We start from the raw sequence: 57,671 nt of genomic DNA, 5'->3' as shown, positions 1-57,671 counted from the left end.
AGCCGGGCCGCGGCGGCGAGCGCGGCCCGCGCCTCGTCCTGACCCGCCGTCAGCGTCGGGACGATCGTGACGGCCCCCGGCCGGCCGGCCGTCGCCTGGACGCACTCGTCGATCATCGGCGTGAGCGCCGGGTCCGGGCCCAGCTCCAGGAAGCACGTCGTCGCGGCCGGCCCGCCCCCCAACCGGTCGACGGCGTCCTTGAACCGCACCGCCTCCCGGACGTGCCGCACCCAGTGGCCGGGGTCGCGGGCCTCCTCGGCGGTCAGGGGGCGGCCGGTGAGGGCCGAGACGACCGGCACGGCCGGGGCGGCGAAGGACAGGCCCTCGACGACCTCCCGGAACTCCGCCAGCATCGGCTCCATCAGCGGCGAGTGGAAGCCGTGGCTCACCACGAGCTGCCGGGTCTTGTGCCCGGCGGCCGCGAGCCGGTCGGCGAGCCCGGTGAGCGGGCCCTCCGCGCCCGACAGCACCACCGAGCGCGGCCCGTTGACCGCGGCGACGGACACGCTGTCGGCGAGCCCGGCCAGCCACGGCGTCAGCTCGTCCTCGGCGATGCGGACCGCCACCATCGTGCCGCCCGGCGGCAGCGCCCCCATCAGCCTGCCCCGGGCCGCGACCAGGGCGCAGGCGTCCCGCAGGCCGAGGACCCCCGCCACATGGGCGGCGGTGATCTCGCCGACCGAGTGGCCCACCAGGTGGTCCGGGACCACTCCCCACGAGGTGAACAGCCGGTGGAGCGCGACCCCGACGGCGAACAGCGCCGGCTGGGCGTACGCGGTGTCGTCGAGGAGCCCGGCCTCCTCGGAGTCGGGGGCCGCCCACATCACCGAGGTGAGCGGCCGTTCCAGCAGCGGGTCGAGGGCCGCGCAGACCTCGCGCAGCGCCGCGTCGAAGACGGGGAAGGCCGCGGCGGCCCGCCGGCCCATGCCCGGGCGCTGGCTGCCCTGGCCCGTGAAGACGAACGCCAGGTCGCCGGGCGCGCTCTCGTCGCGTACGACGCCGGGGCCGCGCTCGCCGCCGCCGAACGCGGCGGTGGCGGCGAGCAGTTCCTCGCGCGAGGAGCCGGTGACGACGACCCTGTGGCCGTGCAGGGCCCGGGTGGTGGCCAGGGAGTAGCCGATGTCCCGGGCCGGCAGGGCGGGGTTCGCCCGCGCGTGCTCGGCCAGCCGCAGCGCCTGGGCGCGCAGGGCCGCGTCGGTGCGGGCGGACAGGACCCAGGGCACGGCCGGCCCGAGGTCCTCACCGGACGATCCGACGGGGTCCGACGCCGTTGCCGGCGGTTCCTCCAGGATCACGTGCGCGTTGGTGCCGCTGATCCCGAACGAGGACACGCCCGCCCGGCGCGTCCGCCCGTCCTCCCGGGGCCACGCCCGTGACTCCGTCAGCACTTCCACCGCACCCGCCGCCCAGTCCACGTGCGAGGACGGCTGGTTGACGTGCAGGGTCCCGGGCAGGACGCCGTGGCGCAGCGCCAGCACCGTCTTGATCACACCGGCGACGCCGGCGGCCGCCTGCGCGTGGCCTATGTTCGACTTGACGGACCCGAGCCACAGCGGCCGGTCCGCGTCCCGGTCCCTGCCGTACGTGGCCAGCAGCGCCTGCGCCTCGATGGGGTCGCCGAGGGCCGTGCCCGTGCCGTGGCCCTCCACAGCGTCGACGTCCGCGGCCTGCAGCCCGGCGTTGGCGAGGGCCTGGCGGATGACGCGCTGCTGGGAGGGGCCGTTGGGGGCGGTGATGCCGTTGGAGGCGCCGTCCTGGTTGACGGCGGAGCCCCGGACGACCGCCAGCACCGGGTGGCCGTTGCGACGGGCGTCGCTCAGCCGCTCCAGCAGGAGCAGTCCCGCGCCCTCGGACCAGGCCGCGCCGTCGGCGGCGTCCGCGAAGGACTTGCAGCGCCCGTCGGGGGCCAGGCCGCGCAGCCGGGAGAACTCGACGAAGGACGCCGGGGTCGCCATGACGGCGACCCCGCCCGCCAGGGCCAGGGAGGACTCGCCGGACCGCAGGGACTGGCACGCCAGGTGCAGGGCGACGAGCGAGGACGAGCAGGCCGTGTCGACCGTCAGGGCGGGGCCCTCGAAGCCGTAGGTGTAGGCGACGCGCCCGGACAGGGCGCTCGCGGCCGTGCCGATGCCCAGCAGCCCTTCCAGGTCGGCCGCCGCGCCCGCCCGGTCGGTGGCGTAGTCGTGGTACATGGCGCCGGTGAAGACGCCCGTGCGGGTGCCCTTGAGGGTCGTCGGGTCGATGCCCGCCCGTTCCAGGGCCTCCCAGGAGATCTCGAGCAGCAGTCGCTGCTGGGGGTCGGTGGCCAGGGCCTCCCGGTCGGAGAGGCCGAAGAAGCCCGCGTCGAAGTGGCCCGCGTCGTGGAGGAAGCCGCCTTCGCGCGCGTAGGAGGTGCCCCGGTGCTCGGGGTCGTCGTCGAAGAGCCGGTCGAGGTCCCAGCCGCGGCCCGTGGGGAAGCCGGAGACCGCGTCGGTGCCGTCGGCCAGGAGGGCCCACAGCTCCTCGGGGGAGTTCGCGCCACCCGGCAGCCGACAGGCCATGCCGATGACGGCGATGGGCTCGCCGGGGTCCACGTCCCGCGCGGGGACGGCCTCCGGTGCCGTCTCCTCGGCGGGGCAGCCGGTCAGGGCACGTGCCACGGCGAGCGGGGTGGGGAAGTCGAAGGCCAGGGTGGTGGGCAGGGGCAGCCCCGTCGCCTCCTGGAGCACGTTGCGCAGCCGGATGGCGAGGACGGAGTCCAGGCCCAGGTCACGGAAGGTCGCGTCCGCCCGCACATCCATCTCCGCGTTTGCGAGCACGTCTGCCACGCACGTGCGGACGAGGTCCAATGCCTCCTCGACCGTGCACGGCCGTCGGTCCGGGCCGTCGCAGACCGGGCCCCGGGCGATCTCGCCCGTGGCGAGCGCCTGCTCCAGTGCCCGGCGGTGGAGTTTGCCGGCGGGGGTGAGCGGGAGCTCCGGCACCGTGACCACCTCCAGCGGGATCTTGTAGTCGGCCACGCCGCGCCGCCGCAGGAAGTCCGTCACCTCCGCGAGGCCGGGCGCGGGAGCGGCCTTCTCCGTGACGACCAGGCAGGGGTACTCGCCGAGACGGGCGTCCGGCACGCCCAGGACCGCGAGGGGGCCCACGCCGGGAAGGTCCGCGAGCAGGCCCTGGATCTCCGTGGCGTTGAACTTCCGGCCGCCCACGTTGACGATCTCGGCCGACCGGCCGTGGAACGCGACCCGCCCCTCGGCGTCCAGGGCGGCCAGGTCGCCGGTGCGCAGCCAGCCGTCGTCGGTGACGGCGGCGCGGGTGAGCTCCGGCTCGCGGAAGTAGCCGCGGAACATTCCGGGGCTGCGGTAGCGCAGTTCGCCGACCGTGCCCGGGGGGCAGTCGCGGCCGTCCTCGTCGACGACGCGGATCCCGGCGCCGCTCGTGGGCAGGCCCACGCTGCGGGTGGCGACGTCGGCGGGGTCGTCGGCGCGGGTGCGGGTGCCGGTGCCCAGTTCGGACATCCCCCAGACGACGACGAGCGCGCAGTCGAGCGCGTCCCGTACGCCCGTGACGAGCGCGCCGGGGATGGCCGCGCCCGCCGTGCGCACCTCGTGGGGCCGGAAGCCGGCCGGTTCGCCGGACTCGGTGAGCCGGGTGACGACGTCGTGGAGCTGCGCGGGGACGGCGAAGACGACGCTCGGGTCGGCCTCCCGGGCCAGGGCGAGGAAGCGGTCGGGGTCCCAGGAGCCCAGCAGCACCTGCCGACAGGCGGCGAACAGGGCCGAGTGGAGGGACTGGAGACCGAAGAGGTGGGTGAGGGGGCAGGCCGTGACGACCGCGCGGGCGAACGCCTCCGGGGCCTCGGCGGTGACGGCCGAGGTGTTCGACAGCAGGCCGTCGTGGCTGTGGAGGCAGATCTTCGGCCGGGCGGAGGTGGTGCCGGAGGACGGGACGAGCACGAACGGCATGTCCGGGGTCACGGTCACGGGGTGGGGGGCGTGGCCCGACCAGGTGGCCAGCAGAGTGTCCAGCCGGGCCGTGCCGGGCTCGTCCTCATGCTCACCGGCCGTTCCGGCGAGCAGGACGGTCCGGAGCGAGGGCACGGTCCGCAACAGGTGATGCGCCCTCAGCTCGTGCTCGCCGCCGCCGACTTGGGTCGCGGCGGGGAGGACGGCGAGTGCGGGCTCGACCCGGCTCAGCAGGGTGTGGACGTCCTTGGGGCCGTTGCCCTGGTGGACGGGCAGCAGCACGGCGCCGACGGCGGCGACGGCCAGGTGGAGGGTGGGGAACTCCCAGCTGTTGGGCAGGTGCGCCGCCACCACGTCGCCGGGCGCCACCCCGAGCTCCTGGAGGCCCCTGGCCAGGGCGTCGACGTCGGCGTGCCACTGCCGCCAGGTCCAGGAGCGGTCCCCGTCGACGAGGGCCACCGCGTCGGGGGCGGCGCTCACGGCGGCCTGGAACACGTCCGGGAGTGTGAAGCCGCCCAGGGCGCCGGGGGAACCGGCCGTCGGGTCGATCGTGTAGTCGGTGGTGCGGACGGGCATCGTCACTCCCGGAGGTTCGGATGAGGGCGCCGGTGTCGCCGGCCGGGCCCGGTGCGGCGGTCAGGGGTGGGTCGCGGGCGCGCGGCCGGGGAACTCGGCGCCGAGCAGCTCGAGCAGCGGCGTCGCCTTCACCGCCGTCTCCTCGAACTCCGCCTCCGGGTCCGACAGCGCGATGATCGCGCCGCCCACGCCGTAGCGGAGGGTGCCGCCGCTCAGTACGACGGTGCGGATGACGATGCTCAGGTCGGCCGCGCCGGTCAGCGAGAAGTAGCCGATGGCGCCGGAGTAGACGCCGCGGGGGCCGTCCTCCAGCCGGTCGATGATCTGCATGGTGCGGATCTTCGGCGCGCCCGTCATCGAGCCGCCGGGGAACGCGGCCCGGACGCCCGTGACCGCGCAGTCGTCCTCCCGGAGCCTGGCCCGGACCGTGCTCACCAACTGGTGGACGGTCGCGTAGGACTCCACCTGGAAGACGGGGGACGCGGTGACCGAGCCGATCTCGGCGCAGCGGCCCAGGTCGTGCCGGACCAGGTCGACGATCATCAGGTTCTCGGCGCGGTCCTTCTCGCAGGAGGCGAGCTCCTCGACGAGGGCCGCGTCCTCCTCGGCGCAGCCGCCGCGCGGCCGGGTGCCCTTGATGGGCTTGGACTCCATCAGCCCGTCGCGGTCGATGCGCAGGAAGCGCTCCGGGGAGGTGCTGAGGACGGACAGGTCCGCGAAGCCGAGGTAGGCGGCGAAGGGGGCGGGGCTGGTGCGGCGCAGGAAACGGTACGCCTGCCAGGGATCGAGGTCGGCCTCCGCCTCGATCATGTTGGTGAGGCAGACCTCGTAGGTCTCGCCGGCCTTGATCTCCTCCTGGCACGCGGCGATGAGCTTGAGGTAGGTGTCGCGGTCGTGGCGCAGCCGGATCCCGGTGGTGCCGGGCGGCACGGGCCGGTCGCAGGGGCCGGGGGCGTGGCCGGCGGCCCCGTCGAGGAGGTCGGCGGTGGTCCGCAGCCAGGCGCGGGCGGGCGCCTCGTCGGTGTCCTCGGCGAGGGCCAGCAGGTGGGTGGTGTCCGTGCGGTGGTCGAAGACGACGGCGCGGTCGGCGAAGACCATCACGGCGTCGGGCTCGGCGGGCCGGTGCGCGGCGGACCCGTCGCACTCGGCCTTGAGCTCGTAGCCGAGGTAGCCGACCCAGCCGAGGGCGAAGTCGAAGGGCAGGCCGGGGGTTTCGACGCGTGCCGCGCGCAGGTCCCGCTCCAGCCAGGTCAGGAAGTCGCCGGGTACGGTCCGGGCGGGTTCCGTGGTGGCGTTCACGGTGACGGTGCCCCGGGCGACGTCGGCGGTGGCGACGCGGGCGAGGGGCCCGGAGGCGTCGCCCATGACGGAGAGTTCGCCGAGGGGGCCGCCGGTGCGGCTGCTGTCGAGCCAGAAGGGGTGGTTCCCGGTGCGGAAGAGCCGGTCGAAGACGACCTCGGGGTCCCAGCGGGTGGGGAGGGACTCGGCCAGCACGCGCAGCCGCCGGGTGGGGGCGGCGTGCTCCGCCGGGGCGGGGGCGGTTCCCGGCGTGGTTGTCGTCGCCGTTCTCGCTTCGGCGCGGGGGATGTCGTTGGCGCGCTGGTGGTCTTCCGTCAGCTTCCGGAAGTTCTCCAGGATGCGGTGGCCGCCCTGGGTGCTGATGGACTCGGGGTGGAACTGCACGCCCCACAGGGGGAGGGTGCGGTGGCGCAGGGCCATGACCACGCCGTCCGGGGACCAGGCGGTGGGTTCGAGGTCGGGGGAGAGGTCGGTGACGGCGAGCGAGTGGTAGCGGACGACGTCGAGGGGGGAGGGGAGTCCCTCGAAGAGGCCGGTGCCGTCGTGCCGGACGGGCGAGACCCGGCCGTGGCGGGGCTCGGGGGCCCGGCCGACGGAGGCGCCGTGGGCCAGGGCCATGCCCTGGTGTCCCAGGCAGACGCCGAGGACGGGGATCCGGCCCTCGGCGGCGATCTCCGCGCAGAACCCGAAGTCGGCGGGCCGGTGGGGGGTGCCGGGGCCGGGGGAGAGGACGACGTTGTCGAAGGCGCCGAGCAGCTCCGGGCGCCACGCCGGGTCGTCGTTGTGGATGACCTCGGGCTCTTCGCCGTTGACCTCGGACAGGTAGTGGAAGAGGTTGTAGGTGAAGGAGTCGTAGTTGTCGACGAGGAGCGTGCGCATCAGAGTTTCCCGAGTTCGCGGGCTATCTCGGCGTTCACGGCCACGTGATTGCCGGTGAGGAAGAAGTGGCCGCCGGGGAACACCTCGAGCCGGAACTCGCCCTCGGTGTGCCGCTCCCAGGCCTTGGCCTCGTCCAGGGAGGTGCGGGGGTCGGCGTCGCCGGTGAGGACGGTGACGGGGCAGCGGACGACGCGGTCCTCGGGGCAGCGGTAGGTCTCGATCGCGGTGTAGTCGCCGCGGATCGCGGGCAGGGCCATCCGCAGGATCTCCTCGTCGCCGAGGACACCGGCGTCCGTGCCGTTGAGGAGCTTGAGTTCGGCGATGACGCCGTCGTCGTCGCGCTGGTGGACGGTCTCGGGGCGGGAGGTGGAGGGGGCCCGCCGACCGGAGGCGATGACGGCCTTCGGGGCGGACGCCGCGCCCTTGCCCTCCAGCCGCCGGGCCACCTCGAAGGCGAGGACGGCGCCCATGCTGTGGCCGAAGTAGACGGTGGGCTTGTCGTCCAGGTCGATGAGCCGGTCGGTGATCCGGTCGGCGAGGGTGGCGATGTCGGTGATACAGGGTTCGTGGCGGCGGTCCTGGCGGCCGGGGTACTGCAGGGCGATGACGTCGACGCCGGGGGCGAACCGGGCGGAGACGGGGTGGAAGAAGCTGGCCGAGCCGCCCGCGTGGGGGAAGCAGACCAGCCGGGTGGTGGCGGTCTCGGCCGGGTGGTAGCGCCGGGCCCACAGGGCCAGGTCGTTGTCCGCGCTGTTCAAGGGCTCGGGTCCTTTCTCGGTGGGGGTGGCGGGGCGTTCCCCGCGTCAGTCCTCGTGCACGGTGATGGCCCGTGCCGGGCAGAGGTCGCCCGCCCGCCATACGGCGTCGGTGAGTTCGGCGCCGGGTTCGGGGGCCAGGACGGTGACCAGTCCGTCGTCGTCCTGGTCGAAGACGTCCGGGGCGGTCAGCACGCACTGGCCCGCGCCGATGCAGCGTTCGTTGTCGGCGGTGATACGCATCAGGAGCTCTCCCACTGGACGGGCATCTCGTGCAGCCCGAAGAGTACGACGTCGTGTTTGAAGGCCAGTTCCTCCACGGGGACCGCCAGCCGGAGGGTGGGGATGCGCTCGAAGAGCTTGCGGTAGGCGATCTCCATCTCGACGCGCACCAGGTTCTGGCCGAGGCACTGGTGCATGCCGTAGCCGAAGGCCACGTGGTGGCGGTCGGTGCGGGAGGGGTCGAAGGCGTGGGGGCAGGCGAAGACCTTCTCGTCGTGGTTGGCGGCGGCCACCAGCGGGATGATGCCCTCCCCGGCCCGGACGAGCTGCCCGGATATCTCGACGTCCTCGACGGCCACCCGCAGGGAGACGATGTCGGCGACCGAGTGGAAGCGCAGCGTCTCCTCGACGACGCGGTCGTCGCCGATCCACTGGGGGTTCTGCAGCAGGGTCATCACGCCCAGCGCGATGTTGTTGGCCGTGGTCTCGTGGCCGGCGATCAGCAGGAGCAGCAGGACGCCGGACAGCTCGTGGGGGGCGATGGTGCCGGTGGCGAGAAGCCTGCTGACCAGGTCGTCCTGGGGCCACTTCGACTTGATGTCGATGAGCCGGTTGATGTAGCGCAGGAGTTCCTTGGTGGCGGTGTCGCGCTGCTGGTCGGTGGAGGAGCGGATGGCGACCAGGGTGCGGGTGCGGGACTCGAAGAAGTCGCGGTCCACCGGGGGCACGCCGAGCAGGGCGGAGATCACCAGGGAGGGCACGGGCAGCGCGAAGTCGGCGACGAGGTCCGCCGAGTTGCCGGACGCGAGTAGCTCGTCGATGAGCTTGTCGACCGTCTCCTCGATCGCGGGGCGCATGGCCCGCACCCGGCGCACGGTGAACTCGGGGATGAGCGCCTTGCGGAAGCGGTCGTGCTCGGGGGAGTCCATGCCCACGAACCAGCCGGGGATCTGCTCCTGCTTGGGCACGCCCATGGTCTCACTGATGTTGGGGAAGCCCTTGTGGTCCGGGTTGGAGCTGATCTTCGGGTTGGTGAAGACGGCGCGGACGTCCTCGTGCCGGGTGACCAGCCAGCACTTGTTGCCGTTGGGCAGGTAGGAGAGGACCAGCCCCTCCTGTTCGCGGTAGGTCGTGTACCGGGGAGGCGGGAAGGCCTCGCCGGGCTTGCGCAGCGGGAAGTCGACCACCATCGGGTCGGCGTGCGTCATGTCGGAAACTCATTCCCTCGTGGCGTGCCTGCGGGTCCGGTCAGCGGGCGGCGGCGTAGAACTCGCGGACCCGGGCGGTGATGAAGTCCTGGTCGGCGGCGGTCAGCCCGGTGTGGGTGGGCAGGTAGAAGCCGTCCTCCGCGAACCGGTTGGCCTTCAGCGAGGGCCAGTCGGGGTGGAGGTAGCCGGGCTGGCGGCTCATGGGCTTGAAGAACAGCCGGGTCTCGATGCCCGCCTCGGCGAGGAAGGCGCGCAGCTCCTCGCGGCGTTCGGCGCGGAGGTCGTACATCCACAGCACGTCGCGCGCCGGCATCAGGGTGATGCCGGGGATGCCGGCGAGGCCCTCGTCGTAGCGCTTCTCTATGTCCCGGCGGGTCGCGAGGATCTCGTCCAGCCGCTCGACCTGGGCGAGGGCGACGGCGGCCTGCATCCCGGTCATCCGGAAGTTGTAGGCGAGCTTCTTGTGGAGGAAGCTGTGGTCCCGGGTGAAGGCCATGGCGCGCAGATGGGCCAGCTGGCCGGCCAGCCTGGGGTCGTCGGTGAGGCAGATGCCGCCCTCGCCCGCCGTGATGATCTTGTTGGCGAAGAGGGAGTAGCAGGCGATGTCGCCCACCGGACGGATGCCGTGGGCCTCGGCGGAGTCCTCGACGACCCGCAGGTTGTACTGGAACGCGATGTCCATGATCGCGTCCATGTCGCAGCGCCGGCCGTAGATGTGCACCGGCATGATCGCCCTGGTCCGCGGGGTGATCTTCTCCTCGATGCGGGTGACGTCGATGTTGAGGTCGTCCCCGCAGTCGACGAAGACGGGCGTGGCGCCGGTGTAGGTGACCGCCCACGCCGAGGCGATCATGGTGAACTCGGGGACGATCACCTCGTCGCCGGGACCGACGCCCAGCGCCCGCAGGGCCAGGGTGAGCGCGGCCGTCCCGGAGGAGCAGGCCACGCCGTGGGTGATCCCGTTCCAGTCCGCGAAGGCCTGCTCGAACCGCTGGATGACGGGGCTCTGGGACGATATCCAGCCGTCGCCGATGGTGGCGGTGACGTACTCGAGCTCCTTGCCGTCGAGGGCGGGACGGGACACGGGGTACTTGAACGACATGGGTTCCTCTCCTGATCAGACCAGCGCGGGGAGACCGAGGACCAGCCCGGCGGCCGTCTCGCGACCGCCCGCCGCGCGCTGCAGGGCGCCCAGCCGCTCCGCCTTCTCGCGGAACGAGGGGTCGCCGAGCACCCGGGTGAGCTTGTCGACGACGTCGTCGACCGCGACGGTCTGGGGCCGGTCGAGGGTCAGGCTGATGCCGAAGTCCTGGCCGCGGACGGCCTGGTCGAAGCAGTCCACCCACAGGGGGCGCACCACCAGGGGCTTGCCGAAGTAGATGCCCTCGTGGAAGCCGTTGCCGCCGCCGTGGGTGAAGAACACCTTGACGTTGGGGTGGGCGAGGACGTCGAGCTGGGAGGGGACCCAGCCCTCGATGCGGAGGTTGGCCGGAAGCGACTCCGCCGGTGGCAGGAGGTGCTGCTGCTCCTTGGGCAGCTTCCACAGCACCTGGTGCTCGCCCTCCAGCCGGCGGGCCACCTCCACCAGCGCGTGGACCTGCTCCTTCGTCAGCCGGGTGATGGTGCCGAAGCCCATGTAGACGACCGACGACTGCGCGTCCAGCCAGGTGCGGACGTCCTCGTCGTCCGGGGCCTCCGGCAGGGGCGGCATCATCGCGCCCACCAGCCGCATCTTCTCCGGTATCGGGAAGGGGTAGTCCAGCTCGGCGATGGAGTTGCACAGGACCAGCTCGGCCTTGTCGATCCTGGTCATCGGGTTGGGCGGCGGGATGCGCAGCTCCTTGCGGATCCGCGCGTCCTCCTGGAGCACCTTGCCCATGGCCGGGTTGAAGAACATCGCCAGGGTCCGGTACTTGAACAGCTCGTTGCTCAGGCGCTGCGCCGGGGTCATCTTCCGCGGCAGCCCGGAGTGGGGGACCGGGAAGTCCCCGGGGGTGTGGCCCTTGGCGAAGGGGTTGAGCGAGGTGAGGACGTTGCTCGGCAGGAACGGGACGCTCAGCACGAACGGGATGTCCCGGGCGATGGCCAGGTCCACGGCGAAGCCCGCCATGCAGTCGACGACCATCAGCGCCGGCTGGACCTTCTCGACCACGGCCTCCAGCTTGCGGAACTTCCCCGCCTGGAGGGCGGGCTTGTAGGACTGCCGGATGACGGCCCGGTGCGCCCGGAAGCGGGAGGACTGGGTCACCTCCCGGTAGACCTCGTCGTCCCAGGTCACGGCGGACAGCTCCGGTATCACCTCACCGAGCGAGGCGAACTCCACCGGCGACCGCTCGGCGATCCGCGCCACGTCCTCGCGACGCGGCTCGTCGGTGGCGAACCACAGGTCCTCCACACCCTGCCGGGAGAGTTCGCCCGCCAGTACGAGCAGCGGATTGAGCAGTCCGCTCTCCGGAAGGCTGACGAACAGGATCGGCCGTCGGGCGGAGTCCATGGCATCCCTTTCAGTGGTGGCCGTCGGGGCGGGGCACGGGACGCCCCCGGGCGGGCCGGTCGGCCTCCCCGCACTGTGATCTCACGCCACGCCCCGGGAAATCCTTAGACTCCTCCCGGACGCGACGCGCCGGGCACGACCCTTTACCACGTCAAAACGACGAGAGGATCTAATGTCCAGGAGTTCGAGCAAGTGGAACCCCTAGTCATACAAAACGCTCTAGAGTGACAAGAGACCTGACGAGGTGGCCCAAGATCCACCTTGCCGGGACTTGAGCGGAATGTGATGTCTGAGCGCCGGATCCCCCCTGGGGCGTGAGGAGAACGACCGTGCTGCACCGCCCGCCCGCCGGCGGCTTAACGGAGCCACCGCCCGGCCGCGGCGGGGAACTTGCGGCGCTCACCGCCCGCGCCGCCTCCGCCCGCACCGGCCACGCCCAGGCGGTCCTCATCGGCGGACCCTCCGGCATCGGCAAGACCCGCCTGCTGCGGGCCTTAATCGACGACCAGGCGGCCCGCGGCGTCCGGACCCTCTACGCGGCCTGCGGCCGGGAACCCGCCGCGCGCAGGGCGCCCAGCGCCTACGAGGGTCTGCCGGAGGGCATATCCGGGGAGATATGCGAGGGCATACCCGGGGGCATCTCCGCAGGCGCGCCCGGGGACATACCCGTGGGCATACCCGGGTGCGTACCTGTGGGCATATCCGGGGGTGCCGCCGCCCCCTACGGCGCGGTGCGCGCCCTGTTCGGTCCCCTGGGCCTCACCGGCACGGGCCGCTCCCCCCTCCTCCGGGGCGGCGCCCACCACGCCCTGCCCGCCCTCGCCCCCGGCGCGGACACGACCGCCACGCCCCCGCACCAGGTCCTCCACGGCCTCTACCGTCTCGCCGGCAACCTGATGGCGGACCGTCCGCTCACCCTCGTCCTCGACGACGCCCACCACGCCGACGAACACTCGCTGCGCTGGCTCGACTTCCTGCTGCGCCGCGCCGAGCACCACCTGCCGCTGCTCGTCGTCCTCGCCCACCGCCCCGAAGCGGAACCCGTCGCCGGGGCCGCCCTGGCCGCCGCCTGCGCACCCCACCGGACCACGCTCCTGCCCCTCGGCCCGCTGGGCGAAGCGGAAGCCGCCGAGCTCGCCCGCCGGATCCTCGGCACCCCCGTCGCCCCCGCCTTCGCCGCCCACCTCACGGAGGCCTCCGGCGGCAACCCCCGCACCCTCACCCACGCTCTGCGCACCCTGCGCGCCGAAGGCGCCGCGCCCGACGAGCACGGCGCGCGCCGCGCCGCCGAACTCTGCGCCGCCATGACCGCCACGACCACCCGCCGGCGGCTCGGCCACCAGCCCGGCTGGGTCCGCGACGTCGCCACGGCCGTCGCCGTCCTCGGCGAGGACGAACCCCAGCGCGTCGCCGCCCTCGCCGGGGTGACCACCGCCCTCGCCGAGGACGCCCTGACCGCGCTGCGCCGCGCCGGCCTCGTCGCCCCCGGCCGCGCCGCCCTCACGGACGCCGCCACCCGCGCCGCCGTCCTCGCCCCGCTCACCGAACCGGAGCTGACCGCGCTGCGCACCCGGGCCGTCCTCCTGCTCAGCGACGCGGGCCGTCCCGCCGAGGACATCGCCGAACACGTGCTGCGGCTGCCCGGCCCCGTACCGCCCTGGATGGCCGCCACCCTGCGGGACGCCGCCGCGCGCGCCGCCGCCCGGGGCGCCCACAAGACGGCGGCCCGCTATCTCCACGCCGTGCTCCGGGCGGAACCGGACGACCTGTCCGCCCGCACCGAACTGGCCCGGGCCCTCGCCGAGATCAACCCCGAGGAGGCGTTGCCGCTGATCGAGGAGACGCTCGCGCTGCGCACCGACCCGCGCACGAAGGCGGCCGTCGCCGCCCAGTACGGGCTGACCTGCCTGGCCCTGCGCCGCGTCCCCACCGCCGTCCGCGTCCTCGACGAGGCCGTGGCCGCCTTCGCCGCCGAGACCGGGCCCGACGCCGGGCCCGCCGACCGCGAGCTGACCGCGCTCCTGGAGTCCGTCCTGCTGCTCGCCGGGACCGTCCGGCGGGAGACGATCGCCGCCGTCCGCGACCGCGCCGCGCGGATGACCCTGCCCCACGGCGACACCCCCGCCCAGCGGCAGAAGGCCGCCATGATGAGCATCCTGACCGCCCTCGACGGCCGCTCGGCGGCGCGCACGGTCCTCCAGGCCCGCCGGGCCCTGCGCTCCCCGGCCGCCGAGCCCGGCGGCTGGGCCGCCTTCGCCGCGGCCTTCCCGCTCGCCCTCGCCGACGAGGTCGACGACGCGCTCGGCGCCCTGGACCGAGTCCTGATGCATGGTCAGGAATACGGCGAGGCCCGCGTGTACACCCTCGCCCTGGCCGCCCGCTCGCTCATGCTCCACGGCATCGGCGCGATCCCCGACGCGCTCGCCGACGCCCGCACGGCCGTCGGCCTGACCGCGGAGGAGGACCAGTGCGCCGAGCTGATGATGCCTCATATCGTGCTGGCCACCTCACTGGTCGACCACGCCGAGCCCCGGCGGGCCGAGGAGACCCTCGCCCGCGTCGAGCCCGGGGACCTGGACGGCCATGTGCTGGAGCAGCCCGCCTACTTGATGGCCCGGGCCCGCGCCCGGCGGGGGCTCGGCGACCACGAGGGCGCCCTCGCCCTCCTCTTCGCCTGCGGGGACGCCCTGGCGGCGGCCGGCGTCGCCAACGCCGTCCTCCACCCCTGGTGGGTGCACGCCGTCCGCCAGCTGACCGCCCTCGGCCGGACCGGCGAGGCCCGCGAGATCGCCGGACGCTGGACCGGCCCCGCCCGGTCCTGGGGCACCCCGCGCGCCCTCGGACTCGCCGCCCACGCCCTGGCGGTGACCACCCCCGGGCCCGAAGGCGTCGTCCTCCACACCGAGGCGGTGGAGTGGCTGGCCGGCTCCCCGGCCCGCGTCGAACACGCCCGCGCCGAGTACCACCTGGGCCGGGCCCTGCTCGCGGCCGGCGACCAGCCCGCCGCCCGCGAGCACCTGCGCACCGCCGTCGGCCTGGCCCGGCAGTGCGGCGCCCTCGCCCTCGCCGAGGCCGCCCGCGGCGGACTCGTGACCGCAGGCGGACGCATGCGCAAGGCCACCGGATGCCGCACCGACCTCCTCACCCGCACCGAGCGCAAGGTCGCCGCCCTCGCCCGGGCCGGGGCGAGCAACCGCGAGATAGCCGAAGCGCTGTTCGTCACCGTGCGGACCGTGGAGATGCACCTCACCGGCGTCTACCGCAAACTCGGCGTAGGCGACCGCGCCGCCCTCGCCTCGGCGCTGCCCCCCGAAGCCCCGCCGGAACCCCCGGCCGGAATGCCCACCGTGGCGTACGGGAGGCCCGCCCGTGCCGTCCGTTGACCCCCTCCTGACCCACTGCGGCCGGGCCCGGGGACGGCTGACCTCGGCACTCACCCGCCTGGAACGCGGCGGCTCCACCGTCGTCGTCGTGACCGGCCCCCCGGGCCACGGCCAGCACGCCCTGCTGCGCTGGGCCGCCGAAGCCGCCGAGGCCCGCGGCCTCCAAGTCCTGACCGCCCGCGCCACCCCGGCCGCCGCCACGATCCCGCACGCCCTCACGGCGGCGCTCCTGGCGAGCGGCACCGCCGCGCCCGCGCGGGTCGCCCTGCCGGCGGCTTCCGGCGGGGGGCCGGACGCGCTGCCGACGGCTTTCGGCAAGGGCGGGGCCGAGCAGTCGCTGGCCTTTGGTAGCGGCCGGGACGAGCTGCGGTCGGCTTCCGGCGGTGGCCGGGGCGGGCTGCTGACGGCTCCTGGCGAGGGTCGGGACGTGCTGCCATCGGTCTCTGGCGATGGCCGGGTCGAGTTGCCGTCGGCTCCTGGCGAGGGCTGGTCTGAGCCGCCGTCGGCCTCCGGTGGCGGCCGGGACGAGCTGCGGTCGGCTTCCGGCGACAGCCGGGACGCACTGCCGTCGGCACCTGGCGGGATCCCGGACGCCCTGTCGGCGGTCCTCCACGCCCGTCCCACCCTGCTCGTCGTCGAGGACGTGTTCCGGGCCGACCCGGAGTCCGCGCGGCTGCTGGCCGCGCTCGTCGGCCGGCCGCGAGGGGCCGCCCCCCTCGTCCTGCTGATGGGCACCCACGGCACCCCGCCCCGGCTCCCCGGCGCCCTCGCCCGGACGGGCAGCGGCATCGGTGGCGGCGTCACCGAGGTCGTCCTCCCGGCGGTGGACGAGCACGGCGCCGCCGCCATGGCGGGCGCCATCTGCGGCACCGCACCGGCCGTCGACGAGCGGTTCGCCCGGGCCGCCGCCGAGGCGGCCGGGGGGAACCCCGCGGTACTGGACGACGCGCTGCGCCGCCTGGCCCAGCGCGGGCACCCGCCCGTCGCCGCGCACATCCCCCGGATACGGGAGCTGGCCGCCGCGGCCGCCACCGACCACGTCGCGCGCGTCCTGCGCACTCTGCGCCCCGCCGAACGCACCGCCCTGCGCGCCCTCGCCGCCGCCCGCGGCGTCCTGGGCCTCCCCGACCTCCGCGACCTCGCCGGCACCCGGCCCGAGGACGAACCCGCCCTCTGGGCCGCGCTGGAGGCGACCGGGCTCGTCACCCCCGGCCGGCCGCTGCCCGGCGTCGACCCGGCCACCAGGGTCCGCGTCCTCGCCGGCATGCCCGCCGCCGACCGGGCCGCCCTGTGCGGGCGCGCCGCCGAACTGGCCCACCGCGCCGGAACGACCGGCGAGGACCTCGCCGCGCTCCTCCTCGACACCCCGCCGACCGGCCACGACTGGGTCGTGCCCGCCCTGCGCCACGCCCACGCGGCGGCCCTCCGCCGGGAGGACCACGACCACGCGACCGCCTGCCTCCGCCGCGCCCTCGCCGAACCCCAGGACCCCGTGGAACGCGCCCGGCTGGAGCTGGAACTGGCCGCCACCGAGGCCCTGACCGCCCCCGAGGCCGCCGACCGCAGGCTCGGCGCGATCGCCCGCACCCCCGGCCCCGCCCTCGCCGCCGCGCGCGTGCGCGCCGTCGACCACGGCCTCCTGCGCGGCTACACCCACGGACTGGGCCACGCGCTGGCCGACGCCCTGGCTCGCGCCGAGGACACCGAGCGCGACGACCTCGTCGCCCTGTACTGGGCCGCCCACCACGGCTGGCGCGAGGGGACGGACCCCGGCACCCCCCGCGTCCCCGGCCTGCCCCGCGTCCCCCGCACCCCGGCCCAGGCCGGCGTCCGGGCCTGGCAACTGGCCCGCGACGGCGAGGACCTGGCCGGCACGCTCCGGCTGGCCCGCGCGGCCCTCGTCCCCCCGGCCGGCCGGGACACGCCCCTGCTGCCCCGCCTCGCCGCCTGCCGCGCCCTCTACCTCGCCGACGACTACGAGGCCGCCGACGCCGGCATCGCCGCCCTCCTCGCCGACGTCCGCCGCGACCGGCTGCGGGCCGGCGTCGCCCGGGTGCTCACCGTCCGCGCCGAACTGAGCCTGCGCCGGGGCCTGCTCTCCGACGCCGAACGGTACGTGGCCGAAGCCGAGCGCTCCCTGCCCTCGAACGGCTGGCACCCCGCCACCGCCCCCTACCTGACGGCCGTCCGCACCGCCGTCGCCCTGGAGAACGGCGACCGGGAGAAGGCCCGCGCCCACGCCTGCGCACCCGCCCCCGCCGGCACCGAGGGCAGCGCCCCCTGGGCGTACCAGCTCTTCGCCCGGGCCCTGGTCGCCGTCGCCGACGACGACCTGCCCGAGGCCATGGGCCTCTTCCGCGAGACCGGCCGGATCCTGCTGCGCCGCCAGTACGTCAACCCCGCCCTGCTGCCCTGGCGTTCCCTCGCCGCCCGCACCGCCCTCGCGCTCGGCGAGCACGCCGAGGCCCGGCGCCTGAGCGGACAGGAGCTGGCACTGGCCCGCCGCTGGGGCGCCGCCGGCACCATCGGCTGGGCCGAACTCAACGCCGCCCTGCCCACCGGCGAGGAACGGCCCGCCAAGATGGGCCGCGCCGTGAACGTCCTGCGCGACACCCCCGCCGGCCTCGCCCACGCCTGGGCGCTCGCCGACCTCGCCGCCCTCGAACTCCGCACGACCCGCGAGCGGCCCGCCGCCGCCCCCTGGGCGAGCGACCTCTCCGCGCTCATCACCGCCCACCCGGGCAGCAGACTGGCGGACACCGTGCGCCGGCTCGCCGGGGACCACGGGCGCGCGCCGTCCCCTACCGACGTCCGCCGGCTCCGGGAGTGGGCCACCCTCTCCCAGGCCGAGACGCACACCGCGACGCTCGCCGGCCACGGCCACGCCAACCGGGTCATCGCCGAGATGCTCTCGGTCTCCCGGCGCACCGTGGAACTGCGGCTGAGCAGCGTCTACAAGAAGCTCGGCGTCAGCGGGCGCGGCGAACTGCGCGCCCTCGTCCGGGGAATGGAGAGTAACTGACCACATGCTGCTCGAACGAGGCACCGAGTTCACCGCGGCCGGGGACGCCCTGCGCGCCGCCGCCGGAGGAAGGGCGTCATCCCTGCTGCTGACCGGCCCGGTGGGGACGGGCCGGTCCGCGCTGCTGCGCGCGCTGCCCGGCCCGGCCGGCGGGGAGGGCATACGCGTCCTGCGCGCCCACGCCGCCCCCATGGAAGCGGACTTCGCCTTCGGAGTGGCACACCAGCTGTTCGACAGCCTCCGGTCCCGGGCGCCCCGCGAGGAGAGCGAGCGATGGCAGGACGACCCCCGGCTCACCGCGACCGACCGGGCCGGGGAGGGGCCCGGTGACGCCGCCGAGGAGTGGGCGGTCCTCGAAGGGCTGCGCTCGCTGCTCGCCGATATCAGTGCGGAGGCCCCGCTGCTGATCCTCGTGGACGACCTCCAGTGGGCCGACACCCCGTCGCTGCGCTGGCTCGCCCACCTGGCCGCCCGCCCCCACGGCCTCCGCGCGGCCGTCGTGTGCACCCTGCGCGACGGCGACCCGGGCGGCCGCCGCCCCGCCGTCCTCGACCTGCTGGACGCGGGCCCGCGCGTACTGCGCCCCGCCGCCCTGACACCGGACGCCACCCGGACGCTGGTCCGCGAGCGCTTCGGCACCCCGGGCGACGAGGAGTTCACGGCCGCCTGCCACGACGCCACCGGCGGCAACCCCCTCCTCCTGACCTCCCTCCTGGACCGGATGGCCGCCGACGGCGACGAGCCGACGGCCGCCCACGCCGGCCGGGCGTACACGCTGCGGCCCCCGCAGCTGACGGAACGGCTCGCCGACTGTCTACGCGCGCAGTCCCGCCCCGTACGGCACCTCGCCGAGGCCCTCGCCGCCCTCGGCGGGCACGCCGAGCCCCACCTCGCCGCCGAACTGGCCGGCCTGGACCCCTGGGAGGCCGACGGCGCGCTGGCCGACCTCCACCGGCTCGGCCTGCTCACCGGGCCCGGCGGGCCGCGCTTCGCCCACCGCGCGGTCCAGGACGCGGTGGCGGCCTCCACCACCCCGGACGAGCGCCGCGCACGACACGAGGCCGCGGTGGACCTCCTCCACCGGCACGGCGCCCCCGCCGCCCTGATCGCCGAGCGGCTCGTGGAGTCCGCCACCGCCCCCCGGCCCTGGGCCGCCGCGATCCTCCGCGAGGCCGCCGAGACCGCGCTGCGCGCCGGCGACCCCGAGACGGCCGCCCGCGCCCTGCGCAGGGCGCTCCAGGACAGCCCCGAGCCCGGCCCGGACCGCGCCCGGTTGCTGGCCGACCTCGCCGCGGCCGTCCGCGACACCGACGCCGCCGCCTGCGAACGCCACGTCACCCAGGCCGTCTCCCTGCTGTCCGACCCCACCGAACGGGCACTGGCCGCCCTGCGGATACCGCCCGCCTTCCTCGGCGCCCTGCCCGCACCCGCCATCGCCCTGCTCCGCCGGACGGCCGGGGAACTGGGCCCGGCCGCGCTGCTGAAGGGCACGGCCCGCGAGGCGGCCCTGCGCCTGGAGGCGCGGCTGCGCCACGCGGGCCGCGAGGACCCCGCCGAACTCGGCGCGTCGGTGCTGCGGCTGCGGCGCATGGGGGAGGAGCCCGCGCTGCGCTCGGCGGGCGAGCGGGAGCTCGCGGCCGTCCTGCTCTACGCGGCGGCGGTCTCCGGCGCCCTGACGGCGGCCGAGGCGGCCCGGCTGGGCCACCGGATCCTGGAGCACGAGCCGGCCGCCCCCGACCGCACCCACTCGGCGCTGCCCCTGGTGGTGCTCGCGCTGTGCGGGGCCGACTCGGTGGACGCCGTCTCCTCCTGGCTGTCCGCCGGGCACCGGCTGAGAGCCCCTTCCCCCGCTCGCGGGGACGGCTTCTCCTCCCATGGGGAGGGCCCGGCGGCGTGCGCCGTCGACCACGCGGAGCGGGCGCTGACGCTCCTGGCCCAGGGGCGGCTGACGCAGGCGCGCGAGCACGCCGAGCGCGTCGTCGTCCACCGGCCGGGGGAGCCGGAGGGCGAGGGGAGCGCGGCCTTCGCCGTGGTGCTCGCCGCCGTGGCGCTGGAGGTGCGCGACCCGGCGTTCAGCGAGCGCGTACTGGCCCTGGGCGGCCGGTGCCGGGCGCCGGGGCTGGTCACCACGTCCATGCTCAGACTCCTGGAGGCATCTCTGGAGGCGGGGCGCGGCGACTGGACGGACGCCCTGGAGACCGTCCTGTCCTGCGGCCGGCAACTGGCGGCGTCGGGCTGGCACAGCTCGGCGCTGTTCCCCTGGCGGCCCTGGGCCGTCAGCCTCCACCACCGGCTCGGCGACTCGGGCGCGGCGCGCGCCCTCGCCGACGAGGAGCACGCGCGGGCCGAGCGGTGGGGCGCGCCCGCCGTGCTCGGCCGCGCCCTGCGGCTGAAGGGCCGGCTGTACGGGGGCGGCCGGGGCGAGGCCCTGCTGGCCGAGGCGGTCACCGTGCTCAGGGGTTCGGCCAACCGGCTGGAACTCGCCCGTGCCCTCCAGGAGTTGGGCAGACGGCTCGGCGGCGGCCCCCGGGCGGAGGCCGCGCTGCGGGAGGCCGGGGAGCTCGCCGTGGCCTGTGGTGTGCCCCGGCTGGTGAAACGGGCCGGCCGCGAGGAGCTCGGCGCCCCTGGGGTGCCCGCGGCGGTCCTCACCCCGGCCGAACGCCGGGTGGCCGCGCTCGTCGGCCGCGGCCTCACCAACCAGAACATCGCCCGGGAACTCGGGGTAAGTCCCCGGGCGGTCGAGAAACACCTTACGAATTCCTATCGAAAATTGGGGATCAAGGGCCGCGCCGAGTTGGCGGCCGAGCAATGTGGACCGGCATTGGGGATGACCGGCTGAATCCTTTGTGCGCGCTTGTTGCGCGCGGCTTCCAATAAACCGTCGGTACGGCGCGCCCGGATGTCCGGGCGCGCCGTACGTGCAGGTGGGTGCGGGTACCGAAGACCGAAGGGCGGACCGTACCTCTCTCGCGACCGACCGCAGGTTTAGGCCGAGCGGCAGGGCGGTCGTTGACCGTCGACCGGCGGCTATCTAGTCTTTCAATCAGTTCGCCCAGTTCGGCTGCCGGGCCTCGGGACGAGGGTCTGGATTCCGCGTTACAGCGCGATTGCATAGCGATTCCGCATGTGTGAAGTGCCATGAAAGGGTTCCATCTCTTGTTGAATTCTGTTCTCGCTTCGGTCGATTCGGCTCGGGTCACCTCCCAGGACGGCCCGGAGGGCCAGGCGGGGTACCCGGACGCCCGTACGCAGTCCGACCAGTCGGGGCTGTGCATGGCGAGCCTCGACACGTCCCTGACCATCCAGCAGGCGAACCAGGAGTTCTTCCGGCAGTTCGACGGCTCCTCGGAGGAGCTGTGCGGCAGAAGCTTCCGCGACGTGGTCCACCCCAGCGTCCGGCAGCCGCTGATGCGGCAGTTCTCGCACCTGATCGAGGGCAAGCACCAGCGCTTCGTCACCCCGGTCATAGCCGTGGGCGCGGACGAGTCCGCCTTCACGGTGCCCCTGACGGCGGTCTCCGTGCGTGGCGGGCTGCCCGACACCACCGCGATCCTGGTGATGATGCCCGTGACCCGGGGCGTCGAGGGCGCCCGGGTGGTGGCGGGCCGCAAGAAGATCCTTTCCGAGATGGACGCGCGCATCCTGGAGGGCATAGCCGCCGGAGTGTCCACCATCCCGCTGGCGTCCCGCCTCTACCTCAGCCGGCAGGGCGTCGAGTACCACGTGACCTGTCTGCTGCGGAAGCTGAAGGTGCCCAACCGTGCCGCGCTGGTCTCGCGCGCCTACTCCATGGGCGTGCTCAAGGTCGGCACCTGGCCGCCCAAGGTGGTGGAGGACTTCGTCAAGTGACCTTGCGTCGCGGCGGCAAGAGTGCCTGACGGGACAGGAGCGGTGCCGTTCCGGACACTTGCCGTCCGCTTCCGTCAAGGAAGCGCATGGTTCACCCGGAAGTCGGTGCGCGTTCACTCTCCGTTTCCCTAGGGTCTGAGCTCTTCCTCCCGTCATCCCAGGAGAGCCGACCCATGGACTCGTCACGGCACCTCGTCGCCCATCTCGGGCTCGACCTCGCCGCCATATGCCTGCTGACGTTCGCGATCTACTACCCCCGGCACCGCCGTCGCGACCTCGTACCGGCCTATCTGGCCCTGAACGTCGCCCTGTTCACCGTCGTCGCCGCCCTCGCCCGGGTGGGCGGCAACGGCGGGGCGGCGCTCGGCTTCGGCCTCTTCGGAGTGCTCTCGATCATCAGGCTCCGCTCCGACGCCGTCCAGCACGAGGAAGTCGCCTACTACTTCACCACGCTGGTCCTCGGCCTGCTGTGCGGGCTGCCGCACCTCCCGTTCACCGCGGCGGCCGGCCTGAGCGCGGTCCTGCTCCTCGTCGTCTACGCCGCGGACCACCCCCGGCTGTTCGCCCGCTCCCGCCGTACGGTCGTCACCCTCGACACCGTCCACGCCGACCCCGCCGCCCTCCGCGCCGACCTGGCCCGCAGACTCGGCGAACCCTTCCACTGGACGGTCATGGAAGTGGACTACGTCCGCGACCTGATGGTCGTCGACGTCCGCTACCGCGAACCCGCCCCGGACGCCGGCCGGCAGACCGGACCGTCCCGGACCGCGCACCGCGCCGCGCCCGCGTGGGAGACCGTATGACCACCACACCGGCACCGCCGCTCCCCGCGGCCGTCCGCGCCGTCGGCGAGGCGGCCGGCGCCGCCGCGCCGATCTCCCTGGCCGAGGTCAACGCGCGGGCGGAGCTCATGGCCCGCTTCGACCGCAGCTACCTCGTCCCCGCCGACGTCTTCCTGGCGATGGCCCGACGGCTCACCGACCCCCGCCGCCCCGGCGGCCCCTTCCGCGCCCTCACCATCGACGGGCGGCGGGCCTTCCGGTACCACTCGGTGTACTACGACACCCCGGAGCTCCGCTCCTTCCACGACCACCGGCAGGGCCGCCGCCTCCGCTTCAAGATCCGCGAACGCGTCTACCAGGACAGCGGTGAGCGGCAGTTCGAGATCAAGCTCAAGGGCGGGCGCGGCGACACCGTCAAACACCGCCGCCCCCTCACCGGCGAGGACACCCCGCTCGACCCGCCCTTCCGGGCCTTCCTCGCGGACACCCTGCGCGACGCCTACGGGATCGACTCGCCCCCGGTGCTGCGGCCGTCCCTCACCACGGACTACGTCCGCACCACCTTCGTGGCCGACGGCGAGCGCGTCACCTGCGACGTCGGACTGGTCTGCGACGACCTGCGGGCGGGGCGGAGCGTGCGCTGCGCGCCCGGCCTCGTCCTGGTGGAGACCAAGACGGCCGGACATCTGACGGAGGCGGACCGGCTGTTGCACGACAGCGGCGTACGCCCGGCGGTCTTCACCAAGTACTGCGGGGCGTACGCGGCCCTACGGCCGGGCCTCCCCGGCAACCGCTGGCGCCGCGCGGCCCGGCACGCCTTCGGGGTTCAGTGCCCTCCGCCGGGCCCCGCGAGGAGCTGACCGATCACCGGCAGGTGCGTCAACTGGTGCTGGAGCGGCCCCACGAGCGGCTGAAGCGGGCCGCCGAGCGAGTTACCCGCGTTGCTCACCGGCACGGACGGGGCCGGAGCCGCCTGAGGCGCGGACTGAGGCGCCGCCTGCGGACCGGACTGAGGTGCCGCCTGCGGTGCGGACTGAGGTGCCGCCTGCGGTGCGGACTGCGGGGCGGACGGAGGTGCGTCCTCCCGCATCCGCTCCATGGCGGCGGCCTGCTCCTTCTTGACGAGCGCCCCCGGATTAGGGAGGTCGGCCGCCGCCTGGAACGACAGCGTCTCGGGCAGCTGCCCGGCGCTCGGGGGCGCCGCCGACGCCTCCGCCGGTGCGACCACGGCGAACGACAGGGCGGCCAGCAGCGGGGTGACGGTGTGACGCAGACGCATGAGAGCCTCTCTCGGTACCGGAACGACGTACACCACGAAAACGAACCAAAGCCCCTCAAGTCACTGGGGCGCGGCCGAACGCTCCCGGTCACACCCAACGCGCCCTGCCGGTACGGTGATCGGAGCATTTTCCGGTTCGGACGACGGAACGAATGGGGTGGCGACGTGACAGCAGAGGGCGCCGGAAGCGGACCACGCGCGAGTGAGGACGAGGACCGGCCCCGGCGGCACGCCGTCGTCATCGGTGGCGGCCTCGCGGGCCTCCTCGCCGCACACGTGCTCACCGCCCACGCCGACAAGGTGACGCTCGTCGAGCGCGACCGCTTCCCGGAGGGCCCGGACAACCGCTCCGGCATCCCTCAGGACAAGCACACCCACGTGATGCTGGAGAGCGGCCAGAGCGCGCTGGAGAAGCTGCTGCCCGGCATCGTGGGCGAGCTGCTCGACGAGGGCTCGCCGCGCGTGGCGATGCCCACCGACGTCCTGCAGTGGCAGGTGGGCCACTGGTACCGCCGGACCCGCCCCACCACCCACGTCCTCACCGGCTCCCGGCCCCTGACCGACTGGGTCGTGCGCCGCCGCGTCCTCGGGGCCGGATCCCGGATCGAGACCGTCGAGGGCGCCGAGGTCACCGGCCTGCTCGGCGACGCCACGCGCGTCCGCGGCGTCCGACTGCGCGAGCGGGGCCTGCCCGCCGCCACGGCGGGCACCACCCTGGAGGCCGACATCGTCGTCGACGCCTCCGGCCGCTCCTCCCGCGCCCCCTCCTGGCTGGCCGCCCTGGGCGCCGAACCGCCTCACGAGGAGGTCCTCGAGACCGGCCTCGCCTACTCCACCCGCTTCTACCGCACCCCCGCCGGCCTGGAGGACCCCGGCTTCCGGGGCGTCTACATCATCCCCAACCCGGCCCAGCGCTACGGCGGCATCCTGATGCCCCTGGACGGCGACCGCTGGTCCGTGATCCTCTCCGGCCTGCGGGGCAACGAACCGCCCACCGACGACGAGGGCTTCCTCGCCTTCGCCGCGAAGCTCCCGCACCCCGTCCTCCACGACTGGCTGCTCAAGGCGGAGCCCCTCACCCCCATCCACGGCTTCCGCAAGACCGGCAACGTCCGCCGCCGCTACGACGGCCCCGGCCGCCGCCCGGCCGGCTTCCTCGCCACGGGCGAGGCCCTGTGCGCCTTCAACCCCGTCTACGGCCAGGGCATGTCCGTCGCCGCGCTCTGCGCCGTCGCCCTCCGCGACGCCCTCACCGACCCGCGCCGCACCCCCACGACCGGCCGGGTGCAGCGGGCCCTCCTCGACGCGGCCCGGCAGGCGTGGGACATCTCCTCCGGCGCGGACAAGAACGTGCCCGGCGCGACCGGCAACATCCCCCGGGGCCGGCCGGTCGACCGGCCCGGGGACTGGTACCTCGCCCGCGTCCAGCGGCGGGCCACCGGTGACCCCGTCGTGGGCGCGGCCTTCCGCCGGGTGCTCTCCCTGACCGCCCCGGTGACGTCCCTCTTCGCACCACCGGTGGCGAAGGCGGTCCTCTTCGGCCCGGACCCGCAGTCCCCGGTGGAGCCGCAGTTCACGCCGGAGGCGCAGTCGGGGATGTGAGCCCCAGTCCCGCCCCTTCCCGTTTCCGAGGGGGCTCTGCCCCCTCGTACCGGCGTTTGAGGACCGGGGTCTGGGGCGGAGCCCCAGGAAACTGGGGGCACCTCCCAGCGGTAGCTGGGGGAGAAAGGGCGGGGTTGGGGCCGCTCACCCCACGTCCCGCCGCCGGAACGCCACCAAGCCCACGGCCGTGAGCACCGCGGAAAGCCCCACCAGCCAAACGAACGGCCCCGCCGAAACCCCCGCCCCCGGCAACTTCGGCAGGTGCCCGAACGGCGAAAGGTCCATCACCCACCCCGGCAGCCGAAGCGCCGGCCCCAGCCAGCCGATGGCCAGGCATCCCCCGGCGAGCCCCCACGCCGCCACCGCCCACCGGGGCAGCGCCCCGAAGAGCAGTACGGCCACCGAGGCGAGCACCCACGCCGCCGGCGTCTGGGCGAGCGCCGCGCCGAGCACCGGCGGCAGTCGCCCCCCGACGTCCCCGGCCGAGACGCCGTACGCCAGGCCCATGCCCAGGCCGCCGGCGAGCAGGACGACCACCGTGCCCAGCCCGGCGAAGGCCAGGTGCCCGGCCGCCCACCGCGTCCGGCCGGTCGCTCCGGCCAGCACGGGCTCGGCGCGCCCGCTCGTCTCCTCCGCGCGCAGCCGCAGCACGCAGCCCACCGCGTAGAGCGCGGCGACCATGCCGAGCAGGCCCGTCAGGGCGGCCAGGAGGGAGTCGGCGAGGCCCTCCCGGCCGCCCATCCGCTCGATGATCTGCCGCGTGCCCTCGTTGTCGCCGACGAGATCGGCGGCGCCCTCGATCAGGGAGCCGAACACGGTGCCCGCGACGGCGAAGCCGACCGCCCAGCCCAGCAGCGTGCCGCGCTGGAGCCGCCAGGCGAGGCCGGTCGCGCCCGTGAGATGGCGCGGCGCCGTCGCGGCGCCCGGGCGTCCGGCCAGCAGGCCCGCGCCGATGTCACGGCGCCTGGCCAGGGCGAAGGCACCCGCCGCGGCGAGGCCCGCCGCCGCGTAGGGCAGGACAAGGACCCACCAGCGTTCGCCCGCGAAGGCCCGGGTCTGCTCGGCCCAGCCGACGGGAGAGACCCAGACCAGCGGCGAGGAGGCGCCGGCGCTCGCCGCGTCACCGGCCGCGCGCAGCAGGAAGGCGAGGCCCACCGTCGCGCCCGCGAGGCTCCGCGCCGCCCGGGCGGTGTCGGTGAGCTGGGCCGTGACGGCGGCCACGCCCGCGAAGCACAGGCCCGTACCGGCGACGGCCAGGCCCAGCGCGGCCGCCCCGCCGGCCGGCAGCCCGGCAAGGGCCTGCCCGGCGGTGACGAGGACGGCGACCAGGCCGTTGGCGGCCAGGGCCGTCAGCAGCGCGGCGGTCAGCGGGGCCCGGCGGCCGACGACCGCGGCGGACAGCAGTTCCTGACGGCCGGTCTCCTCCTCCTCGCGGGTGTGCCGGACCACGATCACCAGGCTCATGATCCCCGCGAGGACGCCGCCGAGGACGGCCATGCGCCAGGCGACCAGGCCGCCGGTGGAGTCGTCGAACACCGGCCCGTACAGCGCGCGGACCGAGGCGCCCGCGTTGGTGGAGCGGGCCACCCCGGCCCGGTCGGCGGCCGTGGCGTACAGCGACTCGAAGGCGCTCGCCACGCTGACGACGGCGAGCGAGAGGGCCACCGCCCACACCGGCATCAGCACCCGGTCGCGGCGCAGCGCGAGGCGGGTCAGCGTGCCCGTGCCGGCCAGCCGGGACGAAGCCGGCCGGGACGAGGCCGGCCGGGACGAGGCGGCGGGGGCGCTCATGACGCCACCGTCCGGGCGGGCGCGGCGGGGGCGTGCTGGTAGTGGCGGAGGAACAGCTCCTCCAGCGTGGGCGGCACGCTGGTCAGGCTGCGGACGCCGGACTCGCTCAACTGGCGGAGGACGGGCCCGAGCCGGTCGGTGTCCACCTGGAACCGCACCTGCCGGCCCCCGCCCCCGTGGAGCTCGCGGACGGTGAGGTCGTGGACGCCGGGCAGGCGCGCCAGCCCGTTGGGCGCGTCGGCGAGCTCGGCGGTCACCGAGGTCCTGGTGAGGTGGCGGAGCTCGGCGAGGGAGCCGGTCTCCACGGTCGTCCCCTCGCGGATGATGCTCACCCGGTCGCACAGGGCCTCGACCTCGCCGAGGACGTGGCTGGAGAGCAGCACCGTGCGGCCGCGCTCGCGTTCCTCGGCCACGCAGGCGCGGAAGACCTCTTCCATCAGCGGGTCGAGGCCGGAGGTCGGCTCGTCGAGGACGAGCAGGTCGACGTCGGAGGCGAAGGCGGCGACCAGGGCGACCTTCTGGCGGTTGCCCTTGGAGTAGGCGCGCCCCTTCTTCGTCGGGTCGAGGTCGAAGCGCTCCAGCAGTGCGGCGCGGCGGGCCCGGTCGGCGCCGCCGCGCAGCCGGACGAGCAGGTCGATGACCTCGCCGCCGGAGAGGTTGCGCCAGAGGGTGACGTCCCCGGGGACGTACGCCACGCGGCGGTGGAGCTCCACGGCGTCGTGCCAGGGGTCCTTGCCGAGCACGCGCGCGGAGCCGCCGTCGGCGCGCAGCAGTCCGAGGAGGACGCGGATGGTGGTGGACTTCCCCGCGCCGTTGGGGCCGAGGAATCCGTGCGTCTCACCGGCCTCGACGGTGAGATCGAGGCCGCTGAGCGCACGGGTCCGGCCGAAGGACTTCGTCAGGCCGGACACACGGATCGCCTTCGTCATGCTTCCGAACGTACGCTTCCTTCAGAAATTTGTGAAGCTTGGAAAGAGTGTAAATTGGCCGGTGAGATCGAACAGGGGAGAGGGCGAGGACGATGACCGAGACGACCGGAGCGGGCGGCCACGACCGGGAGCCGGACCGCGAACGCGACCAGGAAGCGGTCTCCCGCTTCGTCGAGCGCTTCGCCGCCGAGCTCACCGAGGCGGGCATGCCGCGCATGGCCTCCCGGGTCTTCGCCGCGCTCCTCGCCTCCGACGCCGGCGTGATGACCTCGGCCGGCCTCGCCGAGGCCCTGCGGATCAGCCCGGCGGCGGTCTCGGGCGCCGTCCGCTACCTCACCCAGGTCGACATGATCGGCCGTGAGCGGGAGCCGGGTACGCGTCGCGACCGCTACCGGCTCAACGCCGAGGTCTGGTTCCACGCCCTCACCCGACGCGACCAGCTGCTGATCCGCTGGGAGGGCATCCTGCGCGACGGCGCGAAGACCCTGGGGGCCGACAGCCCGGCCGGGGTGCGCGTGGCGGAGACCGCCGAGTTCATCGAATTCCTGCAGAAGGAGTTCGAGGGCGTCCTGGACCGCTGGCGCGAGCACAGAGCCGCCCTCGGCGACGACCGGCCGTAGCCTCTACCCCCTCCCTCCGGGCCCTCGGAAGGGCCGAACGGCCCTGTCATCCCGGGCCGGTCGGGTGCGTTCCCGCACTGCCATACTGCTTTGCGCTCGGAACGACGGAGTACAGGAGACCCAGCCCGTGAACACCCCCAAGGGCAACGACTATTACGCGTTGCTGGCCCGGCACGACGCGATGCGGTTGCGGCGGCAACTGCTCGCACCCGGTGGGGCGCCCGGCCCCGCCGAAAGCCCCGGGCCCGCGCAGGCCACCCCGTACTGCGACGAGACCGACCGGCGGCTGATCCTGGGTCATCTGGACCTGGTCACCCCGTTCGAGGAGCTCATCACGCCCCTGTACGAGGTGATGTTCCGCCGCCACCCCTATCTGCGCTCGATGTTCCCCGAGTCGATGGCGTTCCAGCGCGCCCATCTCGCCCAGGCGTTCAAGTACTTGACGGACCATCTGGACCGGCCCGAGGAGGTCGTCGCCACCTTCACCCGGCTGGGCCGCGACCACCGCAAACTCGGCGTCCGCCGCGCCCACTACGCGACGTTCGAGGACGCCCTGCGCGAGGCGCTGCGCCTGCGCGCGGGCCGGCGCTGGAGCGTGGAACTGGAGCGGGCCTGGCTGCGGATGCTGCGGTCCGCCGTCGACGCCATGGTCGCCGGGGCCGACGCCGCGCTCACCGAACCGCCCTACTGGCACGCCACGGTGGTCCGCCACGACCTGCGCCGCCCGGACCTGGCGGTGCTGCGCGTCCGCACCCACGAGCCCTACCCCTACCGCGCGGGCCAGTACGGCGCGCTGGAGTCGCCGTTACTCCCGCACGCCTGGCGGCAGTACTCGATGGCCTGCGCCCCGCGCGCCGACAACATCGTCGAGTTCCACGTGCGGCGCACCGGCCCCGACGGGGTGAGCGAGGCCCTGGTCGACCGGACGCGCGTCGGCGACACCCTGCGGCTCGGCCCCGCCACCGGGACGATGACCCTCGGCGACGAACTCTCCCGCGATCTGCTGCTGGTCGCCGGCGGCAGCGGTCTCGCCCCCGTCAAGGCCCTGCTCGACGAGCTGGCCACCCGCCGCTCCGGCAGCCCGCGGGTCCAGCTCCTCCTCGCCGCCCGGGACCGCGGCGACCTCTACGACGGCGAGTGGCTCGCCGACTTCGAACGCCGCCGCCCCTGGCTGACCGTGCTGCCCGTCCTCGGCGACGCGCCCCCGTCCGGCGGCCGGTCCCTGCTCACCGACACCCTGGCGCGCCACGGCGCGTGGGCGGACCGCCTCGCCTATGTCAGCGGGCCGGCCGGGATGGTCGAGGCGGCCGTGCGCGCGCTGCGCGAGCTCGGGACGCCGGCCGCGCGGATCCATCACGACCCGCTGGGCTCGTCCCCCGTGTCGTCGGTCTCCGCGGCCAGCTGGTGATCCACGCTCACCACGCCGTCGACGCTCTGGCACAGCTGGACGAGGACCGGGATCAGGCTGGCGCGCCGCACCGATCCGCTGAGCCGCACCTGACCGTGGTTCACCTCGACGCCGACGGCTGACGGCGGCTGCCGCAGGGTGCGGACGAGGACGTCCTCGATGATCTCCTCGCGGATGGCCCGGTCGGTGCGGAGGAAGACCCGCAGCAGGTCACCCCGGCTGACCAGGCCCACCAGCCGGCCCGTGCCGTCCACGACCGGCAGCCGCTTGACGCGGTGTTCCTCCATGGTGCGGGCGGCCTCCACCACGCTCCAGTCCGGCCGGGCGCACACGGCCGGACTGGTCATCAGCCCCTCGGCGGTGGTCGCCTCGTGCTTGGCGCCCGTCCCGTTGCCGGCGCCCGGCGCGTTCGCCCGGGCGCCGGGCCCGTCATGGGGATCCGGCCGCCGGGATGCCTTCGCCAGCAGATCCGCCTCGGAGACCACCCCCACCGGCCGGTCCTCGGCGTCCACCACCGGGACGGCGGTGATGTCGTGCTCCTGCAGTACATGCACGATCTCGGTGAACAGCGTGCCGCGCTGCACCCGGACGACCGAGCGGGTCATCAGATCGCCCACGGTTCTGTGCTGGAGCATGTACCGGTCCTTCGTCCCTAGGTGGTCCGCAGTGCTGCCCTCCCAGCCTCGCACATACGGGGACGTACCGGCGTCGACCGGGTCGGGCATGACCGGCATGTGGCGATCTTGTATCGACCGCCCGGGACCCTTCCCCTGACCGGCGTTGACTCGATACCGTCCGGTCGGTTGTGATCGCCGTCGATCGCGACGACCGCAGACCGGGCGGCCGCCACCGAAGGCCGCCCGCACCGAAAGGACCTCCGTGCGCGCACACCTCCGCCGAAGAGCGATATCCGCTCTCGTCACCACCGTCGTCGCCACCCCCGTGCTGTTCGCCGCGGCGGCGCCCGCCGAGGCGCGGCCCGCCGGGCAGCACGAGAAGGCCGAACGGCTCGCCCGCAAGCTCGTCAAGAACTCCTCGGGCAAGAGCGCCTACCGCCACCTCCAGGCCCTCCAGAAGATCGCGGACGCCAACGGCGGCAACCGCGCCGCCGGCACCCCCGGCCACGTGGCGTCCACCGAGTACGTCTACCGGCTGCTGAAGAAGGCCGGTTACGACGTCTCGTACCAGGACTTCGACTTCTACGAGTCCAAGACGCTGCGCGAGAAGCTGGGCGTCGTCACGCCCGAGCCCCGCGACATCCGCACGTTCGCCTACAAGTTCAGCAAGGCCACGCCCGAGGGCGGCCTCGTCGCCCCGCTGGCCGCCGTCCGCGTCGACGAGACTCCGGGCTGCGGCCTGGACGACTACGCCGGCCAGGACTTCAAGGGGAAGATCGCGCTGGTCAAGCGCGGCAGCTGCGCCCTCCAGCAGAAGGAGGAGATCGCCGCCAAGGCGGGTGCCGCCGGTCTGATCCTCTACAACCACTCCGGCACCGAGCCGGTCCGGGGCACGGTCGGGACGCCGGACAAGGCCCACATCCCGGCCGCGGGCGTCTCCCTCGCCGACGGCGAGGCGCTGGCCGCGCAGGTCGCCAAGGGCGAGACCAAGGTCCGTCTCGACGTGGCCACCGAGGCGATCAAGCGCCCGACCCGCAATGTGATCGCCGAGACCAAGGGCGGCAGCGCCGACCACGTCGTGACGCTCGGCAGCCACCTCGACTCCGTGCCCGCCGGCCCCGGCATCAACGACAACGGCTCCGGCTCCGCCGGCCTGCTGGAGGTCGCCCTCAAGCTCGCCCAGCAGACCCGCGGCCACGGCCAGCAGCCCACCAACAAGGTGCGGTTCGCCTGGTGGTCCGGTGAGGAGCTCGGCCTCCTCGGCTCCGAGCACTACGTGGCCCAGCTCAGCGAGAAGCAGCGCAAGCAGATCGCGCTCTACCTCAACTTCGACATGATCGCCTCGCCGAACCCGGTGGAGTTCGTCTACGACGGCGACGACTCCGACCACACGGGCTCGGGCCCCGGCCCCAAGGGTTCGGCGCAGATCGAGAAGCTGATCAACGGCTACCTCGACCGCAAGGGCGCCCCGCACGAGGGCACCGACTTCGACGGCCGCTCCGACTACGGCCCGTTCATCGAGAAGGGCATCCCGGCGGGCGGCACCTTCACCGGCGCCGAGGGCATCAAGACCAAGGACCAGGCGGCCCGGTTCGGCGGCACGGCGGGCACCGCGTACGACCCCAACTACCACGGCGCGGGTGACACCCTCGCCAACATCGACCGCAAGGCGTTCGACCTCAACATCGGGGTCATCGCGCACGCGGTCGGCATCTACGCCCACGACCTGAGCTCGCTCGACGAGCCCGCGGGGCACTGATCCACCGGGGACCGGGCGGCGCCACGGGCGCCGCCCGGTCCTGTCGTTTTCCCCCCGGGCGCCGCCCGGGTCGCCCGGACAAAGCCACCGCCGTGGGCGATGATGCGGGTGGCGTCGCCACTGGCAGCACCGGGCCGCCCGTGGGAGAAGTCGGGAGAACACCATGCAGAAGATCACGCCCTGTCTGTGGTTCGACGACCAGGCGCAGGAGGCGGCCGAGTTCTACACGTCCGTCGTCCCCGGCTCCCGGATCGTGGAGATCCGGCGCTACGGGGAGACCGGTCCGCGGCCGGCCGGGATGGTGATGACCGTCGAGTTCGAGCTCGCGGGGCAGCGGTTCCTCGCGCTCAACGGCGGCCCCGACTTCACGTTCAACGAGGCGATCTCGCTGAGCGTGGACTGCGCGTCGCAGGAGGAGGTCGACGAGCTGTGGTCGGCATTCGGCGAGGGCGGGTCGGAGGGTCCCTGCGGCTGGCTCAAGGACAAGTACGGCGTGTCGTGGCAGATCGTACCGAGGGCCCTCCCCGAGCTGCTGGGCGATCCCGATCCGGTCAAGTCCCAGCGGGTCATGCGGGCGATGCTGGGCATGAAGAAAATCGACATCCAGGAGCTGGTGGACGCCTACGAGGGGTGAGGACGGCCCGGAGGGGCCGGGGTGGGACGAGGGACGGGGCGGCGTGAAAGCGTCGCAGCACGGTCTGTTTTACCTCGCCAATATTGTGCCATGACCAAAGCTTGACTAACGTCCTGTCGCGTCAGCGCACCTGCACTCGCATGGCAGACGCAGAAAACCCCGGGAGTCATATCGCGCCTGACCGCGCGACAGCTCCCGGGGCTTCCCCGCTCTTCACTTTTCCTTCTCGTGACGCCGACGGCATGACCGCGAGCTTCAGCGGGCAGCGGTCTTCAGCACACGTCGGCGCGACCAGTGTCCTGGAGGGTACCGTGAATCACCCCAACCGGCTACGTGCCGCCATCGCCGAGAACGGCACCACACCCCTCATCGGCGTCTTCGACATGTTCTCCGCCTCCGTCGCCGCCCAGCACTACGACGGCATGTTCGTCTCCGGATTCGGCTTCGCCGCCTCGCACTACGGCCTGCCGGACATAGGGTTCATCGCCTGGCCGGACATCGTCGCCTTCGTCCAGCGGATGCGCCTGGCGTTCCCCGCCCACCATCTGCTCGTCGACATCGACGACGGCTACGTCGACCCCGAGACCGCCTGCCACACCGTGCAGCACCTGGAGGCCATCGGCGCCTCGGGCGTGATCCTGGAGGACCAGAAGCGCCCGCGCCGCTGCGGCCACGTCGACGGCAAGCAGATCCTGCCCCTGACCGAGTACCTGGAGAAGCTCGAACTCGTCCTGTCCGCCCGGCGCGACCTCGTCGTCGTCGCCCGGACCGACGCCACCGAGGAGGGCGAGATCCTGCGCCGCGCCGAGGCGCTGGCCGCCAGCGACGCCGATGTGATCCTGGTCGACGGCGTGCGCAGCGTCGAGTGGATCCGCAAGGTGCGCGGCGTCATCGGCGACAAGCCCCTGCTGTTCAACCAGATCGCGGGCGGCAAGTCCCCCCGCCTCAGCCGGTCCGAACTGACCGAGCTGGGCGTGGACGTGGCGATCTACAGCACGCCCTGCCTGTTCGCCGCCCAGTCCGCGATGGACGAGGCGCTGCGCCGGCTGAAGGAGGACGACGGGCGGCTGCCCGAGACGACGCCCTCCAGCGTGGGCGTCGCCGAGTGCCTGGCCCTGCTGGAGAAGAACATCAGCCGGCACCACCGCGCGCCGGCCCCGGCGGTGGCCGGGAGCTGATCCCGTACGGCGGCGGGCGTCGCCCCCGCCCACCGGTCCCCTCGGGCCGGCGGGCGGGGGCGCACGGCTGCTGCGCGCCCCGGCTCGTCAGGGCCGCGCGCCGATGGCGTCCAGATAGGCGTCGGCCTCCGCCGGGTCGAGGAACCACCGGGCCCCGGAGGGGTCCGCGTACACCTCGGCGAAGCGGTCGGCGACCTCCTGGCGCACGGTCGCCGTCGCCAGCACCCGTGCCACGTGCGGGGGCAGCGGGCCGAGCATCGCGGTCGTGAAGGCCGTCGCGTGGCGGGCGTAGGCCCAGAACTCCTCGAAGGTGTCGCGCATCCAGGAGTCGTCGAAGGGCCGGTCGCCGCGCGCGAGGATCGCGCGCCGGTAGACGTCGGCGCAGCGGGCGGCGCTGTTGGAGCCCTGCCCGGTGACCGGGTCGTTGACGACGACGGTGTCGCCCATGCCCAGGACGGACACCTCGCCGTCGAGCCGGGCGACGGGGTGCCGCACGACGGGGTCGACCGCGCCGTAGAGGGTGGCCGTCGCGTCCGTCGGCTCCGCCTTCGCGCACAACTCGTACTCCCACGGCACGAATCCCCGCATCAGCGCCAGCGAGCGCTCGAGGTTGTCCCGCGGCCCGGGGCGGTCCTGCCAGCAGTCCAGCGGGCCGCCGGGGACCGCCTCCCACAGCAGGATGGTGCAGGGGCCGCTCGTCGTCAGGGCGGGCTGGAGGAGTCCCTCGCCGACGCCGGGGATCATCAGGACGCGCACATGCGTCTCGGCCGGCTCCGGGGGAGCGGCCACGCCGCGCAGATAGAGGCAGGCCAGGGTGCGCTGGGGGCGGTCGAAGGGGGAGCGCGCGGGGTCGCGCGGGAAGATGCCGGAGAGCCCGCCGCGTCCGGCCGCGACGATCGTCAGCTCGTGCCGGCGGGCCAGTGCGGCGAGCTCCGCCCGGTCCACGGAGCGGTATTCGACGCGGCCGCCCCGCCGCTCGAACAGCTCCAGCCAGCCGGAGAGTTTCACCCGCTGGTCCACCGACCGCTGGGGGTGGGCGAGCCTGCCGGTGACGGCGGCGGCGAGGGTGCCGGGCGGGTCGATCATGGTGGCCCGGATCGTGTGGACGGTGGGCACCTGGTCGTCCCACAGGTTCAGCCCGGCCTCGCGCTCGATGGTCTGCGCCGGCCCGAACATCGCCTGGGTGGACAGCACGTGCCCGTCCCGGATCTCCCCGGCCGTGCGGGCGGACACGAGTGTGACGTCGTAGGCGTGGGCCTGGAGCCCCAACGCCAGCTGTAATCCCGCCTGTCCCGCTCCTACGATGGCGATCCGTCGCATGAGACCCCCTCAGGTCCTCGGCCCGGCCCGGGTGGTGGGGCCGGGCGACGCGTGGTGCCCGGCGGGCACCACGCGTCCCATCGTGCAGTGGCGCACCGCCCGCCAACAGAGGGCGACGGGCGCCACAGGCGGGTGCCACAGTGGGTCAGGCGACGGTGAAGGGCGTCGGCGGGGTGGGGTTGTCGGCGTTGTCGTAGCCGATGACGCAGTAGGTCCAGGGGCCCTTGGCCGCCTCAAGGGTGGTGGGTACGCCCAGGAAGGGGCGGTAGCCCTCGGGGTCGGCGCAGTCGGTGCCGGCCTTCGGGCCGTACTTGACCTTGTACGAGGTGATCTCCCAGGGCGCGTACACCGGGCGGACCCAGAAGCGCCTGCCGCCGTCCTCGCCCTCGAAGCTCCGGATGTCGACCGTCGGGGCGACGGTGGGCGGGGTGTCGTCCACGCGGGCCCAGGCGTACGACGGGTGGGCGAAGGAGGCGGCCCAGCCGGGGCCGTGCGCGGTGTCGTCGGGTCCGCCCGCGACGCACAGGACGTGGAGGCCCTCGCGCGGCGGCAGCGGGTCCTTGTGGTCCACGCCCGCGGCCGTCAGCCGCCGGGGCTTTCCGTAGCCCTGGGGGCTGGTGCAGTCGGTGATGCCGAACAATCCGCTCTTGAAGGCGACGTAGGCGTGCCGGCCGGCCTTGTCGGGGGTGACGCGCGCCTCCCAGCGGGCCGGGCCCTGCGGTGTGTGCGACCGCGTGTGCTGTCCGGTCGATTCGACGGTCGCCTGCTCGCCCCGGTCGAGCCGGCAGCCCGTCCGGCGCAGCCGCAGACCGGTCCCGTCCAGGCAGGAGGCCACGGCGTCGACGGGGGTGGCGTATGCGGTGTCGTCCTTGGGGACGACCAGCCCCGCCGGGCCGCCCTCGCAGGGCCGGCCGAGGCCGCAGCCCAGATAGCCGGGTGTGGCCACGGTGTTGAGCAGGCCGACGAGCCGGGTCCCGTCGGCGGTGGTGACGGCACCGCCCGACGAGCCGCCGCTGATGCCGAGACAGTCGGTCCGGGTGAAGTCCCGCCACAGCCAGGAGGATTCGTGCAGGCTCACGGCGGCGGCCGTCGCCCGGCACGTGGACAGGCGCAGGAAGCGCTTGCCCTCCTCGACCCCGTCGGTCGGCGCGTGGGCCGCCCGCAGCGGTGTCCCCGCCGCGACCGGGTGGTCGGCGAGCGTCCAGGGCGTCACCTTCAGCGCGGCGAGCTCCCCGTAGGTGGCCGAGAGCTGGAGCAGCGAGACGTCGATGTCCTTCATGGTCGCGTAGACGACGCGTTCGACGGTGAACGTCCTGTGCTCGGCGGCGTTGTCGTGGAAGAACGCGGGGGTGAAGCTCCAGCCCTCGGGCGCGGCCTGGTCGACGACGACGTCATTGGTCCGCATCGAGTCGTCGGCGCAGTGCCCGTTGCTGAGGATCAGCGCCTTCCGCGCGGGGTCGGGCTTCCCCGTGGCGTGGACGACGGTCGCCGTGCACGTCGTACCGCCGCCCCCGACCAGCCGGCCCGAGGCCCGGAATCGCCGGCCGTCGGCCGACCCGGCGTCGATCAGCGGCGCCTCACCGGCGGCGACTTCGGATGCGGCGGCGGGGTGGGCCGGGCCCGCCCACGCCGGGCCCGCCCACAGTAATCCGGCCGTCATGACAGCGGCCGCGCCGGCGGCCCGCAGACGTATTCGGGCGGGGGGAACGACGTCCCTCACGGCACTCTCCTTGATCGTCAACTGCTGACGGCCCGACTGTGGCAGAGCCTGTGGAGGGCGGGCGACGGTGCCCGTCCGCTTTCGGCCAGACGCGGTGAGTGATCAAGGGTCGCCATGTCGGGTGGCGGAGGGCAACCGGAAGGTAGCCTTCCGTAAGACTTTACGATCGCTCGATGCACAAACGCGCCGCCTCGAACGCCATTACTTGCGGAGGGGGTGGAGCGAAGGCGTCCCCTCCCGGGCGCGGTGACACCGGGGCGTGGACAGGCCCCGCCCGGCTCATGACCATCCACAACCGGAGGGACCAGTACTTCCGTGATCCCACACGATGCAGGCGACGGGGCGACGGGCCGGCGGCGGGGAGGGAAACGGTGACGCTTTCCCGCCATGCGGGTACGTTTCCCATGACCGAACTGCCTGCCGATTATCGTGCGTTCCACCAGCTCTACCGCCCCCGCTACATGCAGTGGGCCGAGCTCTACCTCGGCAATCGCCACGACGCCGAGGAAGCCGTCGACCAGGCCTTCGAGGACCTCTGCTTCACCTGGAGCGAGGTTCTGAGGACCGAGTCGCCGAACGCCTACGCCTGGTCCGTCGTCCGGCACCGCACGATCGACTGCGCCCGCGCCCGGGGCCGGCGCCCCACCGTCATCGACACCGCCGCCTTCGAGACGTCCGCGCTGCGGCACGCCGTCGACCCGATCGGCGAGCTCGAGGAGAGCCTGTCGGTCTACAAGGCCATCTGTGCCCTGCCCGAGCGCCAGCACGACGTCATCGTCCTGCACTACTGCCTCGGTTACAGCATCCGCGAGACCGCCGACATCATGGGCATCACCCAGGGCGGGGTACGGTCCACCGCCCGTTTCGCGAGACACCGTCTCCACGACGCCCTCGGACTGGAGAGAGAAGAGGAGCACCGGTGATCGGGTCCCTCGACCACGCCCTGGCCAAAGCCCGCCTCGAACCCCGGCCCTACACGATCGCCGACACCGACCAGGCCGAGGCCCGGCTGCGGGCCCGCCTGGCCGAGCGGATGTGGCACGGAGCGCTGTACTTCGACGACCAGATGGAGCCCGCCCGCGCGGCCGCCGTACGGTCCGCCGAGCGCAACTCGCTGCCGCACCGGGCCTTCCGGCGGCGGCTGCGGAGCCTGTGCGAGACCGTCGTCGCCCAGGACCTCCACAAGCTCGGGGCGTTCCTGGCCCACCGGATGCTGGAGCCCGACGGCGCCCTGGTCCTCGGCTGTGTCCTCCAGCTCGCCGACCGGGAGGACAGCGCCCGGTTCTGGTGGCAGTTCGCCGCCGGCGCGGACGCCGCCGGCGCCGCCTGCTGCCTCTACCTCCACCACATGGCCTTCGGTGAACGCAGGGAGGCGGAGCTGTGGCGCCGCCAGGCCGGGCTGGAGGCGCTCATCCCGCAGACCCCGGAGGACATCGACCGGGGCGATCTCAACGCCGCCCTCCAGATGCTCGACAGCCTCCGCGACGGGGAGCGCTTCTCGCCCGCCGCCAGCGCCGTCATCGCCTACGTCCCCGATGCCCTCGGCTTCGTCGAGGAGGTCGATCTGCCCCTGCCCCAGCCCGACTTCCCCGAGCGGATCGGGGAACTCACGGCCACGGCCTGAGCGATGAGCACACCCGGAGGGGCCGGTGGGGCGCCGGTCGCCTCCCGGGGGCGTGAGATATGGACAGGGAGCGCCTGCCGGACCGAGAATCACCCTTATGACCTCACCTGACTTCCGTACGCGCCTCACCCGGCCCTCCGAGGCCGAACGGAACCAGGCCCTGGTCGTCCTCCGGGACGGCGCCGGAGACGGCAGGCTCTCGCACGACACGTTCATGCGCCGGATGAACATCGTCCTGACCGCCCGCCACCGCGCCGAGATCGACCTCGCCATGGCCGACCTGCGCACCCACGGCCGCTTCTCGGACTTCCTCGTCCGCACGGTCACCCGCCTGGCGGGGCTGACGGGCCTGCTGCGCGGCGCCTGGCGCGGAGCACGGCTGCCCGGGCTCAGGCTGCCCGAGCCGGGCGGGGCGACGCTGACGATCGGCCGCTCGCCCCTGTCCGGCCTGCGCTTCGACGACGACACGGTCTCCCGCCGCCACGCCGAGCTGCGCTACGTGGACAACCACTGGCGCCTGTCCGACCTGGGCTCGCGCAACGGCACGTTCGTCAACGGGCAGCGCATAGCCGGCACCGTACGCGTCCACCCGGGCGACCAAGTGGCTTTCGGAAGCCTGCACTTCCGCTTGTCCGTCTGACCTGTTCGTGTGTTTGTCCGTCTGATCCCGCGCATCCCTGTTCGCTCCTTCGCGCGGGGGAGCGCGCCCCCTGCCCGCCCGGTGCCCCGGTCGCCGTCCGGTCGTTGGCCCGGTCATGGGGAGACGGCAGGGGAACGGGCGTGACGAGCGCACTCGGCGGGAATTCCTGGCGACGGCGGGCGGCGCCGGCGGCGCGGCCGCCCTGGCGTCCGCCGGGCGGGCCGGGGCCGTCGCCCGCCACGGCGGAACGGGCCGCGACGTCGCGGTGCTCGGCGGCGGCGTCGCCGGGCTCAGCGCCGCGCAGGAGCTCGCCGAACGCGGCTACCGCGTCACCGTGTACGAACGCGATGCCGCGCTCGGCGGCAAGGCCCGCAGCATGGACGTCCCCGGCTCGGCCCGGGACGGCCGGCGCCCGCTCCCGGGAGAACACGGCTTCCGCTTCTTCCCCGGCTTCTACCGCAACCTCCCCGACACCCTGCGCAGAATTCCGCTGCCGGACGGCCGGCACAGCGTCCACGACAACCTGGTGAACGCCACCGAGGAACTCTTCGCCCGCACCGGCGGCCGCCCCGGCCTCCGCATCCCCTTCCACTCCCCCCTCGCCCCGCCCGGCCTCGCCGCACTGCTCCCCGACGCCCTGCCCGCCACCCTCGCGGGCGCCCTGGACACGGCCCTGCGCCTGCCGGCCGACGAGCTCCTCCACTTCACCCACCGCGTGCTCGTCCACCTCACCAGCTGCGACCTGCGCCGCTACGGACAGTGGGAGCGGGTGCCCTGGTGGGACTTCATCGACGCGGCCCGCATGTCCCAGGACTACCAGCGGCTCCTCGGCACCGGCGTCACCCGGAACGTCATCGCCACCAAGGCCGAGACCGCCAGCACCCGCACCGTCGCCCGGGTCTTCCAGGCCTTCCTCTACAACGGGCTCGGCCGGGGGAACGACGGGGAGCCGGACCGGGTGCTCAACGCCCCGACCAACGAGGCGTGGATCACCCCCTGGGCCGCCCACCTGCGCCGCCTCGGCGTCCGGTTCGCACTCGGCGCCGAGGTCGAGGAGGTGGTGTACCGCGACGGCCGCGTCAGCCACGTCCGGCTGCGTGCCCGGGGGATCGGCGTACCCCGGGCCGTGAGCGCCGACCACTACGTCAGCGCGATGCCCGTCGAGCACGCCCGCGCCACCTGGGGCGGCGCCCTGCGGGCCGCCGACCCCCGGCTGGCCCGCTGCGACCGGCTGAAGACCGACTGGATGGTCGGCGTGCAGTTCTACCTCCGCACCCGCACCCCCATCGTGCACGGGCACGTCGACCACGTGGACTCCCCGTGGGCGCTCACCACCATCAGCCAGGCGCAGTTCTGGCCCGGCCGTGACTTCCGCGCGGACTACGGCGACGGCCAGGTGGCCGACTGCCTGTCCGTGTGCGTCTCGCAATGGGACGCGCCCGGCATCCTCTACGGCAAACCCGCGATCGCCTGCACCAAGCAGGAGGTGATCCGCGAGGTGTGGGCCCAGCTGAAGGCCGGGCTGAACGACACGGGGCGGCGCGTGCTGTCCGACGACGACGTCCACTCCTGGTTCATGGACCCGGCGGTCACGGGGCTGGGCGGCCCGTCCCCGGTCAACCGCGAACAGCTCCTCGTCCACCCCACGGGCACCTGGTACGACCGTCCCCCGAGCCGCACCGCCGTACCCAACTTCTTCCTCGCCGGCGACTACGTCGCCACCGACATGGACCTCGCGACCATGGAGGGCGCCAACGAGTCCGCCCGCCGCGCGGTCAACGCCCTGCTCGACGCGGACGGCTCCCCGGCCCCGCGCTGCCGCGTGTGGACCCTGTACCGGCCGCCCGAGCTGGAGCCCTTCCAGCGCCAGGACGAGGCCCGCTACCGCGCGGGCCGGCCGAACGTCTTCGACGTGCGCTGACGCGCCCGGCGCCGGTCAGTCCAGCCCCCTGGCCCGCCGGAAGCGGGCCAGGCCCTCGGTGAGATCGACGACCGGGGCGGGGTAGCGCAGCGCCGCCCGCGCGGGGCCGTCGAGCCGCCACGGGGTGTGGACGGCGGCCCCCGGCAGCGCGGCCAGCTCCGGGACCCAGCGGCGCACGTACTCGCCCCGGGGATCGAAGCGCCTGGCCTGCACGAGGGGGTTGAGGACACGGTGGGGGCGGGTGTCGTTGCCCGTGCCCGCCACCCACTGCCAGTTCAGCCGGTTGTCCGCCACGTCCGCGTCGACGAGGAGGCCCTCGAAGTGCCCGGCGCCCTCGCGCCAGTCGTGGTACAGCGTCTTGGTGAGGAAGGAGGCCACCAGCATCCGGGCGCGATTGTGCATCCACCCCTCGTGGGCGAGCTGGCGCATGGCCGCGTCCACGACCGGGTAGCCCGTCATGCCCGCCCGCCACGCGGCGAGTTCGTCGGGGTCCGCGCGCCAGCGGTCGTGCCGGGTGCGGTAGTCGCGGTGCGCCGCCTCGGGGACGGCGGCCAGGACCTGGTGGTGGAAGTCGCGCCACGCCAGCTGCCGGACGAACGCCTCCGCGCCCGTGTGCCGCTCGCCCGCCTGGGCTGCCTGGCGGGCCCTGGAGATCACTTCGACCGGTGACAGACAGCCGAAGCGCAGATAAGGGGAGAGCCGGGACGTGGCGTCCGCCGCCAGATCGTCGTGCGCCGTCGCGTAGCCCGAGAGGCCCGAGCGCAGCCAGGCCGTGAGTCTGCGACGGCCCTCGCTCTCGCCGCCCCTCGGCAGCCCCGCCGGGGCGGGACCCCGGGCCAGGTCCCCGGGCCCGGGGAGCGGGAGCGAGCGCACCCGGGGCAGCTCGACGCGCCGGGGCGCGGGGGAGACGGGCCGCAGCCGCTCGGCCGACCAGCGGCGGTGGTACGGGGTGAACACCGCGTAGTGGTCCTTGCCCGAGTCGCCCGATGAGGGCACGAGCACCCCCGGCGCCACGGCCGTCGTCACCGCGTCGTGCACCCGCAGCGCCCGGCCGTCCGCCGCCAGCGCCGAGCGCAGCCGCTCCTCCCGCCGCTGGGCGTAGCCGCTCGCCCCGCTCGCGAGGTGCACCTCCGTCGCACCGGTCTCGGCGGCGACACGGCACGTCTCGCGCACCACGTCCCCGGCCCGGACGACCAGCCGGCCGCCCCGCGCCCGCAGCCCCTCGTCGAGATCGGCGAGGCAGTCCGCGAGGAAGGCCGCGCGCGCCGGTGTGACGAAGCCCGCACGGGCGATCCCGGAGTCGATCACGAACAGGGGCACCACGTGCTCGGCCGCGCGCAGCGCCGCACCCAGTACGGGGTTGTCGCGCAACCGCAGATCGGCTGTGAAAAGGACGACAGTGACGCGCATGCCCCCACCCGCCTCGTTCCGGTGGCCCAGGCCGTGTCCTGCGGGCCCAGGCTAGGGCAGGAGGGACGGAAACGACGGGATTGACTGTGACGTCCGGGCTTGCGATTTCCTCGAAGGGATGTTCTGGTGTGGACACGCCGTGCCGGATCGACCGGCCGCGTGGAGCGCCGTGCCGGATCGACCGGTCGCGCCGAGGCCGAAGACCTGGCCGGGAGACCTCTGGCACTGGTGTCGGTCCTCACAGTCGAGGACGCGACTCATTCGGTACCGGCCTCGGGCCGGTCACAGTACGGCCCAGGATCGGCGACGGGTGATTCCTGCCTTTCGCCAAGGGTCCGCGTTGGGAGATTCACGTGTCCGCTCTGTCGTCACAGCCGCCTCTGTCCGTCATCCGACCGTCCCGCCCGCCCGTCGCGATGGCGGCACCCCGCACCGGCGGCGCCCGTCACGCCCGTCCGCTGGGCCTCTACGACACCTGGTGGACGCTCGCCGGTGCCGCTGTCGCCCTGTGCGCGGGCTGGGCCGCCAGCGTGTGGGTCTCGATCCACCTCCAGGCGGACGCGTCCCTGCACACGGTCGCGCTCTTCGTGCACCTCGCCAGCCTCGTCCTCGGCTTCGGCGCCGTGCTCGTCGCCGACTACTACGGCCTGCTGTGGATCACCGGCCGCACCACCCTGCGCGAGGCCCTCGGCAGCGCGAGCAAGCTCCACCTGCCCATCTGGGCCGGCCTCGCCGGCCTCGTCGGGAGCGGTGTCTTCCTCCACCCCAACCCCTCGGCAACGCCCACCGCGATCAAGCTGGCGTTCGTCCTCGTCCTGAGCCTCAACGGTCTCCAGGCGGGCCTGCTCAACAAGCACATGGCCCGGCAGCCGGCCGGCGAGCCGTCGCCGCGCCTGCTGGCGTGGGGCGGGGCCACGGCGATGATCTCCCAGATCTGCTGGTGGGGCGCGGTGGTCATCGGCTTCATGAACACCACCAGCCACCACTGACAGGCGTTTCTCCCCGATAAAGGCCGCTGCCCCCGTCTCCTCGACGGGGGCAGCGGCCTTTCCCCGTGCGGTTCAGCCGCCGCAGACGGTGACCAGCTCCGCGGCCTCTTCCGTGATCGACCGGGCGAGCAGGTCCAGGTCGGGCACGGCGACGGCGTCGGCGATCAGGCCGTAGCAGACACGGTCCTCGTAGGTGGTGATGCCCACGGCGAGGGACTGTCCGGGCGCGAGAGGGGCGAGCGGGTAGGCCTCGCGGACGCGGCTGCGCGCGAGCGTGAGGCCGTGGGCGCTGCGCAACGGGACGCTGGAGACCAGCAGGTCGTAGAAGAGGCGGCCCGAGCGGGCGATCAGGCCGCCGCCGAAGCGGTGGCCGAGGGGCGGGATGACCTCGGCGAGCAGCGCGGCGGCGCCCGGCCCGCTGGCGGGTCCCGCCTGTTTGTTGCTCTCCATGGCCCGGCGTACCGCGCCCAGGCGGGCGAGCGGCTCGGCCTCGGCGACGGGGAGCCGGACCAGATAGCCGGAGAGCCGGTTGCCCGAGGCGCTCGGGTCGCCCGGGTCGCGCAGCGAGACGGGGACGAGGGCGCGGGGACGTACGCCGTCGCTGCCGTCGCCGCGCTTGTCGAGCCAGCGCCGCATGCCGCCCGCGACCACGGCGAGGAGGACGTCGTTGACGGTGCCGCCCGTGGCCTCGCGGACGCGGTTCACATCACGCAGATCGACGATCGCGCCGTCGGCGCGGCGAGCGCCGGTGGCGCGGGAGACGAGAGCGGGTGAGGAGCGCACGTCCAGCGCGGCACGGGCCATGGCGGAACCGATGGACAGGGCGCGCCCGGCATCGGTGACGGCACCGCGCACGAGACCGGGCAGCTCGCGCGGCCTGGGCAGACGCGGCCCGGCCCCCTTCTTCGGCTTCTGCGGCACGACGGCCGGAACGGGCGCCCCGTCGGCGACGGCCGGATCCAGGAGCGACAGGGCGTACGACGCCGCGCGCATGCCGTCCGCGTGGGCGTGGTGGAACGTGAACAGCACGGCGAAGGACGTGCCGTCCGTACCGGGCAGCACATGCGCCGCCCACGGCGGTCGCTCCCGGTCCAGGGGCCGCTGCATCAGCGCCCCGGCGGCCGCGAAGAAGTCCCGCACCGGCGCGGTGAGATGAACGTGGTCCGACGGGTCGTAGCCGGGGGCGGCATGGCGTGCGGCGGCGCCGACGGGGAGCAGGACGGAACGGATGCGGGTGTTCAGCCCCGGTACCCGGGCGGCGCGTTCGACGAGCAGCCCGGCGGCCCGGCGGGCGGCGTCCGGGGTGTCGGCGTCGAAGACGACGAGCCCGCCCATGTGCAGGGGATGACCGGCGGACTCGATGTTCCAGAAGGCGAGGTCGAGCGGCGTGAGCGGTTCGGGGGTCACTTCAGGGGTCACGGGGTCTCCGAGGTCACGGGGCATGGACGTGCTCGCGCGTCGGGGTGAGCCGGGGGACGGCGCTGCGCTGTTGTACGTAAGCGGACAGAAGTCAATCGCCGTCGGCCAACTACGGTCAAGTGTGGACCGGATACGCTCCGTTAGTGGCGCGGGAGGGCCTGCGGGTTTCGGCCCCTCCCCACCCCCTCGGACTGCCCCGGGTTCCCCGGGTAACCCCGCCCGACCATTGCGTCGGCCCCGCACGCGACTTGTCCGGATCGAGACCCCTGGTGGGTGTCGGTTATGGTCGGGCCATGCCAGCCGCTCCGGATGCCGCTCCCGTCCCCGCTCTCGCCCTGCGCCCCGCCATCCGAGCCGACCTGCCGGCCGTGCTCGCCCTGCTCGCGGATGAGGAGAACGTCGTGGATCCGTCGACGGTCGTGGTGACGGAGGAGTACGAGCGGGCGTTCGCGGCGATCGACGAGGACCCGCGCAACGAGCTGTTGGTCCTGGTGGAGGAGGCCGGCACGGTGGTGGGGTGCCTGCAGGCGACGTACATCCCCGGGCTCGGCAAGGGCGGCGCCGAGCGGGCGCTCATCGAGGCGGTCCGCGTCCGCGCCGACCGGCGCGGCGGCGGGCTCGGCCGGACGCTGATGGCGCGCGCGGTCGAAAGGGCACGCGCGCGTGGCTGCGCGCTGGTGCAGCTCACCAGCAACAAGCGGCGCGAGGACGCGCACCGCTTCTACGCTGCGCTGGGCTTCGTGCGCAGCCACGACGGTTTCAAGCTCGCGCTCTAGGCGCGCGCCCCTGACGGGGCGCACCCCGCGGCGGGGCGCGCCCGGAACGTCAGCGGTGACGGAAATCCGGCTTCCGCTTCTCCACGAACGCCGCCATCCCCTCCTTCTGGTCCGCGACGGCGAACACCGCGTGGAAGACGCGCCGTTCGAACCGCACGCCCTCCGCCAGCGTCGTCTCGAACGCCCGGTTCACCGCCTCCTTCGCCATCATGGCGACTGGCGCGGACATCCCGGCCACTGTCTCGGCGACGGACAGCGCCTCCGCGAGAAGCTCGTCCGCCGGGACGATCCGGGAGACCAGGCCCGCCCGCTCCGCCTCGGCCGCGTCCATGGTGCGCCCGGTCAGGCACAGCTCCATCGCCTTGGCCTTGCCGACGGCCCGGGTCAGCCGCTGCGAGCCGCCGATGCCGGGGATGACGCCGAGCTTGATCTCCGGCTGCCCGAAGACGGCGGTGTCGGCGGCGAGCAGGATGTCGCAGAGCATGGCGAGTTCGCAGCCGCCGCCCAGCGCGTAGCCGGAGACGGCCGCGAGGGTCGGGGTGCGGAGGGCGCCGAGCCGGTCCCAGGCGGTGAACCAGTCGTTGAGGTACATGTCCATGTACCCCTGCGGCTGCATCTCCTTGATGTCGGCACCGGCGGCGAACGCCTTCGCCGAGCCGGTGAGGACGATACAGCCGACATCCGGGTCCCGGTCGAGGGCCTCCGTGGCCTCGACGACCTCGTTCATGACCTGGAGATTGAGGGCGTTGAGGGCCTTGGGGCGGTTGAGGGTGACAAGGGCGACGCGGCCCTTGCGCTCGACGAGGATGGTCTCGTACGTGGTCGTCATCAGGAAGCCGTCTCGTTTCGTTCGTCGCGCTGCCGGATCGTCCGGATGATCCCGGAGAAGTCCTCCGCCGCCCCGGCGCCCGCCGCGTACTCCGCGTACCGCTTCGCCGCCTCGATCCCGAAGGCGGAGTCGATCCCGCTCGCGCGGAGCGCGTCGGCGGCGAGGCCGAGGTCCTTGGCCATCAGGGGGGCCGCGAAGCCGGGCCGGTAGTCGCGGTTGGCCGGGCTGGCCGGGACCGGGCCGGGGACCGGGCAGTTGCTGGTCAGCGACCAGCACTGGCCGGACGCCGTGGAGGCCACGTCGAACAGGGCCTGGTGGGACAGGCCGAGGCTCTCGCCGAGGACGAAGGCCTCGCTGACCGCGATCATCGAGATGCCCAGGATCATGTTGTTGCAGATCTTCGCCGCCTGCCCGGCACCCGGGCCGCCGCAGTGCACGGTCTTCCCGCCCATGACGGCGAGCAGCGGCTCGGCCCGCGCGAACTCGGCCTCGCCACCGCCGACCATGAAGGTCAGCGTGCCGGCCTCGGCACCGGCCACGCCGCCGGAGACGGGCGCGTCCAGGGCCTGGTGGCCGGCCTCGACCGCGGCCTCGTGGGCGGCGCGGGCGTCGGCGACGTCGATGGTGGAGCAGTCGACGAACAGCGTGCCGGGCGCGGCCGCGGCGAGGAGGCCCTCGTCCCGGTAGAGGGCGAGGACGTGCCGCCCGGCGGGCAGCATGGTGACGACCACGTCCGCGCCGGCCGCGGCGTCCGCCGCCGAGGCCGCTGGCTCGACACCGGCGGCCGCGGCCGCCTCCAGGGACTCGGCCACCAGGTCGTAGCCGCGCACCCGGTGCCCGGCCTTGACGAGGTTGGCGGCCATCGGGCCGCCCATGTGGCCCAGGCCGACGAAGCCGACGGTCAGGGGAGTGCTGCTGCTCATCACGACACCTCCTGGGTAAGGGCGAGTTCCCGCTCGCCCAGCGGTGCGAAGAACCGGGCGACGTCCGCCTCGCCCACCTCGGCGAGCGTGGCGGGCGACCAGCGCGGGTTCCGGTCCTTGTCGATCACCTGGGCGCGGATGCCCTCGACCAGGTCCGGCGAGGTCAGGGCCGCGCACGAGACGCGGTACTCCTGCTCCAGCACCCGCTCCAGCGAGCCGAGCGCACCGGCGGCGCGCAGCCCGGCGAGGGTGACCTTCAGCGCGGTCGGGGACTTGGCGAGGATCGTCTCGGCGGCCTGCTTGGCGGCCGGGGTGCCGTGGCCCTGGAGGCGCTCGACGATCTCCTCGACGGTGCCGGCGGCGTAACAGGCGTCGATCCACTCGCGGTGACCGGCCAGTTCGCCCCCGGGCGCCTCGGCGGCGTGCCGGGCGACGACCTCGTGAGCCGGGGCGTCGGCGAGCTCCGCGAGGAGCGCGGGCAGCCGGTCCGAGGGGACGAAGTGGTCGGCGAGCCCGCACAGCAGGGCGTCGGCGGCGCCCACCGCCTCACCGGTCAGGGCGAGGTGGGTGCCGAGTTCGCCGGGCGCCTTCGCCAGCAGGTAGGTGCCGCCGACGTCGGGGACGAAGCCGATGCCGGTCTCGGGCATGGCCACCCGCGAGCGCTCGGTGACGATCCGTACGCCGCCGTGGGCGGCGATGCCGACGCCGCCGCCCATGACGATGCCGTCCATGACGGCCACGTACGGCTTGGGGTAGCGGGCGATCCGGGCGTTGAGCCGGTACTCGTCGCGCCAGAAGTCCGCCGAGGCCGTGCCGCCGGAGCGGGCGTCCTCGTGGATGGAGCGGATGTCGCCGCCCGCGCACAGCCCGCGCTCGCCCGCGCCGGTGATCACGACGGTCCCGACGGCCGGGTCGTGCTCCCAGGCGGTGAGGGCCTCGTCGATACGGGAGACCATGGCGTGGGTGAGGGCGTTGAGGGCCCTGGGCCGGTTGAGGACGATATGGGCGGCCCGGCCCTCGACGCGGAACAGGACCGCTTCCTCGGTGGCGTCGGTCACCGGCCGGCCCCTGTCAGGCCACGGGCCACGATGAGGCGCATGATCTCGTTCGTCCCCTCCAGGATCCGGTGGACCCGCAGATCGCGGACGATCTTCTCGACGCCGTACTCGTTGAGGTAGCCGTAGCCGCCGTGGAGCTGCAGCGCCTGGTCGGCGACCGTGTAGCCGGTGTCGGTCGCGAATCGTTTCGCCATGGCGCACAGCTGGGGCGCCTGGGCGTCGCCGCGGTCCAGGGCCTCGGCGGCCTGCCGGACCAGGGCGCGGGCGGCGGTCAGCTCGGTGGCCATGTCGGCGAGGCGGAAGCGCAGGGCCGGCGAGTCGATGAGGGGCTCGCCGAAGGCCTCCCGGTCGGCGAGGTAGGCGAGGGTGCGGTCGAGGGCGCTCTGGGCGCCGCCGAGGGAGCAGGCGGCGATGCCGAGCCGGCCGCCGTTGAGGCCGCCCATGGCGATGCGGAAGCCCTCGCCCTCGCCGCCGAGCAGCCGGTCCGCGGGGATCCGGACGCCGTCGAGGATCACCTGGCGGGTGGGCTGGGCGTTCCAGCCCATCTTCTTCTCGTTGGGCCCGAAGGACAGGCCGGGGTCGTCGCGGTGGACGAGGAAGGCGGAGACGCCGCGCGCGCCGGGGCCGCCGGTGCGGGCCATGACGATGTAGACGTCGGTCGAGCCCGCGCCGGAGATGAACTGCTTGACGCCGTCGAGGACGTACTCGTCGCCGTCGCGCTCGGCGCGGGTGGTCAGGGCGGCGGCGTCGGAGCCGGCGCCCGGCTCGGTGAGGCAGTAGCTGCCGAGGGTGTCCATCGCGCACAGGCCCGGCAGGTAGCGGGCGCGCTGGGCGTCGTCGCCGTAGTGGTCGATCATCCAGGCGACCATGTTGTGGATGGAGAAGTAGCCGGCGACGGAGGGGCAGCCCGTGGCCAGGCTCTCGAAGACGAGGACGCCGTCGGCGCGGGTGAGGCCGGAGCCGCCGGACTCCTCGCGGACGTAGATGCCGCCGAGGCCGAGGTCGGCGCCCTTGCGGAGCACGTCGACGGGGAAGTGCTTGTCGCGGTCCCAGTCGACGGCGTTCGGGGCGAGGTGCTCACGGGCGAAGTCGAGGGTGGTCTCGGCTATGGCGCGCTGGTCCTCGGTGAGGAAGGTGGTCGTCATGGCGGTCAGCCCATCGTCGGGATCGTGAAGCTCGCGCCCTCCTTGACCCCGGAGGGCCAGCGCGAGGTGACGGTCTTGGTGCGGGTGTAGAAGCGGATGGCGTCGGGGCCGTGCTGGTTGAGGTCGCCGAAGCCGGACCGCTTCCAGCCGCCGAAGGTGTGGTAGGCGACGGGCACGGGGATCGGGACGTTGACGCCGATCATGCCGGTGTCGACGCGGCGGGTGAAGTCGCGGGCGGTGTCCCCGTCGCGGGTGAAGAGGGCGACGCCGTTGCCGAAGGGGTGCTCGCTGGGCAGCCGCAGCGCCTCCTCGTAGTCGGCGGCGCGGACCACCGACAGCACGGGCCCGAAGATCTCCTCCTGGTAGATCCGCATGTCCGGGGTGACCCGGTCGAAGAGGGTGGCACCGGCGAAGAAGCCGTTCTCGTGGCCCGGCAGGACGAAGTCCCGGCCGTCGACGACCAGTTCCGCGCCCTCCTCGACGCCCAGGTCCACATAGCCGCGCACCCGGTCGAGGGCGTCACGGCCGACGAGCGGGCCGAAGTCCGCCTCGGGGTCGTCCGAGCGGCCGATGCGGAGGGTGCCGATGCGCTCCTTGAGCTTGGCGACGAGCGCGTTGGCCGTCTCCTCGCCGACGGGCACGGCCACCGAGATGGCCATGCAGCGCTCGCCCGCGGAGCCGTAGCCGGCGCCGATGAGGGCGTCGACGGCCTGGTCGAGGTCGGCGTCCGGCATCACGATCATGTGGTTCTTGGCGCCGCCGAAGCACTGGGCGCGCTTGCCGTGGGCGGCGGCGGTGGCGTAGATGTGCGCGGCGATCGGGGTGGAGCCGACGAAGCCGACGGCGCCGACGCGCGGGTCCTCCAGCAGGACGTCCACGCTCTCCTTGTCGCCGTTGACGACGTTGAGGACGCCCGCCGGAAGGCCCGCTTCCAGGAACAGCTCGGCGAGCCGCAGCGGCACGGAGGGGTCGCGCTCGGAGGGCTTGAGGATGAAGGCGTTGCCGCAGGCGATCGCGGGGGCGGCCTTCCACAGCGGGATCATCGCCGGGAAGTTGAACGGGGTGATCCCGGCGGCGACGCCGACCGGGCGGCGCAGGGAGTGGACGTCGATGCCGGTGCCGGCGTTGTCCGTGAACTCGCCCTTGAGGAGATGCGGAATGCCCGCGGCGAACTCCACGACCTCCAGGCCGCGCTGGATGTCGCCGTGGGCGTCGGCGATCGTCTTGCCGTGCTCGGCGGACAGCAGCCGGGCCAGCGCGTCCTTCTCGCCCTCGACCAGCTGGAGGAAGCGCAGCAGGACCCGGGCCCGGCGCTGGGGGTTCCACTCGCCCCACTCGCGCTGGGCGCGGACCGCGTCGGCGATGGCCGCCTCGGTCTCCGCGCGGCTGGCGAGCGGGACCCGGGCCTGGACCTCGCCGGTGTTGGGGTCGTACACATCGGCGAAGGCGCCCGATGTTCCCGGGATGTGCTTGCCGCCGATGAAATGGGTCAGTTCACGGACCATGGAAGCCTGCTCTCATCAGGTGAGATCCGGGGACAGGCACGGCGGGGCCGCGGGCGCGCGCCCTTGTGGGGCGCGGTCCGTCCTGTCCGTCCTCGTGGTTGCCCCCGAACATATAGTTGGACGTCCTACTAAGTCCAGAGTCGAAAAAACGTGCGGGGCGGCCGGGTGGCCGCCCCGCACGCCGGGGACGGGGGAGAGGGACGGAAAGCGGAACGGGTCAGGAGACGGGTTCGGCCGCGCCCCGGGCCGCGCGGTCGTGCCCGGCCCGGGGGACGAGCAGCCGTTCGGCCAGGTGTCCGAAGAGCAGCCCGAAGGCCGCCCACAGGACGCCCTGGACGGCCAGGGCCGCGAGGCGGAACCGCCACAGCACGGTGGCCGGGAAGTCGGCGGGCACCTCGTCGACCACGGGCAGGACGGCGTACGCCGCACCCACCAGCAGCACGAACGCCGCCACCGCGACGACGCCCGCCCACCAGCCGCCCAGCCGGGGGACCAGCCCACGGCCCAGGAAGATCGCGGCCACGCCCAGCAGCACGCTGAGCACGATCATCAGGAAGTACAGCGCGGTGCGCTTGCCGATGGTGTCCGGATCGCCGACGGACGGCGGATTGGCCGGGTACTTGAGGAACGGCACCACGTAGACCACCAGCAGCCCGCCCAGCGAGAGCAGGGCCGCCGTGGCGCGCGGGCCGATCCGGCCGATCCGGCCCAGGGCGACGCAGAAGGCCAGCGCGGCGATGCCGCCGAGCGCCACACCGTAGACCAGGACGCCGGTCGCCAGCCCGGCGGTGGACTGGAGGGTGCGGCTGACCAGCTCCACGTCGTGGTCGCCGTGGCTGTGGGCCTCCTCGTAGCCGATGGCTCTGTCCACGGACGGCTCACCGAGGAGATAGGCGACGAGGAGGGCCAGGCACCCCGCCGCCAGTCCGGCGAGCATGCCGCGCACCAGGAGCGACCGTACGGAGACGGTGTTCACGAGAGCGACTCCCCGGCCGTCAGTGGCACGGGAAGCCGAGCAGGTGACGTCCGTCGTGGAGCCACTCGTGGACGCTCGCGCCGGAGAGCAGCGAGGTGGCGCCCTGCTCGGCGCCGACGAAGTACAGCAGGACGAGCATGAGCACGCCGAAGAACACCGCCCAGGGGGCGATCGCCTTCAGGGATATCGGCGCGACCTCCGGCCGGGCGGAAGAACCGGAGACGGGAGCGGCGGAATAGGCCATGACCAAACCTCCTGGGGAAACACGCGTCCCAGAACTAGGGGTTCCTGGACGGCGGGAGGCGGGTCTGACTCCCCGGGCGTCGCCGCGCTGCCGCGAGCGCCGACCGGATTCACAGTGGCGCGACCGTGCCGGATTCCCACCGGCTTCCGCCACCCCGTCGTCATGTCCACGCGACCGTACCGTTCCGGCCAACATTGCGCCATGGGGCGGGAGGATGCGCACCGGCGTACCACCCGGCGCGCGTGCTCTGGAGCGTGCGCCGGGGCCGCGCCCGTTCCGCTCCTCCGCCGCCCGTGGCTGACCGGTATGTGAACAGCACTGTCCAGCGGGCGGCTTCACCGCCTACGCTGGCCGCCGCAGCCGGTTCGCCCTGCCCGCCAGGCAGACGCGTCGCAAGAGGGAACCCGGTGGGAATCCGGGACTGCCCCGCAGCGGTGAGCGGGAACGACCGCCGTCACACGCACTGGGCCCGACAGGGCCCGGGAAGCGACGGCCACTAGGTGTCCGCCCTCGGGCGGACGTGCCCGCGAGTCCGAAGACCTGCCCGCTGCCCGCGCGCGAACGCGTCGCGCGCGGACATCCCGGTGACCCCGAGGGCGGGTCGGCGCGCACGGACGAGCACGTGACGGCTCGCCCGCACCGACGCGACCCCTCGCGGCCCTCCCGGGATCCAGGAGACGAGCTCGCGAAGGAGAGTTCCGTGACCAGCAAGTCCGCAGCCGCGGCAGCCCGGGCCACCGTGTACGGCTACCCCCGCCAGGGACCCAGCAGGGAACTGAAGAAGGCCGTCGAGGGGTACTGGAAGGGCCGCGTCACCGCCGACGCCCTCCACCGGACCGCCGCCGCCCTCCGCGCCGCCACCTGGCGCGATCTCGCCGCCGCCGGCCTCCACGAGGTCCCCACCGGCGACTTCTCGTACTACGACCACGTCCTCGACACCAGCGTCATGGTCGGCGCGATCCCCGCCCGCCACCGCGCGGCCCTCGCCGCCGACCCCCTCGACGGCTACTTCGCCATGGCACGCGGCACCCAGGACGTCGCGCCCCTGGAGATGACCAAGTGGTTCGACACCAACTACCACTACCTCGTCCCGGAACTCGGCCCCGACACCGTCTTCGCCGCCGACCCCGCCAAACAACTCGGCGAGTTCCGGGAGGCCCTGGCCCTCGGCCTCGCCGCCCGCCCCGTCCTCGTCGGCCCCGTCACCTACCTCCTGCTCGCCAAGCCCGCCCCCGGCGCCCCGCCCGGCTTCGACCCCCTCACCCTCCTGGACCGGATCCTGCCCGTCTACGCCGAGGTGCTCGCCGCACTGCGCGCCGCCGGGGCCGAGTGGGTCCAGCTGGACGAGCCCGCCCTCGTCCAGGACCGCACCCCGGCCGAACTGAACGCGGCCGCCCGCGCCTACCGCGACCTCGGAGCCCTGACGAACCGGCCGAAACTGCTCGTCGCCTCCTACTTCGACCGCCTCGGCGAGGCCCTGCCCGTGCTGGCCAAGGCCCCCGTCGACGGCCTCGCCCTCGACTTCACCGGCCCCGCCGCCGCCAACCTCGACGACCTCGCGGCCGCCGGCGGACTGCCCGGCAAACGGCTCGTCGCGGGCGTCGTCGACGGCCGCAACGTCTGGATCAACGACCTGACGGCGTCCCTGGCCACCCTCGCCACCCTCCTCGGCCTCGCCGACCGAGTGGACGTCGCCGCCTCCAGCTCCCTCCTCCACGTCCCCCTCGACGCCGGCGCCGAACGCGACATCGACCCGCGCATCGCCCGCTGGCTGGCCTTCGCCCGCCAGAAGACCACCGAGATCGTCACCCTCGCCCGCGGCCTCAGCCACGGCACCGCCGCCATCGCCGCCGAACTCGCCGTCAACCGCGCCGACCTGGCCTCCCGCGCAGGCTCCGCCCTCACCCGCGACCCGGCCGTCCGCGCCCGCACCGCCGCCGTCACACCCGCCGACGCCCGCCGATCCCTGCCCTACCCCGAACGGACCGTCGCCCAGCGCGCCCGCCTGGGCCTGCCCCCGCTGCCCACGACCACCATCGGCTCCTTCCCCCAGACCACCGAACTGCGCACCGCCCGCGCCGATCTGCGCGCCGGACGCATCGACGCCGACACCTACGAGCGGCGCGTCGAGACCGAGATCCGCGAGGTCGTCGCCTTCCAGGAGAAGGCCGGCCTGGACGTCCTCGTCCACGGCGAGCCCGAACGCGACGACATGGTCGCCTACTTCGCCGAACGCCTCACCGGCTACCTCGCCACCCGCCACGGCTGGGTCCAGTCCTACGGCACCCGCTACGTCCGCCCGCCGGTCCTCGCCGGCGACGTCTCCCGCCCCGAGCCGATGACCGTGCGCTGGACGACCCACGCCCAGTCCCTCACCGCACGCCCCGTCAAGGGCATGCTCACCGGTCCCGTCACCATGCTCGCCTGGTCCTTCGTCCGCGACGACCAGCCCCGCGCCGAGACCGCCCGCCAGGTCGCGCTCGCCCTGCGCGACGAGGTCGCCGACCTGGAGGCGGCGGGCACCGCCGTCATCCAGGTCGACGAGCCCGCCCTCCGCGAGACCCTCCCGCTGCGCGCCGCCGCCCGCCCCGGCTACCTGGCCTGGGCCACCGAGGTATTCCGCCTGACCACCGGCGGCGTCCGCCCGGACACCCAGATCCACACCCACATGTGCTACGCGGAGTTCGGCGACATCCTCCAGGCCATCGACGACCTCGACGCCGACGTCATCAGCCTGGAAGCGGCCCGCTCCCACATGCGGGTCGCGGACGAACTCGCCGGCGCCGGCTACCCCCGGGAGGTGGGCCCCGGCGTCTACGACATCCACTCGCCCCGCGTCCCCGCCGCCGACGAGGCGGCCGCCCTGCTGCGCCGCGCACTGGCCGCCGTCCCCGCCGAACGGCTGTGGGTCAACCCCGACTGCGGCCTGAAGACCCGCGCCTGGCCCGAGGTCCGCGCCTCGCTGGAACACCTGGTGACGGCGGCGCGCACGATAAGGGAGGAACTCCCGGGCTCGTCCTCGTCCTCTTCCTCGTAAGGCGCGGGAGGGGTGCCCCTGGGTCGTCATTACCGGGGGCACCCGTCTCCTCGATGGCTGAGAGACTGCCCGCATGGCCGAACTCAACGGAAAGCCCGTTACCCTCGACGACCTCCAGAGCCTCGCCCTCACGAACTACGGGCACTTCACGACCATGCGGATGGAGGACGGCACGATCCGGGGCCTGTCGCTCCACCTGGACCGCCTGGTGCGGGACTGCCGCATCGTGTTCGGCGTCGAACTGGACCGCGAGGGGACGCTGAACTACATCCGCAAGGCGGCCGACGGCGTCACCGGAATCGCCGGCATCCGCGTCACCGTCTTCGACCCCGCCCTCGACCTGAGCCGCCCCAGCGCCGCCAAGGACCCCCACATCCTGGTGAACCTGCGCCCCGCCGGCGCCCTGACACCGCCCCCGCTGACAGCGAAGACCTTCACTTTCACCCGCGACAACGCGGAGGTGAAGCATGTCGCACTCCACCCGCAGCTCAAGCTCCGCCGCGACGCCCAGCTCGCCGGCTTCGACGACGCCGTCTTCGCCGAACCGGACGGCCGCGTCTCCGAGGGCGCCACATGGAACCTCGGCTTCGTCGACCGGCAGGGCACGGTCGTCTGGCCGGACGCCCCCGTCCTCCCCGGCACGACGATGCTGCTGCTCCAGAGCCTCGACACCCCGGAACAGATCACCGCCCCGGTACGGCTCGCCGACGTCCCCGCCATGGCCGCCGCGTTCGCCACGAACGCCTCCATCGGCGTCCGCACCGTCAGCGCCCTCGACGACGTGCGGTTCCCCCAGGACCATCCGGTGCTCGCGGCACTGCGCGACGTGTACGCGGCTATTCCGGGGGAGCGGCTTTAGGCGGGATACGTGGCCCTGCCGGAAAAGCGTTTGACGCTCGCCGGTGTCCGGCGGTCGGATCACATGCCATGAACACAGGGCAGATGCATCCCGGCACGCACCCCATTGACGATGACCTTGTACGGCGGCTGGTCGCCGGGCAGTTCCCGCAGTGGGCGGGGCTGGCGGTGGAGCGTTTTCCGTCCGGAGGCACGGTCAACGCCATGTACCGGCTGGGCGATGACATGGTCGTACGGCTGCCACTGGTGCGAGGCGGGGCCGACGACGTGGCGATGGAACGGACGTGGCTGCCCCGGCTCGCGCCCCACCTGCCCGTACCCATCCCTGAAGTGCTCGGGGAGGGGCAGCCCGCCGAGGGGTACCCGTGGGCTTGGTCGGTGTACCGGTGGCTGGCGGGAGAGAGCCCCGAGGCGGGGGTGCTGAGCGAACCTGTCCTGCTGGCCAAGGATCTGGCCGAATTCGTGGCAGCGATGCGAAGCATCACCCTGCCGGGTGCGCCGCGGGCCCATCGCGGCGGACCGGTCGCCTCCCTCGACGCGGCGACCCGGGCGGCGATCGAGGAACTGCGCGGGATCCCGCAGGAGGGCGTCGACTGCGACGCCGCCACCGCCGTATGGGAGGAGGCGCTGCGCGCTCCGGACTGGGACGGCCCGCCGGTGTGGCTGCACGCCGATCTCATGCCGGGCAACCTGCTGGTGGACGGTGGCAGGCTGGCCTCGGTCATCGACTTCGGGTGCCTGGGTGTGGGTGATCCGGCGTGCGATCTGTTCCCGGCGTGGAATCTGCTGCCGGCCGATGCGAGGGAAGTTTTCCGCGAGGCGCTGGGCGTGGACGACGCGACATGGATCCGCGGACGGGGACGGACGCTCTCACAGGCGCTGATCGCGCTGCCCTACTACCGGAAGACGAACCCGGCGATGGCGCACTACGCCCGGCACGTCATCCGCGCGGTGCTGGGAGAGGGCTGAGGCCGGCCTCGACGCCGGCCGCTGAGCCGGCCCGGGGAAACAGAAAAACCCCCGCTGAGCAGGGGTTTTGTCTGGTCT

The 57,671-nt window shown here is 74.0% G+C and carries 43 protein-coding genes and 1 riboswitch (1 of these 44 running past the window's edge); of the genes, 21 read left to right on the top strand and 22 right to left on the bottom strand.

Annotation, left to right across the window (positions count from 1 at the left end):
• The 7 genes in view from ACX9I7_RS24715 to ACX9I7_RS24685 are tightly spaced (at most 60 nt apart) and all read right to left on the bottom strand, a layout consistent with a single transcriptional unit that may run on beyond the window.
• Positions 1 to 4,520, bottom strand: the 5' portion of a protein-coding gene (locus tag ACX9I7_RS24715; protein ID WP_459388540.1) for a type I polyketide synthase. It extends 685 nt beyond the left edge of the window; 4,520 of the gene's 5,205 nt are visible here — the first part of the coding sequence; it begins with the start codon at positions 4,518 to 4,520; its stop codon lies beyond the left edge, outside the window.
• Between the two features lie 60 nt (positions 4,521 to 4,580).
• Positions 4,581 to 6,698, bottom strand: a complete 2,118-nt coding sequence (gene pabB, locus ACX9I7_RS24710; protein WP_459388535.1) for an aminodeoxychorismate synthase component I — start codon at positions 6,696 to 6,698, stop codon at positions 4,581 to 4,583.
• Complete coding sequence (locus ACX9I7_RS24705; protein WP_358623295.1) at positions 6,698 to 7,456, bottom strand: thioesterase II family protein; 759 nt, start codon at positions 7,454 to 7,456, stop codon at positions 6,698 to 6,700. Before ACX9I7_RS24705 ends, pabB begins: the two co-directional genes overlap by 1 nt.
• 45 nt (positions 7,457 to 7,501) lie before the next feature.
• Positions 7,502 to 7,696, bottom strand: coding sequence for a ferredoxin (locus ACX9I7_RS24700; RefSeq protein ID WP_358239236.1), 195 nt, complete (start codon positions 7,694 to 7,696; stop codon positions 7,502 to 7,504).
• Positions 7,696 to 8,883, bottom strand: a complete 1,188-nt coding sequence (locus ACX9I7_RS24695) for a cytochrome P450 (RefSeq protein WP_459388534.1) — start codon at positions 8,881 to 8,883, stop codon at positions 7,696 to 7,698. Before ACX9I7_RS24695 ends, ACX9I7_RS24700 begins: the two co-directional genes overlap by 1 nt.
• A gap of 40 nt (positions 8,884 to 8,923) precedes the next feature.
• Positions 8,924 to 9,985 (bottom strand): DegT/DnrJ/EryC1/StrS family aminotransferase, encoded by a 1,062-nt coding sequence (locus ACX9I7_RS24690; RefSeq protein ID WP_459388533.1) that lies wholly within the window; start codon positions 9,983 to 9,985, stop codon positions 8,924 to 8,926.
• Between the two features lie 15 nt (positions 9,986 to 10,000).
• Complete coding sequence (locus ACX9I7_RS24685; RefSeq protein ID WP_387569467.1) at positions 10,001 to 11,377, bottom strand: glycosyltransferase; 1,377 nt, start codon at positions 11,375 to 11,377, stop codon at positions 10,001 to 10,003.
• Positions 11,378 to 11,691: 314 nt separating this feature from the next.
• Between ACX9I7_RS24685 and ACX9I7_RS24680 the strand changes: the two genes are divergently transcribed.
• From ACX9I7_RS24680 to ACX9I7_RS24655, 6 genes are all read left to right on the top strand, one after another.
• Positions 11,692 to 14,760 (top strand): AAA family ATPase, encoded by a 3,069-nt coding sequence (locus ACX9I7_RS24680; RefSeq protein ID WP_459388532.1) that lies wholly within the window; start codon positions 11,692 to 11,694, stop codon positions 14,758 to 14,760.
• Positions 14,747 to 17,782 carry an AAA family ATPase gene (locus ACX9I7_RS24675; RefSeq protein ID WP_459388531.1) on the top strand — a complete coding sequence of 1,012 codons (3,036 nt, stop codon included), beginning with the start codon at positions 14,747 to 14,749 and terminating at the stop codon, positions 17,780 to 17,782. Before ACX9I7_RS24680 ends, ACX9I7_RS24675 begins: the two co-directional genes overlap by 14 nt.
• A 4-nt stretch (positions 17,783 to 17,786) precedes the next feature.
• Entirely contained in the window at positions 17,787 to 20,621 is a 2,835-nt protein-coding gene (locus tag ACX9I7_RS24670) for a helix-turn-helix transcriptional regulator (protein ID WP_459388530.1), read from the top strand.
• Between the two features lie 428 nt (positions 20,622 to 21,049).
• Positions 21,050 to 21,631, top strand: a complete 582-nt coding sequence (locus ACX9I7_RS24665) for a LuxR C-terminal-related transcriptional regulator (protein WP_459388539.1) — start codon at positions 21,050 to 21,052, stop codon at positions 21,629 to 21,631.
• Positions 21,632 to 21,804: 173 nt separating this feature from the next.
• Positions 21,805 to 22,434 carry a DUF4956 domain-containing protein gene (locus ACX9I7_RS24660; protein WP_392752292.1) on the top strand — a complete coding sequence of 210 codons (630 nt, stop codon included), beginning with the start codon at positions 21,805 to 21,807 and terminating at the stop codon, positions 22,432 to 22,434.
• Positions 22,431 to 23,273 carry a polyphosphate polymerase domain-containing protein gene (locus tag ACX9I7_RS24655; protein WP_459388529.1) on the top strand — a complete coding sequence of 281 codons (843 nt, stop codon included), beginning with the start codon at positions 22,431 to 22,433 and terminating at the stop codon, positions 23,271 to 23,273. The genes ACX9I7_RS24660 and ACX9I7_RS24655 overlap by 4 nt, the downstream gene beginning before the upstream one ends.
• On the opposite strand, the gene ACX9I7_RS24650 is transcribed toward ACX9I7_RS24655, so the two are convergent.
• Complete coding sequence (locus ACX9I7_RS24650; RefSeq protein WP_459388528.1) at positions 23,240 to 23,692, bottom strand: hypothetical protein; 453 nt, start codon at positions 23,690 to 23,692, stop codon at positions 23,240 to 23,242. The genes ACX9I7_RS24655 and ACX9I7_RS24650 overlap by 34 nt on opposite strands.
• A gap of 165 nt (positions 23,693 to 23,857) precedes the next feature.
• On the opposite strand from ACX9I7_RS24650, the gene ACX9I7_RS24645 reads away from it, so the two are divergent.
• Positions 23,858 to 25,294, top strand: a complete 1,437-nt coding sequence (locus ACX9I7_RS24645; protein WP_387569486.1) for an NAD(P)/FAD-dependent oxidoreductase — start codon at positions 23,858 to 23,860, stop codon at positions 25,292 to 25,294.
• A gap of 144 nt (positions 25,295 to 25,438) precedes the next feature.
• Here the strand turns inward: ACX9I7_RS24645 and ACX9I7_RS24640 are convergent, their stop codons facing one another.
• Positions 25,439 to 27,085, bottom strand: coding sequence for an ABC transporter permease (locus ACX9I7_RS24640; protein WP_459388527.1), 1,647 nt, complete (start codon positions 27,083 to 27,085; stop codon positions 25,439 to 25,441).
• Entirely contained in the window at positions 27,082 to 28,014 is a 933-nt protein-coding gene (locus ACX9I7_RS24635; RefSeq protein WP_387569491.1) for an ABC transporter ATP-binding protein, read from the bottom strand. The genes ACX9I7_RS24640 and ACX9I7_RS24635 overlap by 4 nt, the downstream gene beginning before the upstream one ends.
• Positions 28,015 to 28,106: 92 nt before the next feature.
• On the opposite strand from ACX9I7_RS24635, the gene ACX9I7_RS24630 reads away from it, so the two are divergent.
• Positions 28,107 to 28,634: a GbsR/MarR family transcriptional regulator gene (locus ACX9I7_RS24630; RefSeq protein WP_459388526.1), complete on the top strand. Its 528-nt coding sequence runs from the start codon at positions 28,107 to 28,109 to the stop codon at positions 28,632 to 28,634.
• Between the two features lie 127 nt (positions 28,635 to 28,761).
• Positions 28,762 to 30,042: a globin domain-containing protein gene (locus ACX9I7_RS24625; RefSeq protein ID WP_459388525.1), complete on the top strand. Its 1,281-nt coding sequence runs from the start codon at positions 28,762 to 28,764 to the stop codon at positions 30,040 to 30,042.
• Here ACX9I7_RS24625 and ACX9I7_RS24620 read toward each other — a convergent pair.
• Positions 29,988 to 30,677 (bottom strand): CBS domain-containing protein, encoded by a 690-nt coding sequence (locus ACX9I7_RS24620; protein WP_387569499.1) that lies wholly within the window; start codon positions 30,675 to 30,677, stop codon positions 29,988 to 29,990. The genes ACX9I7_RS24625 and ACX9I7_RS24620 overlap by 55 nt on opposite strands.
• Before the next feature lie 244 nt (positions 30,678 to 30,921).
• Here ACX9I7_RS24620 and ACX9I7_RS24615 point away from each other — a divergent pair, with 244 nt between their 5' ends.
• The 3 genes from ACX9I7_RS24615 to ACX9I7_RS24605 all read left to right on the top strand — a co-directional run bounded on the left by ACX9I7_RS24615 (position 30,922) and on the right by ACX9I7_RS24605 (position 34,230).
• Entirely contained in the window at positions 30,922 to 32,418 is a 1,497-nt protein-coding gene (locus tag ACX9I7_RS24615) for a M28 family metallopeptidase (protein WP_387569502.1), read from the top strand.
• A 163-nt stretch (positions 32,419 to 32,581) separates the two neighbouring features.
• Positions 32,582 to 33,052, top strand: a complete 471-nt coding sequence (locus ACX9I7_RS24610; protein WP_459388524.1) for a VOC family protein — start codon at positions 32,582 to 32,584, stop codon at positions 33,050 to 33,052.
• A 311-nt stretch (positions 33,053 to 33,363) separates the two neighbouring features.
• Positions 33,364 to 34,230, top strand: coding sequence for an isocitrate lyase/PEP mutase family protein (locus ACX9I7_RS24605; protein ID WP_189450077.1), 867 nt, complete (start codon positions 33,364 to 33,366; stop codon positions 34,228 to 34,230).
• 87 nt (positions 34,231 to 34,317) lie between these two features.
• Here the strand turns inward: ACX9I7_RS24605 and ACX9I7_RS24600 are convergent, their stop codons facing one another.
• Together ACX9I7_RS24600 and ACX9I7_RS24595 are read right to left on the bottom strand one after the other, a co-directional pair.
• Positions 34,318 to 35,550 carry a styrene monooxygenase/indole monooxygenase family protein gene (locus ACX9I7_RS24600; protein WP_459388523.1) on the bottom strand — a complete coding sequence of 411 codons (1,233 nt, stop codon included), beginning with the start codon at positions 35,548 to 35,550 and terminating at the stop codon, positions 34,318 to 34,320.
• A gap of 145 nt (positions 35,551 to 35,695) precedes the next feature.
• Entirely contained in the window at positions 35,696 to 37,270 is a 1,575-nt protein-coding gene (locus ACX9I7_RS24595) for a trypsin-like peptidase domain-containing protein (protein WP_459388522.1), read from the bottom strand.
• A gap of 404 nt (positions 37,271 to 37,674) precedes the next feature.
• Between ACX9I7_RS24595 and ACX9I7_RS24590 the strand changes: the two genes are divergently transcribed.
• From ACX9I7_RS24590 to ACX9I7_RS24575, 4 genes are all read left to right on the top strand, one after another.
• On the top strand, positions 37,675 to 38,193 hold the full coding sequence (locus tag ACX9I7_RS24590; protein ID WP_126912728.1) for an RNA polymerase sigma factor: 519 nt from the start codon (positions 37,675 to 37,677) through the stop codon (positions 38,191 to 38,193).
• A complete protein-coding gene (locus tag ACX9I7_RS24585; RefSeq protein WP_126912727.1) occupies positions 38,190 to 38,894 on the top strand; it encodes a hypothetical protein in 705 nt (234 codons plus the stop codon). The genes ACX9I7_RS24590 and ACX9I7_RS24585 overlap by 4 nt, the downstream gene beginning before the upstream one ends.
• A gap of 97 nt (positions 38,895 to 38,991) precedes the next feature.
• Complete coding sequence (locus ACX9I7_RS24580; protein ID WP_459388521.1) at positions 38,992 to 39,534, top strand: FHA domain-containing protein; 543 nt, start codon at positions 38,992 to 38,994, stop codon at positions 39,532 to 39,534.
• Between the two features lie 115 nt (positions 39,535 to 39,649).
• Complete coding sequence (locus tag ACX9I7_RS24575; RefSeq protein WP_459388520.1) at positions 39,650 to 41,455, top strand: hydroxysqualene dehydroxylase; 1,806 nt, start codon at positions 39,650 to 39,652, stop codon at positions 41,453 to 41,455.
• A gap of 15 nt (positions 41,456 to 41,470) precedes the next feature.
• Here ACX9I7_RS24575 and ACX9I7_RS24570 read toward each other — a convergent pair whose 3' ends face one another.
• A complete protein-coding gene (locus tag ACX9I7_RS24570) occupies positions 41,471 to 42,865 on the bottom strand; it encodes a cryptochrome/photolyase family protein (protein WP_459388519.1) in 1,395 nt (464 codons plus the stop codon).
• A gap of 353 nt (positions 42,866 to 43,218) precedes the next feature.
• Between ACX9I7_RS24570 and ACX9I7_RS24565 the strand changes: the two genes are divergently transcribed.
• Positions 43,219 to 43,854 carry a hypothetical protein gene (locus tag ACX9I7_RS24565; protein WP_387569522.1) on the top strand — a complete coding sequence of 212 codons (636 nt, stop codon included), beginning with the start codon at positions 43,219 to 43,221 and terminating at the stop codon, positions 43,852 to 43,854.
• 72 nt (positions 43,855 to 43,926) lie between these two features.
• Here the strand turns inward: ACX9I7_RS24565 and ACX9I7_RS24560 are convergent, their stop codons facing one another.
• The gene (locus tag ACX9I7_RS24560) at positions 43,927 to 45,261 is read right to left on the bottom strand and encodes a wax ester/triacylglycerol synthase family O-acyltransferase (RefSeq protein WP_459388538.1); all 1,335 of its coding nucleotides are present in this window, start codon (positions 45,259 to 45,261) and stop codon (positions 43,927 to 43,929) included.
• Between the two features lie 305 nt (positions 45,262 to 45,566).
• On the opposite strand from ACX9I7_RS24560, the gene ACX9I7_RS24555 reads away from it, so the two are divergent.
• Positions 45,567 to 46,049, top strand: a complete 483-nt coding sequence (locus ACX9I7_RS24555; RefSeq protein WP_459388518.1) for a GNAT family N-acetyltransferase — start codon at positions 45,567 to 45,569, stop codon at positions 46,047 to 46,049.
• Positions 46,050 to 46,098: 49 nt separating this feature from the next.
• On the opposite strand, the gene ACX9I7_RS24550 is transcribed toward ACX9I7_RS24555, so the two are convergent.
• The 7 genes from ACX9I7_RS24550 to ACX9I7_RS24520 form a co-directional block, all read right to left on the bottom strand.
• Positions 46,099 to 46,878: an enoyl-CoA hydratase gene (locus ACX9I7_RS24550; protein WP_387569526.1), complete on the bottom strand. Its 780-nt coding sequence runs from the start codon at positions 46,876 to 46,878 to the stop codon at positions 46,099 to 46,101.
• A complete protein-coding gene (mmsB, locus tag ACX9I7_RS24545) occupies positions 46,878 to 47,801 on the bottom strand; it encodes a 3-hydroxyisobutyrate dehydrogenase (protein WP_459388517.1) in 924 nt (307 codons plus the stop codon). The genes ACX9I7_RS24550 and mmsB overlap by 1 nt, the downstream gene beginning before the upstream one ends.
• Positions 47,801 to 48,859 (bottom strand): enoyl-CoA hydratase/isomerase family protein, encoded by a 1,059-nt coding sequence (locus tag ACX9I7_RS24540; RefSeq protein WP_459388516.1) that lies wholly within the window; start codon positions 48,857 to 48,859, stop codon positions 47,801 to 47,803. The genes mmsB and ACX9I7_RS24540 overlap by 1 nt, the downstream gene beginning before the upstream one ends.
• On the bottom strand, positions 48,856 to 50,004 hold the full coding sequence (locus ACX9I7_RS24535; protein WP_189450059.1) for an acyl-CoA dehydrogenase family protein: 1,149 nt from the start codon (positions 50,002 to 50,004) through the stop codon (positions 48,856 to 48,858). Before ACX9I7_RS24535 ends, ACX9I7_RS24540 begins: the two co-directional genes overlap by 4 nt.
• Before the next feature lie 5 nt (positions 50,005 to 50,009).
• The gene (locus ACX9I7_RS24530) at positions 50,010 to 51,509 is read right to left on the bottom strand and encodes a CoA-acylating methylmalonate-semialdehyde dehydrogenase (protein WP_459388515.1); all 1,500 of its coding nucleotides are present in this window, start codon (positions 51,507 to 51,509) and stop codon (positions 50,010 to 50,012) included.
• A 217-nt stretch (positions 51,510 to 51,726) separates the two neighbouring features.
• The gene (locus tag ACX9I7_RS24525) at positions 51,727 to 52,485 is read right to left on the bottom strand and encodes a CbtA family protein (protein ID WP_459388514.1); all 759 of its coding nucleotides are present in this window, start codon (positions 52,483 to 52,485) and stop codon (positions 51,727 to 51,729) included.
• 19 nt (positions 52,486 to 52,504) lie between these two features.
• Entirely contained in the window at positions 52,505 to 52,729 is a 225-nt protein-coding gene (locus ACX9I7_RS24520) for a CbtB domain-containing protein (RefSeq protein WP_358213981.1), read from the bottom strand.
• Positions 52,730 to 53,126: 397 nt separating this feature from the next.
• Positions 53,127 to 53,271, top strand: a riboswitch (cobalamin riboswitch).
• 158 nt (positions 53,272 to 53,429) lie between these two features.
• On the opposite strand from ACX9I7_RS24520, the gene metE reads away from it, so the two are divergent.
• The 3 genes from metE to ACX9I7_RS24505 all read left to right on the top strand — a co-directional run bounded on the left by metE (position 53,430) and on the right by ACX9I7_RS24505 (position 57,593).
• Positions 53,430 to 55,766, top strand: coding sequence for a 5-methyltetrahydropteroyltriglutamate--homocysteine S-methyltransferase (gene metE, locus ACX9I7_RS24515; RefSeq protein WP_459388513.1), 2,337 nt, complete (start codon positions 53,430 to 53,432; stop codon positions 55,764 to 55,766).
• A 73-nt stretch (positions 55,767 to 55,839) separates the two neighbouring features.
• The gene (locus ACX9I7_RS24510; RefSeq protein WP_459388512.1) at positions 55,840 to 56,625 is read left to right on the top strand and encodes an aminotransferase class IV; all 786 of its coding nucleotides are present in this window, start codon (positions 55,840 to 55,842) and stop codon (positions 56,623 to 56,625) included.
• Between the two features lie 68 nt (positions 56,626 to 56,693).
• Complete coding sequence (locus tag ACX9I7_RS24505) at positions 56,694 to 57,593, top strand: aminoglycoside phosphotransferase family protein (RefSeq protein ID WP_459388511.1); 900 nt, start codon at positions 56,694 to 56,696, stop codon at positions 57,591 to 57,593.
• Positions 57,594 to 57,671: the final 78 nt, after the last annotated feature.

The organism is Streptomyces sp. L500, assembly GCF_054551825.1.
The sequence above is the reverse complement of the archived record's forward strand: the minus strand, read 5'-3'. Positions and strand labels throughout refer to the sequence as shown.

What these genes read in the sequence shown, in the direction of transcription:
- pabB (WP_459388535.1), bottom strand. Translation starts at nt 6,698, where the DNA reads ATGCGCACGCTCCTCGTCGACAACTACGACTCCTTCACCTACAACCTC.
- ACX9I7_RS24700 (WP_358239236.1), bottom strand. Translation starts at nt 7,696, where the DNA reads ATGCGTATCACCGCCGACAACGAACGCTGCATCGGCGCGGGCCAGTGC.
- ACX9I7_RS24695 (WP_459388534.1), bottom strand. Translation starts at nt 8,883, where the DNA reads ATGACGCACGCCGACCCGATGGTGGTCGACTTCCCGCTGCGCAAGCCC.
- ACX9I7_RS24690 (WP_459388533.1), bottom strand. Translation starts at nt 9,985, where the DNA reads ATGTCGTTCAAGTACCCCGTGTCCCGTCCCGCCCTCGACGGCAAGGAG.
- ACX9I7_RS24685 (WP_387569467.1), bottom strand. Translation starts at nt 11,377, where the DNA reads ATGGACTCCGCCCGACGGCCGATCCTGTTCGTCAGCCTTCCGGAGAGC.
- ACX9I7_RS24670 (WP_459388530.1), top strand. Translation starts at nt 17,787, where the DNA reads ATGCTGCTCGAACGAGGCACCGAGTTCACCGCGGCCGGGGACGCCCTG.
- ACX9I7_RS24660 (WP_392752292.1), top strand. Translation starts at nt 21,805, where the DNA reads ATGGACTCGTCACGGCACCTCGTCGCCCATCTCGGGCTCGACCTCGCC.
- ACX9I7_RS24655 (WP_459388529.1), top strand. Translation starts at nt 22,431, where the DNA reads ATGACCACCACACCGGCACCGCCGCTCCCCGCGGCCGTCCGCGCCGTC.
- ACX9I7_RS24650 (WP_459388528.1), bottom strand. Translation starts at nt 23,692, where the DNA reads ATGCGTCTGCGTCACACCGTCACCCCGCTGCTGGCCGCCCTGTCGTTC.
- ACX9I7_RS24640 (WP_459388527.1), bottom strand. Translation starts at nt 27,085, where the DNA reads ATGAGCGCCCCCGCCGCCTCGTCCCGGCCGGCCTCGTCCCGGCCGGCT.
- ACX9I7_RS24635 (WP_387569491.1), bottom strand. Translation starts at nt 28,014, where the DNA reads ATGACGAAGGCGATCCGTGTGTCCGGCCTGACGAAGTCCTTCGGCCGG.
- ACX9I7_RS24630 (WP_459388526.1), top strand. Translation starts at nt 28,107, where the DNA reads ATGACCGAGACGACCGGAGCGGGCGGCCACGACCGGGAGCCGGACCGC.
- ACX9I7_RS24620 (WP_387569499.1), bottom strand. Translation starts at nt 30,677, where the DNA reads ATGCTCCAGCACAGAACCGTGGGCGATCTGATGACCCGCTCGGTCGTC.
- ACX9I7_RS24610 (WP_459388524.1), top strand. Translation starts at nt 32,582, where the DNA reads ATGCAGAAGATCACGCCCTGTCTGTGGTTCGACGACCAGGCGCAGGAG.
- ACX9I7_RS24600 (WP_459388523.1), bottom strand. Translation starts at nt 35,550, where the DNA reads ATGCGACGGATCGCCATCGTAGGAGCGGGACAGGCGGGATTACAGCTG.
- ACX9I7_RS24590 (WP_126912728.1), top strand. Translation starts at nt 37,675, where the DNA reads ATGACCGAACTGCCTGCCGATTATCGTGCGTTCCACCAGCTCTACCGC.
- ACX9I7_RS24580 (WP_459388521.1), top strand. Translation starts at nt 38,992, where the DNA reads ATGACCTCACCTGACTTCCGTACGCGCCTCACCCGGCCCTCCGAGGCC.
- ACX9I7_RS24575 (WP_459388520.1), top strand. Translation starts at nt 39,650, where the DNA reads ATGGGGAGACGGCAGGGGAACGGGCGTGACGAGCGCACTCGGCGGGAA.
- ACX9I7_RS24570 (WP_459388519.1), bottom strand. Translation starts at nt 42,865, where the DNA reads ATGCGCGTCACTGTCGTCCTTTTCACAGCCGATCTGCGGTTGCGCGAC.
- ACX9I7_RS24555 (WP_459388518.1), top strand. Translation starts at nt 45,567, where the DNA reads ATGCCAGCCGCTCCGGATGCCGCTCCCGTCCCCGCTCTCGCCCTGCGC.
- ACX9I7_RS24550 (WP_387569526.1), bottom strand. Translation starts at nt 46,878, where the DNA reads ATGACGACCACGTACGAGACCATCCTCGTCGAGCGCAAGGGCCGCGTC.
- mmsB (WP_459388517.1), bottom strand. Translation starts at nt 47,801, where the DNA reads ATGAGCAGCAGCACTCCCCTGACCGTCGGCTTCGTCGGCCTGGGCCAC.
- ACX9I7_RS24535 (WP_189450059.1), bottom strand. Translation starts at nt 50,004, where the DNA reads ATGACGACCACCTTCCTCACCGAGGACCAGCGCGCCATAGCCGAGACC.
- ACX9I7_RS24530 (WP_459388515.1), bottom strand. Translation starts at nt 51,509, where the DNA reads ATGGTCCGTGAACTGACCCATTTCATCGGCGGCAAGCACATCCCGGGA.
- ACX9I7_RS24520 (WP_358213981.1), bottom strand. Translation starts at nt 52,729, where the DNA reads ATGGCCTATTCCGCCGCTCCCGTCTCCGGTTCTTCCGCCCGGCCGGAG.
- ACX9I7_RS24510 (WP_459388512.1), top strand. Translation starts at nt 55,840, where the DNA reads ATGGCCGAACTCAACGGAAAGCCCGTTACCCTCGACGACCTCCAGAGC.
- ACX9I7_RS24505 (WP_459388511.1), top strand. Translation starts at nt 56,694, where the DNA reads ATGAACACAGGGCAGATGCATCCCGGCACGCACCCCATTGACGATGAC.